Source organism: Pseudoalteromonas sp. BSi20495 (genome assembly GCF_000241185.1).
Taxonomy (GTDB): domain Bacteria; phylum Pseudomonadota; class Gammaproteobacteria; order Enterobacterales; family Alteromonadaceae; genus Pseudoalteromonas; species Pseudoalteromonas fuliginea.
Genome location: NZ_BADY01000059.1, coordinates 1 through 47,578, shown reverse-complemented (window position 1 = coordinate 47,578; position 47,578 = coordinate 1). Strand labels below are relative to the sequence as shown.

General features: G+C 38.5%; 40 protein-coding genes and 2 pseudogenes. 32 read left to right on the top strand and 10 right to left on the bottom strand.

The window, feature by feature from the left end; all coding sequences use genetic code 11:
- Window positions 1-213 precede the first annotated feature (213 nt).
- Window positions 214-1,134: a glyoxylate/hydroxypyruvate reductase A gene (locus tag P20495_RS11755; protein ID WP_008135764.1), complete on the top strand. Its 921-nt coding sequence runs from the start codon at window positions 214-216 to the stop codon at window positions 1,132-1,134.
- Window positions 1,135-1,984: 850 nt separating this feature from the next.
- Here the strand turns inward: P20495_RS11755 and P20495_RS11760 are convergent.
- Window positions 1,985-2,230, bottom strand: a complete 246-nt coding sequence (locus tag P20495_RS11760) for a hypothetical protein (RefSeq protein WP_007376914.1) — start codon at window positions 2,228-2,230, stop codon at window positions 1,985-1,987.
- Window positions 2,231-2,883: 653 nt separating this feature from the next.
- Here P20495_RS11760 and P20495_RS11765 point away from each other — a divergent pair.
- On the top strand, window positions 2,884-3,267 hold the full coding sequence (locus P20495_RS11765) for a response regulator (protein WP_007376916.1): 384 nt from the start codon (window positions 2,884-2,886) through the stop codon (window positions 3,265-3,267).
- A gap of 69 nt (window positions 3,268-3,336) precedes the next feature.
- Here P20495_RS11765 and rpsT read toward each other — a convergent pair whose 3' ends face one another.
- Window positions 3,337-3,597, bottom strand: coding sequence for a 30S ribosomal protein S20 (gene rpsT, locus P20495_RS11770; RefSeq protein WP_002958225.1), 261 nt, complete (start codon window positions 3,595-3,597; stop codon window positions 3,337-3,339).
- 295 nt (window positions 3,598-3,892) lie between these two features.
- Between rpsT and murJ the strand changes: the two genes are divergently transcribed.
- The 13 genes and pseudogenes from murJ (at window position 3,893) to P20495_RS11830 (ending at window position 18,836) form a co-directional block, all read left to right on the top strand.
- Window positions 3,893-5,431: a murein biosynthesis integral membrane protein MurJ gene (murJ, locus tag P20495_RS11775; protein WP_008135762.1), complete on the top strand. Its 1,539-nt coding sequence runs from the start codon at window positions 3,893-3,895 to the stop codon at window positions 5,429-5,431.
- 84 nt (window positions 5,432-5,515) lie between these two features.
- A pseudogene (gene ribF, locus P20495_RS11780) lies at window positions 5,516-6,467 on the top strand (bifunctional riboflavin kinase/FAD synthetase).
- A 5-nt stretch (window positions 6,468-6,472) separates the two neighbouring features.
- On the top strand, window positions 6,473-9,301 hold the full coding sequence (ileS, locus tag P20495_RS11785; protein ID WP_008135760.1) for an isoleucine--tRNA ligase: 2,829 nt from the start codon (window positions 6,473-6,475) through the stop codon (window positions 9,299-9,301).
- Between the two features lie 12 nt (window positions 9,302-9,313).
- Window positions 9,314-9,814 carry a signal peptidase II gene (gene lspA / locus P20495_RS11790; protein WP_007376920.1) on the top strand — a complete coding sequence of 167 codons (501 nt, stop codon included), beginning with the start codon at window positions 9,314-9,316 and terminating at the stop codon, window positions 9,812-9,814.
- Window positions 9,811-10,251, top strand: a complete 441-nt coding sequence (fkpB, locus tag P20495_RS11795) for an FKBP-type peptidyl-prolyl cis-trans isomerase (protein WP_002958231.1) — start codon at window positions 9,811-9,813, stop codon at window positions 10,249-10,251. The genes lspA and fkpB overlap by 4 nt, the downstream gene beginning before the upstream one ends.
- Window positions 10,251-11,180, top strand: a complete 930-nt coding sequence (ispH, locus tag P20495_RS11800; protein WP_008135758.1) for a 4-hydroxy-3-methylbut-2-enyl diphosphate reductase — start codon at window positions 10,251-10,253, stop codon at window positions 11,178-11,180. The genes fkpB and ispH overlap by 1 nt, the downstream gene beginning before the upstream one ends.
- 29 nt (window positions 11,181-11,209) lie before the next feature.
- Window positions 11,210-12,245 (top strand): annotated as a pseudogene (locus P20495_RS20450) (sensor histidine kinase).
- The gene (locus tag P20495_RS11805) at window positions 12,242-12,943 is read left to right on the top strand and encodes a LytTR family DNA-binding domain-containing protein (protein WP_008135752.1); all 702 of its coding nucleotides are present in this window, start codon (window positions 12,242-12,244) and stop codon (window positions 12,941-12,943) included. Before P20495_RS20450 ends, P20495_RS11805 begins: the two are co-directional and overlap by 4 nt.
- A gap of 127 nt (window positions 12,944-13,070) precedes the next feature.
- Window positions 13,071-13,631, top strand: coding sequence for a type IV pilus modification protein PilV (gene pilV / locus P20495_RS11810; RefSeq protein ID WP_007378375.1), 561 nt, complete (start codon window positions 13,071-13,073; stop codon window positions 13,629-13,631).
- A gap of 2 nt (window positions 13,632-13,633) precedes the next feature.
- Window positions 13,634-14,647 carry a PilW family protein gene (locus P20495_RS11815; RefSeq protein WP_008135750.1) on the top strand — a complete coding sequence of 338 codons (1,014 nt, stop codon included), beginning with the start codon at window positions 13,634-13,636 and terminating at the stop codon, window positions 14,645-14,647.
- A complete protein-coding gene (locus tag P20495_RS11820) occupies window positions 14,635-15,138 on the top strand; it encodes a hypothetical protein (protein ID WP_008135748.1) in 504 nt (167 codons plus the stop codon). The genes P20495_RS11815 and P20495_RS11820 overlap by 13 nt, the downstream gene beginning before the upstream one ends.
- A gap of 1 nt (window position 15,139) precedes the next feature.
- Window positions 15,140-18,406, top strand: coding sequence for a pilus assembly protein (locus tag P20495_RS11825; protein WP_008135746.1), 3,267 nt, complete (start codon window positions 15,140-15,142; stop codon window positions 18,404-18,406).
- 10 nt (window positions 18,407-18,416) lie between these two features.
- The gene (locus tag P20495_RS11830) at window positions 18,417-18,836 is read left to right on the top strand and encodes a type IV pilin protein (protein WP_007378371.1); all 420 of its coding nucleotides are present in this window, start codon (window positions 18,417-18,419) and stop codon (window positions 18,834-18,836) included.
- 201 nt (window positions 18,837-19,037) lie between these two features.
- Here the strand turns inward: P20495_RS11830 and P20495_RS11835 are convergent, their stop codons facing one another.
- Both P20495_RS11835 and P20495_RS11840 read right to left on the bottom strand, forming a co-directional pair.
- Window positions 19,038-19,577, bottom strand: coding sequence for a GspH/FimT family pseudopilin (locus P20495_RS11835; protein WP_008135745.1), 540 nt, complete (start codon window positions 19,575-19,577; stop codon window positions 19,038-19,040).
- An 81-nt stretch (window positions 19,578-19,658) separates the two neighbouring features.
- The gene (locus tag P20495_RS11840; protein WP_007378369.1) at window positions 19,659-20,207 is read right to left on the bottom strand and encodes a GspH/FimT family pseudopilin; all 549 of its coding nucleotides are present in this window, start codon (window positions 20,205-20,207) and stop codon (window positions 19,659-19,661) included.
- Between the two features lie 160 nt (window positions 20,208-20,367).
- Between P20495_RS11840 and P20495_RS11845 the strand changes: the two genes are divergently transcribed.
- Window positions 20,368-20,706 carry a P-II family nitrogen regulator gene (locus P20495_RS11845; RefSeq protein ID WP_008135742.1) on the top strand — a complete coding sequence of 113 codons (339 nt, stop codon included), beginning with the start codon at window positions 20,368-20,370 and terminating at the stop codon, window positions 20,704-20,706.
- Between the two features lie 462 nt (window positions 20,707-21,168).
- On the opposite strand, the gene P20495_RS11850 is transcribed toward P20495_RS11845, so the two are convergent.
- The gene (locus tag P20495_RS11850; RefSeq protein WP_007378367.1) at window positions 21,169-21,933 is read right to left on the bottom strand and encodes an outer membrane protein assembly factor BamD; all 765 of its coding nucleotides are present in this window, start codon (window positions 21,931-21,933) and stop codon (window positions 21,169-21,171) included.
- Between the two features lie 141 nt (window positions 21,934-22,074).
- Here P20495_RS11850 and rluD point away from each other — a divergent pair, with 141 nt between their 5' ends.
- The 3 genes from rluD (at window position 22,075) to clpB (ending at window position 26,458) form a co-directional block, all read left to right on the top strand.
- Window positions 22,075-23,052, top strand: coding sequence for a 23S rRNA pseudouridine(1911/1915/1917) synthase RluD (gene rluD / locus P20495_RS11855; protein WP_007378366.1), 978 nt, complete (start codon window positions 22,075-22,077; stop codon window positions 23,050-23,052).
- A complete protein-coding gene (pgeF, locus tag P20495_RS11860) occupies window positions 23,052-23,783 on the top strand; it encodes a peptidoglycan editing factor PgeF (protein ID WP_008135739.1) in 732 nt (243 codons plus the stop codon). The genes rluD and pgeF overlap by 1 nt, the downstream gene beginning before the upstream one ends.
- 98 nt (window positions 23,784-23,881) lie before the next feature.
- Window positions 23,882-26,458, top strand: a complete 2,577-nt coding sequence (clpB, locus tag P20495_RS11865) for an ATP-dependent chaperone ClpB (protein WP_008135738.1) — start codon at window positions 23,882-23,884, stop codon at window positions 26,456-26,458.
- Window positions 26,459-26,566: 108 nt separating this feature from the next.
- On the opposite strand, the gene P20495_RS11870 is transcribed toward clpB, so the two are convergent.
- Complete coding sequence (locus tag P20495_RS11870) at window positions 26,567-28,114, bottom strand: PAS domain-containing methyl-accepting chemotaxis protein (RefSeq protein ID WP_033015555.1); 1,548 nt, start codon at window positions 28,112-28,114, stop codon at window positions 26,567-26,569.
- Window positions 28,115-28,637: 523 nt separating this feature from the next.
- Here P20495_RS11870 and gshA point away from each other — a divergent pair.
- Window positions 28,638-30,215, top strand: coding sequence for a glutamate--cysteine ligase (gene gshA, locus P20495_RS11875; RefSeq protein ID WP_008135731.1), 1,578 nt, complete (start codon window positions 28,638-28,640; stop codon window positions 30,213-30,215).
- Window positions 30,216-30,357: 142 nt separating this feature from the next.
- Window positions 30,358-30,966: a transglycosylase SLT domain-containing protein gene (locus P20495_RS11880; protein WP_007378361.1), complete on the top strand. Its 609-nt coding sequence runs from the start codon at window positions 30,358-30,360 to the stop codon at window positions 30,964-30,966.
- Window positions 30,967-31,110: 144 nt separating this feature from the next.
- Here P20495_RS11880 and P20495_RS11885 read toward each other — a convergent pair whose 3' ends face one another.
- Entirely contained in the window at window positions 31,111-32,379 is a 1,269-nt protein-coding gene (locus tag P20495_RS11885) for an HlyC/CorC family transporter (RefSeq protein ID WP_008135726.1), read from the bottom strand.
- 61 nt (window positions 32,380-32,440) lie between these two features.
- The gene (locus P20495_RS11890) at window positions 32,441-33,247 is read right to left on the bottom strand and encodes an inner membrane protein YpjD (RefSeq protein WP_007378359.1); all 807 of its coding nucleotides are present in this window, start codon (window positions 33,245-33,247) and stop codon (window positions 32,441-32,443) included.
- Between the two features lie 250 nt (window positions 33,248-33,497).
- Here P20495_RS11890 and ffh point away from each other — a divergent pair, with 250 nt between their 5' ends.
- The 6 genes from ffh to tyrA all read left to right on the top strand — a co-directional run bounded on the left by ffh (window position 33,498) and on the right by tyrA (window position 38,460).
- Entirely contained in the window at window positions 33,498-34,877 is a 1,380-nt protein-coding gene (ffh, locus tag P20495_RS11895; protein ID WP_008135724.1) for a signal recognition particle protein, read from the top strand.
- A 259-nt stretch (window positions 34,878-35,136) separates the two neighbouring features.
- Complete coding sequence (gene rpsP / locus P20495_RS11900) at window positions 35,137-35,385, top strand: 30S ribosomal protein S16 (RefSeq protein WP_002962192.1); 249 nt, start codon at window positions 35,137-35,139, stop codon at window positions 35,383-35,385.
- Window positions 35,386-35,402: 17 nt separating this feature from the next.
- Window positions 35,403-35,939 (top strand): ribosome maturation factor RimM, encoded by a 537-nt coding sequence (gene rimM, locus P20495_RS11905; RefSeq protein WP_008135722.1) that lies wholly within the window; start codon window positions 35,403-35,405, stop codon window positions 35,937-35,939.
- Window positions 35,939-36,706 carry a tRNA (guanosine(37)-N1)-methyltransferase TrmD gene (gene trmD / locus P20495_RS11910; RefSeq protein ID WP_008135721.1) on the top strand — a complete coding sequence of 256 codons (768 nt, stop codon included), beginning with the start codon at window positions 35,939-35,941 and terminating at the stop codon, window positions 36,704-36,706. Before rimM ends, trmD begins: the two co-directional genes overlap by 1 nt.
- A 33-nt stretch (window positions 36,707-36,739) precedes the next feature.
- Window positions 36,740-37,099 carry a 50S ribosomal protein L19 gene (gene rplS / locus P20495_RS11915; RefSeq protein ID WP_007581406.1) on the top strand — a complete coding sequence of 120 codons (360 nt, stop codon included), beginning with the start codon at window positions 36,740-36,742 and terminating at the stop codon, window positions 37,097-37,099.
- Between the two features lie 227 nt (window positions 37,100-37,326).
- Window positions 37,327-38,460 carry a bifunctional chorismate mutase/prephenate dehydrogenase gene (tyrA, locus tag P20495_RS11920; protein ID WP_008135719.1) on the top strand — a complete coding sequence of 378 codons (1,134 nt, stop codon included), beginning with the start codon at window positions 37,327-37,329 and terminating at the stop codon, window positions 38,458-38,460.
- Between the two features lie 137 nt (window positions 38,461-38,597).
- Here tyrA and P20495_RS11925 read toward each other — a convergent pair whose 3' ends face one another.
- The gene (locus P20495_RS11925; protein ID WP_008135718.1) at window positions 38,598-39,758 is read right to left on the bottom strand and encodes a chorismate mutase; all 1,161 of its coding nucleotides are present in this window, start codon (window positions 39,756-39,758) and stop codon (window positions 38,598-38,600) included.
- 360 nt (window positions 39,759-40,118) lie between these two features.
- Here P20495_RS11925 and P20495_RS11930 point away from each other — a divergent pair, with 360 nt between their 5' ends.
- Window positions 40,119-43,139, top strand: coding sequence for an EAL domain-containing protein (locus tag P20495_RS11930; RefSeq protein WP_008135716.1), 3,021 nt, complete (start codon window positions 40,119-40,121; stop codon window positions 43,137-43,139).
- A gap of 12 nt (window positions 43,140-43,151) precedes the next feature.
- Here the strand turns inward: P20495_RS11930 and P20495_RS11935 are convergent, their stop codons facing one another.
- Window positions 43,152-43,481 carry a translation initiation factor gene (locus P20495_RS11935; protein WP_008135714.1) on the bottom strand — a complete coding sequence of 110 codons (330 nt, stop codon included), beginning with the start codon at window positions 43,479-43,481 and terminating at the stop codon, window positions 43,152-43,154.
- A 135-nt stretch (window positions 43,482-43,616) separates the two neighbouring features.
- Between P20495_RS11935 and P20495_RS11940 the strand changes: the two genes are divergently transcribed.
- The 4 genes from P20495_RS11940 to P20495_RS11955 all read left to right on the top strand — a co-directional run bounded on the left by P20495_RS11940 (window position 43,617) and on the right by P20495_RS11955 (window position 47,558).
- The gene (locus P20495_RS11940) at window positions 43,617-43,922 is read left to right on the top strand and encodes an STAS domain-containing protein (protein ID WP_008135712.1); all 306 of its coding nucleotides are present in this window, start codon (window positions 43,617-43,619) and stop codon (window positions 43,920-43,922) included.
- Window positions 43,922-45,571: a fused response regulator/phosphatase gene (locus P20495_RS11945; protein WP_007378349.1), complete on the top strand. Its 1,650-nt coding sequence runs from the start codon at window positions 43,922-43,924 to the stop codon at window positions 45,569-45,571. The genes P20495_RS11940 and P20495_RS11945 overlap by 1 nt, the downstream gene beginning before the upstream one ends.
- A 56-nt stretch (window positions 45,572-45,627) precedes the next feature.
- Window positions 45,628-46,287, top strand: a complete 660-nt coding sequence (locus tag P20495_RS11950; RefSeq protein ID WP_008135709.1) for a GAF domain-containing protein — start codon at window positions 45,628-45,630, stop codon at window positions 46,285-46,287.
- Between the two features lie 80 nt (window positions 46,288-46,367).
- The gene (locus tag P20495_RS11955) at window positions 46,368-47,558 is read left to right on the top strand and encodes an amino acid aminotransferase (RefSeq protein ID WP_008135706.1); all 1,191 of its coding nucleotides are present in this window, start codon (window positions 46,368-46,370) and stop codon (window positions 47,556-47,558) included.
- The last annotated feature ends 20 nt before the right edge of the window (window positions 47,559-47,578 follow it).

Below are 47,578 nucleotides of genomic sequence, written 5' to 3'. Positions count from 1 at the left end.
GATTTATGCAGGTTGGTATTACTTATTCTTACATGGATGTAAGCCACTAGGGTAACGCAGGAGCAGTTACCGAGCCTGCGAGGTTACAAACCTCGCGCCGCGATTTAATCACCCCTAGATTGAACGAATTTCAATCTAAAAGGTCAGTAGGCCCTAGGCAAAGATATCTTGATTAGTATAATTAGTTAAACTCGAACTTATTTGGAAATAAAGATGTCTGTATTAGTTGCTATCACAGGGCGAGATAACAAAAAATTAATGGCGCAATTAAAAATACGGTTACCTAATGTATGCATAGAAGAGTGGCCAGATTGCCAGAGTTTGGATAAAGTCGACTTTGTACTTGCTTGGAAAGCCCCGCAAACAATGTGGTCACAACTTCCTAATTTAAAAGTTGTCTCGTCTTTTGGTGCTGGAGTTGACAGTATCGATTTAGCATTATTACCTAGTAATGTTGAGGTTGTGCGCATTGTTGATACTCAGTTGGCAGAGGATATGGCTGAATATGTACTTGCTCATGTTTTAGCGCAAAAGTTACGTTTTAAAGAGTATTTTATTAAACAAAACCAGCAAAGTTGGCAGCCAAAGCGTGCTTATAGCTATAAAAATGTTGGTATTTTAGGGTTTGGTGAGTTGGGCAAGGCGTGTGCAAAAAAGCTTGTTAGTAATGGCTTTCTTGTAAGTGCATGGGCGCAAAGAGAGAAAAAGGCAGTTAATGTTGAAATGTTTTATGCTAAACAAGGCCTTAATAAAATGCTTCCTAATATAGATTATCTAATTTGTTTATTGCCACTTACACAAGAAACTACCGGTATAATTGATCGCACATTATTATCAAAGCTTCCAGTCCATGCGGGACTCATTAATGTAGCCCGTGGGGAGCATGTTATTGAGCAAGATTTATTAGATGCTTTAAATACAGATAGCTTACGAATAGCTACTTTAGATGTTTTTGAGCAAGAGCCACTCGCAATCGACCACCCATATTGGCAGCACCCAAAAATAACACTGACGCCTCACTGTGCCGCATTATCTGATTTAAGAAGTGTTATTGAGCAAATAGCAGAAAATATTGAATGTTTAAGGCAAGGTAGTAAACTTAATAATCTAATAGATAGAACGAAAGGTTATTAATGGATAGTTAAATAATTTAACAAACTACTTGTTAACACTTGTAATTTTTATTATTGTTGTTAGGTATTCTCATTAATAAAAACAATAAAGAGGGTGTTATGAAGACGAATCAAGGTGGTGTGAAGTTAAGTTTAATTGTTATTTCGATTATTGTATTGGGTGTATCTGCTTGGTTTAATCAACCGACTGTTCTGTAATTACACAATGCCACAGTAAATTATTTAATTTTGCTGTGGTTATTTCTAAATTTTTGCTTTTTTATCGTTTCCATAAATACTATTTAACCTAAACTTTGGTTAAGAGATTACTTAATCGACTGAAACCTTCGGGCCTATTGCAAGTAAATCCAACGCAGTTAGCGCTGAAAATAGCTGCCTGAGATCGATTTATTATCCAGAGCCAAGTTATTTCCTTAGAATTACCCACTCACATCTAGGTAGTACCAATCCGCAATAATACTTAATCAATTTGAGGGATTAAATCTGACGCTAACTGCGTTAAATATTTCTGATATACGGATGCAGGAGCAATTAGTGATAACAACTAAATAACGAAATTATTGCCTTGTTATTGACACGGTTTTCTTACCTCAAAATACATCACTTAATTAAGCTAATAGGTATAAGAATAAAAAATTCATCGTCTAATTTTTGTATCGAGCGTTGGATGTAGGCGAGCAAGCAATCCATTATACAAATTCAGCCTTAAAAGAGTAAACACGGCCTTACTCACCCAAAATTTCGCTAATGACAATAATTTTTCTAAATTTATGATGTTTCCGAGAACCTTTCTATTTTTGCAATAAAAAGCCCAGCAATGCTGGGCTATAAAATAATCTAAGGGAAAGTTGTTAACTTTGAGTTACATTGAACTGTCCAAATGTATAAACTTTGAACAAGTAAAAAGTATTTATCAGCACCAAACTCATATTTGAAATAACACTCGACGACATAAGATCTAAGCTAAAAGATAAAAATAACAAACCACATGCACTAATCGCGGCAACGCGTAGCAGTGTTATCTGGTTAATAAAGAATGCACCTAAACCTAGTGCAAGTAGTATCGTGTTTAAAAGCCAATCTAGCTCGTTTAGCATGGTCGTTTCAATAGTTCAGTTGTAGAAAAAAGGAGCGCCATTATGTTGATATTTTGCGCACCTTTCAACCAAGTAATTTTAAATTTTCAGATTAGTTTTTTTAATGCTAAAAATAACTTCCAATCGCTGCAAATAAACCATGATCTGCTATGACTTGATACTTTTGACAGTTATTTAAACTTTCTGGATTAGTACATAAATAAAGGGACTTTCGTCTAGAATCTAATTGTGGGTGCAAGTTTGAATCTATAATGGTAGCTCCGTAGCCAAATACACCAGGCCAATAAATGCTTTCGCTTACCATCCCTAATTTTTTATAGGTGAGTAATGTCGGCTTTGGAAACGTTACTATTATTAATAGAGCAATGCTTAAAGTTATTATTAAACCTTTTTTTGACTTAGTTTCTTTGCCACCTTGGCTAGAAATAGTCGGACCTTGAGTTTCACTTATTGCGCCTTGCGATGCTGTACGAGGCCTACGTTGTTGTACTTGCTTTTTTTTGGCAGGCGTTTTTCCAAGTAGTGTTTGTTTTTTTGTGTTTTTGACATAAAGCAGATCTGGCCTTTTTGGTGTAGGTCTCTATAATTAAATGAATAAATTTATATACCAATATAATAACGTAAACTTGGCTTGTAGCCTATGAGGAATGAAGATGAATACGCAGCTATCAATTTTAATTGTAGATGACGTTAGCACTGTACGCAGCTTTTTAAGTCAAACGCTGATGCATTTAGGGATAGATAACGTAAAGGAAGCATCTACCGCCTCACAGTGTATTAGCGAGTGCCGCGCTGCAAAATATAATATCATCTTTTTAGATATTGAATTACCTGATGGTGATGGCAAAGAATTAATTGCACAAATAAATGAATTAAGCCCTGAAACTAATGTTGTTATGGTATCGGCTCATTCGGGTATAGAGAATGTAAAAGATGCGATAGATAAAGGCGCTAAAGGTTTTGTGGTTAAGCCATTCACTCCTAAAAAAATAGCGGCAATGCTTAAGAAGTTCTATCCAGATTTAGAAAACGTGTAATTATATAATTAAATTTTAAATAAAAAAAACCGGACAAAAGCCGGTTTTTTATATTCTATCAAAAACAAATTATAGAGCTTTAATCTTAGCTGCTATACGGCTCTTATGACGAGCTGCTTTGTTTTTGTGAATTAGACCCTTAGTTGCGTAACGGTCTAGGATAGGTGTAGCAACAGAAAAAGCTTGCTGTGCAGCTTCTTTATCGCCCGCTTCAATAGCAACAATTACTTTTTTGAAGTAAGTGCGCATCATTGAACGACGGCTTGCGTTGTGCTGACGGTTTTTTTCGCTTGTGATAGCGCGTTTTTTTGCAGACTTGATGTTAGCCAAGGTTTGCTCCTAACAATCTTAAAATAAAGCTTAAATTAAAGGCCGTGGAATATGCCTGTTTCAATCATGAATGTCAATTTAAATTTAACAATCCAAGAAAAACTGCACCATATAACGAGCATCAATTTGCCGCTTTAGCAGTTAATACAGACATTGTAACAAAGCACAGACCCCCAGCCTAGTGCTTTAAAGCGATTTATAAAAAAGACTGTGGCATAATCGCCTCTCTTAGGGATTTTTGAGTAGGTTTAAGGTGTCAAAAGGTTTATTTCGCTCCGGTATGATAGTTAGTTGTATGACTATGATATCGCGTATTTTAGGGCTCGTTCGAGATGCTGTCGTTGCCAATTTATTAGGTGCAAGTGCAGCGGCTGATGTTTTTTTATTTGCTAACCGTATTCCTAATTTTCTACGTCGTTTATTTGCAGAAGGTGCCTTCGCACAGGCATTTGTACCCGTGTTGAGTGAAATTAAAGAGCAACAAGGTGACGACAAAGTCAGGCTTTTTGTTGCACAAGCGGCAGGTACATTAGGAACCATTTTATTGATTGTCACTATTATTGGTGTTGTTGCCTCACCCGTTATTGCAGCATTATTTGGTACAGGTTGGTTTATAGATTGGTGGCAGGGCGGGCCTAATGCCGAAAAATTTGAACTTGCAAGTTCATTACTTAAATTTACATTCCCTTATTTATTTTTTGTAAGTTTAGTGGCGCTTAGTGGTGCGGTCATGAATGTGTATAACCGTTTTGCTGTTGCTGCATTTACACCTGTTCTACTCAATGTTTCTATCATTACGTGTGCAATTTTTTTACATGATAAATTTAGCGTCGGGGCTTATTCTCTCGCAATTGGCGTATTTATTGGTGGCGTTGTACAGCTTTTGTTTCAACTTCCATTTTTATACCGTGCAAAAATGTTGGCGCGTCCGCGTTGGGCATGGCAAGACGAAAACGTAAAAAAAGTACGAAAACTTATGCTACCGGCTTTGTTTGGTGTCTCTATTAGTCAAATTAATCTGTTGCTAGATACCATGATTGCGTCATTACTGATGACGGGCTCAATTGCATGGCTTTATTATTCAGACCGCTTAATTGAATTTCCGCTGGGTTTATTTGGTATTGGTATTGCGACAGTTATTTTACCGGCGCTTTCTAAACTACATAGCAGTAAAAAAAGTAGTGACTTTCAGCAGACTCTCGACTGGGGGGTGCGTTTTGTTATATTTTTAGGCCTACCAGCAATGATAGGTCTAATGATTATCAGCCCGCTTATTATCACCGTATTGTTCGACCACGGTGCGTTTAAAGAAGACAGTGTTGATCATGTCAAAGCAGTAAGCCTAGGCGTAGTCGCATATTCAGTAGGGCTTGTAAGTTTTATGCTAATTAAAGTACTGGCTCCTGGCTTTTACGCTCGCCAAGACACTAAAACGCCGGTGCGTATTGGTATTATCACCTTAGTACTTAATATGGTGTTTAACATTATGCTGGCTCCTTTCATTGGTTATTTAGGGTTAGCACTTGCTACTTCGTTATCGGCTAGCTGCAATGCATTTTTATTATACAGGCAGCTTAAAAAAGAAAATGTATACCAGTTTTCATCAACGAGCATGCGCTTTACACTTAAGTGTGTTGTTGCAAGTGCGTTTATGGGAGCTGTTACATGGTTTGTGAGCAGTTACTATTATTGGGCTACATTGAGCTTTACACATCAGGTAATGTTATTAATAGCATTAGTGGCTTTGGCAGGTATTAGTTACTTTGCAATGCTATTTTTGATGGGCGTTAGACTAAATACGATAAAAAGTGTAGCAATTACTGAATCAAATTAAAAAAAAGATTATAATCGGCAACTCTGCGACTTTAATTAATTTTTAGTCGTAATTAATAACTCGCTAAACAAGGCATTAGGTGGCATGGAGTTAATTAGAGGTATACACAATATTCGCCCGCACCATTTTGGTTGTGTGTTAACTATTGGTAATTTTGACGGTGTTCATTTAGGCCACGCAGAAGTATTAAAAGGTTTACTTATTGATGCTAAAGCACATAGTTTGCCAAGCACTGTAATGCTGTTTGAGCCTCAGCCACAAGAGTTTTTTGCTAAAAATAATGCCCCAGCACGGCTAACGCGCTTGCGAGATAAGCTACGTTTGCTAAGTGATTTAGGTATTGAGCGAGTTATTTGCATTAGCTTTAATCAGCAATTTGCAAACATGCATGCTGAGCAATTCGTTAATGAGATTTTGATTAAAAAGTTAGGTGTTAAAGCACTTACTGTTGGTGATGATTTTAAGTTTGGTAAACAGCGCCAAGGTAACTTTGCTTTGCTTGCTAGCATAGGAACGCAAGCCGGCATGGATGTAAAAAGCACCGCGAGCTTTCGTCAATTAAATGCTAGAGTGAGCAGCACTTTAATACGAGATGCTTTAGCATCTGGTGACTTAGCGAGTGCTAAAATAATGCTTGGTCACGATTATGCTATTTCTGGGCGTGTTATACATGGCTGGAAAAGAGGACGTGAACTCGGTTTTAGAACGGCAAATATTGCCCTAAAACGCCAAGTGTGTCCTGTCAACGGGGTGTTTGCAGTGCAAGCAACGATTGCAGGAAAACAGATTTTTGGAGTTGCAAATGTAGGTAATAAGCCGACATTTAATGGAACTCGTGCATTATTAGAAGTTCACCTTTTTGATTTTGCACAGGATATTTACGGACAGTTTATGCATGTGGAGTTAATAAAAAAACTTCGCAATGAAAAAAAAATTCGAGACATTAACACAATTAACGGCGCAAATAGCAACTGATGTTGCTGCCGCTAAGCAGTGTTTTGGTTTAAATCAGGTAGCCGATAGAGACGGAATGTAGGATAAATGAGCGACTATAAACATACTTTGAACTTACCGGAAACACCGTTTCCAATGCGTGGCAATTTGGCACAACGTGAACCAAAAATGCTTAAAGCATGGTATGAAGACGACCTGTACGGTCAAATTCGCAGCGCTAAGAAAGGTAAAAAGACCTTTATTTTGCATGACGGCCCTCCGTATGCAAATGGCGATATCCATTTAGGCCACTCAGTTAATAAAATATTAAAAGACATTATTGTTAAGTCTAAAACATTATCTGACTTTGATTCACCATTAGTCCCAGGTTGGGATTGTCATGGTTTACCAATCGAGTTAATGGTTGAGAAAAAAGTAGGCAAGCCGGGCGTAAAAGTAACCGCGAGCGAGTTTCGTGAAAAGTGCCGTGCATACGCTAAAAAACAAGTTGAAGGTCAAAAAGTCGACTTTAAACGTTTAGGCGTATTTGCAGATTGGGATAAGCCTTACTTAACAATGAACTTTGACTTTGAAGCGAATGCAATTCGTGTACTTGGTCGTATTATTGAAAAAGGTCACTTGCATAAAGGCGCTAAGCCTGTGCATTGGTGTACAGATTGTGGCTCTGCACTAGCTGAAGCTGAAGTTGAATACCAAGATAAGCAATCTCCAGCCATTGACGTACGTTTTATTTTTGATGATCAAGATGCTGTTGTTGGTGCATTTGATTTGGCTGATGGTCACAAGGGTGAAGGCAGTGTTGGTACAGTTATTTGGACAACAACACCGTGGACGCTTCCAGCAAACCGCGCAGTAGCTGTGCATGCCGATTTAGAATATGCATTGGTGCAGGTTGAAGATGAAGGCGTACAACAACGTCTAATTTTAGGCTCTGAGCTTGTTAAAGATGCAATGGACCGTTTTGGTTTTAATCACTTCCATGTATTAGGTTATGTAAAAGGTGCTGCACTTGAAAACTTACAAGTAGCCCATCCTTTTTATGATTTTAGCGTACCTGTCATTGTTGCAGAGCATGTAACGACTGACTCAGGTACCGGTGTTGTACATACAGCACCAGGACATGGTCAAGAAGATTTCGTGGCTGGTTTAAATTACAACCTTGAAGTAGCTAACCCTGTTGGCGCAAATGGTGTTTATTTACCAGATACTGAACTTTTTGCAGGTCAGCATGTATTTAAGGCGAATGCGAGCGTAATTGAAGTATTAAAAGAGCGCGGTGCACTTATGCATCATCATGCACTTACGCACAGTTACCCACATTGTTGGCGCCATAAGACTCCAATAATTTTCCGTGCTACACCACAATGGTTTGTAAGTATGGATCAGGCTAACTTGCGTCAAGACTCTTTAAAAGAGATTAAAAATACGCAGTGGTTACCAGAGTGGGGCGAAAGCCGTATTTCTAACATGGTTGAAAGCCGCCCAGATTGGTGTATTTCTCGCCAGCGTACTTGGGGTGTGCCAATTGCATTGTTTGTTGATAAAGACACCGGTGCACTTCACCCAAATACACAAGAGCTAATTGCTCAAGCAGCAGCGCTTGTTGAAAAGTCTGGTATTCAGGCATGGTACGATTTAGAACCAGCTACATTACTTGGTGAAGAAGATGCCAAGCAATACATGAAAGTGCAAGATACGCTAGATGTATGGTTTGACTCAGGTGTTTCACATGCATGTGTTGTAGACGCACGTGAAGACTTAGTTGGTCCAGCTGATTTATACCTTGAAGGTTCTGATCAGCATCGTGGTTGGTTTATGTCGTCAATGATGACGTCAGTGGCAATTAATGGTCATGCGCCATACCGCCAAGTATTGACTCATGGTTTTACTGTTGATGAAAACGGCCGCAAAATGTCTAAGTCGTTAGGCAATGTTATTTCTCCACAAAATGTGATGAATAAACTAGGCGCCGACATTCTACGTTTATGGGTGGCTTCTACCGATTACACGGCAGAAATGACTGTGTCGGATGAGATATTTAAACGCTCAGCCGATCGTTACCGTCGTATTCGTAACACCAGCCGTTACTTGCTTGCTAACCTAAATGGTTTTGATCCAAAAACTGATCAAGTAGCTGTTGATGATATGGTTGAGCTTGATAAGTGGATTGTTGGCCGTGCTGCTCAGTTACAAGACGAGATTTTAGCCGCGTACGACAGCTACCAAATGCTATTAGTAACGCAAAAGCTAATGAACTTCTGTACGGGTGAACTTGGTTCGTTCTATTTAGATGTTATTAAAGATCGTCAATACACAGCTAAGAGCGACAGCCATGCACGTCGTTCTTGTCAAACAGCGCTTTATCATATAGCAGAAGCAATGACGCGTTGGATGGCCCCTATTATGAGCTTTACCGCACAAGAAATTTGGGAAGCTTTACCGGGTGAGCGTAGTGACTACGTATTTACATCAGTTTGGTATGATGGCTTACAAGCACCAACAAATAGCCAATTTAGTAACGATGACTGGTTAGAAATTCTAACAGTACGTGACGAAGTAAACCGCTTATTAGAAGCTGCACGTAAAGAAGAAGTCATTGGTGCAACACTTCAAGCAACGGTTAATTTATTTACGAGTAAAGAGCTTGCCGCTAAGTTAAATGCGCTTGGTGATGAACTGCGTTTTGTATTGTTAACATCAGCGGTAAATGTTACTGAAGTTGATAGCCAGCCTGCTGATACACAAGCTACCGAAATTGAAGGTTTGTTTATTAGTGTTGCTGCAACAGATGCTGCTAAATGTGAGCGTTGTTGGCATTACAGTGAAGATGTAGGTGTTAACCCAGCTCATCCTGAAATTTGTGGTCGCTGTGTAAGTAATGTTGATGGCGAAGGTGAAAAGCGTCAATTCGCTTAGGAGTTATTCTTAGTGAGCAAACTAGCCCAAAAAAGTGGTTTAGTGTGGCTTTGGTTGAGTCTATTACTTTTAGTAATAGACTTTGCCAGTAAAACACTTGTTGTAGGGACAATGGCTTATCAAGAGTCGATAAATTTACTCCCTGTTTTTAGTATTACTTATGTGCATAATTATGGTGCTGCTTATAGCTTTTTAAGTGAAGCGGGTGGTTGGCAGCGTTGGTTTTTAAGTGCAATTGCCATTGCTATTAGTGCTTTGCTTGTGTGGTGGCTAAAACGTTTACCTGCAACAAACAAAGTACTATGCGGTGCCTATGCACTGGTACTTGCAGGCGCTATTGGTAATTTATACGATCGTATTGCGTATGGTTATGTAATCGACTTTATTCACGTATTTTATAAAGACTCACATTTTCCTGTATTCAATATTGCTGATTGCGCTATTTGTATTGGCGCAGCACTATTGTTATTTGACGCCTTTACCGGTGAGAGTCCGAAGGAGCATAAAGCATGAGCCAAGCTGTAATTGGTGAAAACTCACAAGTTATTTTCCATTTTTCTATTAAATTAGAAGATGGTTCTGCCGCCGACTCTACCAAGGTGCACAATAAACCTGCTAAATTAACAATGGGCGATGGCAGCTTAACGGCAAACTTCGAAAAGTGTTTATTAGGGCTAACTGCAGGCGAAAGTAAAACGTTTGAATTAGAACCTGAAGATGCGTTTGGCCAGCCAAACCCAGATAATATTTACTACGTTGATCGTAGTAAGTTTGGTCCAGAAACACCAGCTAAGGTAGGTGCAATTATTGCGTTTACTCAACCTGATGGGACTGAGCTTCCAGGTTTAGTACGTGAAGTGCAAGGCGAGTCGGTAACGATTGATTTTAATCACCCTTTATCTGGTCAGCGTTTAACGTTTGAAGTTGATATTATAGAGGTAGAAGGTTAATGGAAATATTATTAGCTAATCCACGCGGCTTTTGCGCTGGTGTTGACCGTGCTATTAGTATTGTTGAGCGCGCTTTGGATATTTTTGAAAAGCCAATTTATGTTCGCCACGAAGTAGTACATAACCGCTATGTGGTTGATGGACTAAAAAGCCGTGGTGCGGTTTTTGTTGAAGAGCTTGATCAAGTACCTGACGACAGCATTGTTATTTTTAGCGCACATGGCGTATCGCAAGCTGTTCGCAGCGAGGCTAAACGCCGTGACTTAAAAGTATTTGATGCAACGTGTCCGCTGGTAACTAAAGTACATATGGAAGTTACACGTGCGAGTCGCAAAGGTATTGAGTGTATTTTAATTGGACACCATGGTCACCCTGAAGTAGAGGGAACAATGGGACAATATGATAACTCAGCCGGTGGCATTTACCTTGTTGAAACTGTTGACGATGTAATTGCGCTTGATGTAAAAAATGCTGAAAACCTTTTTTATTGCAGCCAAACAACACTCTCAGTTGATGACACAGCTGATGTTATTGATGCGTTACGCAGTAAGTTCCCATCAATTGACGGACCGCGTAAAGATGACATTTGTTATGCAACGCAAAATCGTCAAGACGCTGTGCGTGACTTAGCTGACAAAGTTGACGTGCTATTAGTCGTTGGCGCTAAAAATAGCTCTAATTCTAATCGCTTGCGTGAGCTGGCAGATAAAATGGGCACGGTTGCTTATTTAATTGATGATGCAACTGATGTGCAAGAACAGTGGGTTTCGGGTTCTAAATCAGTGGGTGTTACTGCGGGAGCCTCTGCGCCAGAAGTACTTGTACAACAAGTTATAAGCCGATTAAAAGAGCTAGGTGGCACACAGGTTGTTGAAAACCCAGGCGAAGAAGAGAATATCGTATTTGCTGTTCCTGTAGAGCTACGTTAATTTAAAATTTAGATTAAAGGAGAGTCGTTATGAGCAAGTCACTTCAAAATGATGGTTTGCTTTTTTCGGCTCTTTTTAATGAGCGAGGCGTATTAGCTTCGCTTATTGTTTCTCAAGTTATTGCTATTGTTTTAGCCTTTGCACCCAATGTAGAAGGCGATATTTGGCTTCGACTTGGGATCATTAGCTTATTTTTACATTTAATTGTTTTAGTCGGCACTTCTTCTTTATATTTTTGTCGTTTTTTTTTACTAAAACCGTACTCAAGCTTTTCAGTTAAGTCTATTTTTTGCCTCTTTTTTATTATCTACATGCATTTTTAGTATTTTATTTTCCCATTTTGCTTTTGATATAGATGATACAAAGAACCTAATTTATTTTACACTTCGCAATTGCATTATAGTGGCTTTGCTGGCGGCTTTATTCGTCCAATTTTTATTAATTCATTTTGAAAAAGCGCAACAAACTAAGGCGCTCTCTCGTGCTGAGCTTGATGCCTTACAAGCTAGAATACGTCCTCATTTTTTATATAATAGTTTAAACACTGCTGCAGAGCTTACCCATCATGATGCCGATGCGGCAGAGCAAGCCATTTTAGCATTAGCCGCCTTATCGCAGGCTGCAATGCACTCAGGAAAAAATGTATCTCTTGACGATGAAATAACACTGAGTAAGCAATATATAGCACTTGAAACATGGCGTTTTGGTAACCGCTTAAGAGTTGATTGGCAAATACCCAATGAACTACCTGCATTGAGTATTCCTTGTTTAACCCTGCAGCCATTAATTGAAAATGCGGTATGCCACGGCGTTGAAACAAGTGAGCATGGTGCAGAAATAAAAGTAGAGCTGCATATTACTACCGGCTATATAACCATGATTGTATCTAACCCCATAGTAATTTCTAATGCTCAAACTAGGCCTAATAACGGCATGGCGCTTGAAAATATTCGCCAGCGATTAAATATTTATTATAAAAATAAAGCGCAGCTAACAATTACTAGTAAAAATGATGTGTTTAGGGTCAAGGTCGTGATCCCTAAGCTAATTGAGGGCAGTGTATGAATGTACTCATTGTTGATGATGAACCTCTTGCGAGATCGCGCTTAATTCGTTTGTTAGCACACGATAAAAGTATAGTTGTACAAGGTGAGGCAAGTAATGGTAATGAAGCCCTAATACTTGCTAAAAAGCAAACGCCAGATTTAATTTTTTTAGATGTTGATATGCCTAGAATGAATGGTTTACAAGTTGCTAATGAGCTCAATAGTTTAATTCTACCTCCAGCAATTGTTTTTATAACTGCTCACCCTGAGCATGCCTTCGATGCTTTACAATTAAGCGCAGCGGGTTATTTAGTTAAACCTATTTCAGAGCAATCATTGCAAAAGGTGCTTAAGCAAGTCGGGCGTTTAAACAAAGTGCATATTCAAAAACAGCAAAATGTAAAAATTTCTTATCAGCTAGCTGGTACTCTACGTAGCGTTGATATAAAAGATGTTTTGTACTTTAGTGCAGAAGAAAAATACACCAAAATGGTATTTTTAACTGGAGAAGCTTTACTAGAACAAAGTTTAAAGCAGTTAGAATTACTCTATCCAGCGTATGTTTTACGAATTCATCGTAATACATTAGTTAATAAAAAAAGGGTTATTGCTTTGCATTCGCAAGGGAGTAGTCATCACATGATTGAACTTAAAGGGAGTCGCGAGTTACTGCCTGTTAGTCGTCGTGAGCTCAAGGCTGTCAAAAGTGCGCTTTGATTTTATACCTCTTAAATATATTCTGTTAACCGCTTATCAACAAATTTAACCGCCTATCGTAGTATTGATTGAACATTACCATTTAGCAGATAAACTAATAATTAGATAATTTTCATTTGGTTTTTTTATGCAATCTTACTCTCCTTCTTCCAAAAAAGGTTTCACACTGATAGAAGTGCTTATTGCATTTATTATTCTCAGCTTTGGTTTGTTAGGTGCTATCGCACTACAAGCTAAAGCAAAGCAAGCAAGTTTTGATTCAATGCAGCGCGCTGCGGCTGTAGCGCTTGGCAACGATATTATTCAACGTATTCGTGCTAATGATACGTCTCAATTAGGCACACTCTATAAACAAACGTTTAATAGCCAAACCGCTATGAAATCGACAACTACTTGTTTTAGTAATTCATGCAGTTCAGCACAAATTGCGCTGTTGGATATTGAACAGTGGAAACGAGCTATACGCGCTCGCGAAAATACAGGAACGCTGGATGGGGCCACAGTATGTATAAACCCTTCAGCTATTGGTGGCTCAGGCGGTAAAGCATTCAACTTAGAGGTTGTTGTCTCGTGGCAAGGCAGGCAAGAATTTACCGCTAATAAAGCGACGGGCGATATTAAATGCGGGACAGCAGATAAACGACGCCGTCTAGTTGTTTTGACCAGTTATATTTATCTTAGGAGCTAAGCATGAAACAAAAAGGGTTTACACTTATAGAAGTCATGATCTCTCTTTTTATTGGTGGTCTTGTACTTGGTGGTGTCATGTTTACCTACATAGGTATGAAAGTAACAACTCGAGATACTATGACAATAGGCGAGCTGCAAGAATCAGGTCGCTTAGCTATAAATATAATGCAACGAGATATTGAACAAATTGGCTTTTGGGGTACCTACTACGATGATTCATTTACCGCTATTAATACCACAACATTAGCTGCGCCAACAAATGATTGCTTTGAGGGACTTAATAACGGCAGTTTTCCAGATTTAACAAGTACCAGTAACTTTAGAACCATTTATGCAAAAGTTGCTGAAGAGTCTAAAGAACTAAATTGCGTGAGTAATCCTGTTAAAGATACAGATATTTTACAGCTTAAATTTTTACAGGGTAATCGCTTAACCGTAGGAGCTGCAGGAAACGAAACCCAAGCAGGTCAAAATTACTTTATTGCAGAGCAAGAAAGAGCGCAATTTGTGCGAGGTATAGTTGCTCCCGGAAGTTTAAATGTGAATGCTACCGTGTGGCCTTATAGCCACCATACCTATTATATTTCCAAGCAAACTTATACGGTTAATAACAAAAGCATAACGGTACCGGCGCTAATGAGACAACGCTTGGTGGAGGACGAAGTAAGAGCTGAAACTATCATGGAAGGCGTAGAGAATATGCGTTTTGTGTTTGGCCTAGATACCACTGCCAATAACCGTGTTGACTCTTATAAAAGTATAGAACAAATGACCCCCACTGATTGGGAAAACCGTAAAGGCATTTTAACGGTGCAGGTGTTTTTGCTCATTAGGGCATTACAAAAAGATCCTGGATTAAACATTAATAATCAAACATATACTCTTGGGGAAGGAGAATATAAGCGCGTAATACCAAAAAACGCTGAAGAGGAGTTTGACAAGAGTTACCGGCGCACAGTATTTACCACCACCATACGGTTAAACAATGTAGGATCAAACTTATGGCGTATTTAAAAAATTCACCTAAAAAACAACAGGGTGTTGTGCTTATTACAGCATTGATCATGGTAATAGCCGTTACCGGTATTGCTGTAACACTTATGAGCAGCAGCAGTATTGACGTTAAAATTACGAATGCAGCACAAGAGCGCGAAGTAGCTGAAAATGAATTGATAGGCGAAGTACTTCGCGTGATTGCTGAGGAAGCAAATAAAGGTGCGGCTAATCAGTTCTTCTTGTCACCCGAGGAAGTCACCAAAATAGCTGACAAAAGCACCGACGGAATGCTTATTGCTGAACATAATGGCATGCCAAGTAAAATGATTAACTTAAATAAAGGCGCACTTAATCTGGAGTGTCCGAGGTGCTATAGCTGCACAAAAGGGGTTGCTTGCAATATGATGCAAGTATCAACAACAATAGAGTATGGCTCTAAAAGCAAACATCAGTTAACCATTGTTACCGGTATTGCTCAACAAATGGCTAGTACAGGCAAAGGAATTTAAAATGAGACTTAAATTAAATAAATTATTTGCTGCATCTCTAGGGTTAACAATGAGTGTACCGGCTACCGCTGAGGATATAGAGCTCTACGTGAATCATAATATTAACGTGGATGAAAAACCACGTGTGCTGCTTATATTTGATACATCGGGAAGTATGGCGTTTTCATCAAGTTCGGGTAATGATTGTGGGTACAGTAATAATCTAAGACGCTATATATTATGCTCGGATAGTCGCCTAGGTGCGGCACAATATGCGATGAATAAAGTTATAGAAGATAACGATAATATTGACTTTGGTTTAATGCGTTTTAAAGAGACTGATGGCGGTTATATTATAAATGGCTTGGGGAAAGACCCCTCTGTGGTTAAATCGTCAATCGCAAATTTACCAGCGGATGGTGGAACGCCGCTAACAGAGACACTCTGGGAAGCCTATTTATATATTACAGGGCAAAGTGTGAGCTATGGTTTGGGAGCAAGCGAAGTTGAAAGAGATACCAGTGTTGAAGATATTGTAACGACTCAGATAGAAAAAGAGCATTGCTATTGGACTGGTTGGGGGCGAAATCGCAGAGAGGTTTGTTATAACTATTATGATACACAAACTACTTATACGTATGTTTCTCCATTTAATGACAGCGTAGAGGAAGCGAAGCGTTGTGATAACTCAGTAAATATTATTTATATGACTGATGGTGATCCGTCAGGAGATAATGATAGTGATAGCGTAATTAGTGATGAGCATAAGAAGTACTTTGGGCAAGGCCTAAATTGGAGTACTGATAGTTATTACAGTAGCTATTTACATCAGTTGGCTAAAGTTATTCATGGTACGAGTAATGTAAAAGTAGATTTGTATCCAGCGACTCCTGATATTCACGAGACAGGGCGTCTATACACAATAGGTTTTGGTTCTGGAATGAGCGCTAAGGGGCAAGAGCTTTTAGTTAAAGCTTCGTCATTAGGTGGTGGCGAAAACTTTCCAGCCAGTACCCCAGATGAATTATCTAAGTCACTAAATAAAGCAATTTCTAAAATTCGAGAAGTAAATGATAGCTTTTCATCGCCATCTGTAGCGAGTAATAACGTCGATCAAACTCGTAGTCGAAATGCTATTTATTTCGCTATGTTTTATCCTGAAATAGGTACTAGGTGGAAAGGAAACTTAAAAAAATTAAAAGTTTCTGGTAGCCGTATTATTGATTCAACGAATAAAGCGGCGCTTGATTCGGATGGTTTGATTGATGATGATGCAAAAACCTATTGGTTACCAAGTGAACAGTCAGCTGATGGAAGTTTGGTTGCAGAAGGTGGTGTAAATTATCACTTAAGTTCACTCACTGGCAGTGATGCTTTAAAAAGGCGGAATCTTTATACAAATAAGCAAGGAAGTATTGTTGAATTTAACACCACGATTGTAAGCGAGATACTTGATTCATTAGATGACAATCCGATTACTTTAAGTAGCTCTGATATTAAATGGTCTATGGGCATTGATGTTGATGATGAAAACGGTGATGGCGATAGAACAGATCAAAGAGGTAATATTTTTGGTGACCCCCTGCATTCTAAACCGATAGCGATAGATTATGGCAATGATGATATTCGTATTCTAATAGGTACTAATGCTGGATTTCTGCATATGTTCAAAGATGATGATGTTAATAATGAAGTGAGCGAAAGTTGGGCATTTATACCTTCTGATCTATATGACATTATTAAACCTCTTCGCAATAATGAAACCGGTAAACTGTATGGTATGGATGGGCCGATTAGTGTTTATTTTAATAATAAAAACCTAAATGATAATGGCTTAAATGATGGTGTTATTGATGCAAGTAAAGGTGATCAAGTCTGGGCTGTAGCAGGTATGCGACGTGGTGGTAAAAACTATTATGCACTTGATATTTCAGACCCCAGTGAGCCAAAAAAGTTGTGGGCACAGCCGATCGAAGGTGGTAAAGGTGATTTTAAAGAATTAGCTCAAACGTGGTCAAAGCCACAGATTGCTTACATAAAAGCATTTGGTGATAAGCCGTTACTTGTGTTTGGTGCAGGGTATGATACGAATAAGGATGCGGCTATTCGAAGTAAAGATAATATAGGTAGAGGTATTTATATTGTTGAAGCTGAAACAGGAAAAAGAGTATGGGCGCTCACCCCTGATATTAATGGATTTGAGGGCGAACACAGTATTGCTGCTAATGTTTCTTTACTTGATTCTGATTACGATGGATACATTGATAGAATTTACGCATCTGATACTGGAGGAGATATATGGCGTATTGATATGCCAGGAGACGATGTAAATAAATTTAGTCACTTTAAGTTTGCTGAATTGGGGAGTAGTCAAGCAACAGAAGATAGACGCTTTTTTTATAACCCATTAATAGTAAGAACGATGTTTAGCAAAGTTTCTGAAGTGACTGTAAATGGTAAAAAAGTTATAACTCGGCTAGATACACCCTTTGATGCTGTGGTATTGGGGAGCGGTAATCGTTCGAAACCGAATGATACCAATGAAAAAGATCAATTGTTAATGATTCGAGATGAAAATACGGTAACACGAACGTTTACAACAAATACACCAGATGCGATTAAACTAGCTGATTTAATGCCGATGAATTTAGACCCTTTTGGTAATGCATTAAATGATGTTGATAAATTTGTCGACTTAGAAGTAGATTTAGCTGGATTCAAGGGCTGGCACTATGAATTAGGCACAGGTGAAAAGTCATTAGCTGCAGCTGCCGTTGTAGGTGGTGTTGCTTATTTTTCATCATTTAAGCCAGCTTCAGATACGTCAACTGAAAACCAATGCTCGCTTAGTGGGGGAGGAGGTTCTTTATATGCATTCCATTTACACTACGGGACGAAAGTGTATGACGAATTAAAATTTTCCACGAGTTATGATGTACCCGATACAGCACAGCTTTATTTTGGCGAAGGAGAATCTTGTGTGGATGCAAATAACAATGGTAAATGTGATGCAGAGCCTATTCTGGATGAAAATGGCCCTACACCACCAGATATCATTGATACAGACATAGATGTTAAAATGGAAAGTCAGTTCTATTTAATTGGCCCTGGCATCAAAGGCGAAAATGCTGAAAATCCAATGAAACCAGTCGAGATTGTAGGGCCTGGGTTAAATGTTGTTGATGGTAAGATTAAGTTAGTTAATGATGTTCAACCTATCGGCTTTGGCTTCAAAACGCAGCAAACTTATATTTATAAGCGTGAAGAAAATGACGAAATCAAAAATTAAGGAAAAATAGATGAGCAATAAACAAGGTGGATTTACGTTAATTGAGCTAATGATAGCTGTTGCTATCGTTGGTATATTAGCTTCAATAGCATTACCTAATTACACTGAGTATGTTAAGCGCACTTCGCGTGCTGAAGCCGCTGCGGCATTATTGGATGCGGCAAATAAAGAAGAGCAGTTTTTTGTTGATAATAGGGAATACACAGAATCGTTTGATAACCTTGGTATTAATAATAAAACAGAAAGTAAACACTTTGAACTCAGTATCGAAGTGAAACAAACGAATACGTTTACCATTAAAGCAAAGCCCATAGGTGGCGCAGTGAAAGGTGATGGTGATTGTACTGAACTATCTATTACTGATATTGGCTTAAAGGGTGCAAAAGGTACTAAAGGAGCTACTGATGTTGACTATTGTTGGGGTCGGTAATTATTAGTTAACCTGAACTTTGGATAATAAATCTATCTCAAGCAGCTATTTTCAGTACTGACTGCGTTGAATTTACTTGCAATAGGCCAGCTATTGCAAGTAAATTAGCCTTGTTTTCACTGAAAATCTCTGGCTAGAGAAAATAAATTTAAACATCACCATGATTAAATACGTTAGTAAATCTCTTAACCAGAGTTCAGGTTAGTTACTTTTTTGACATATATCGGTTGATTTAATTCGTATTCGACCCGTTTGACTTACTGACAAGGCAAGCCCTTCAAGATTTGCCTTGTCGCTATTTGGACAATAGATAAAAGTGCCATTTTGAAAGCCATTTAGTGAACCGTCAGGCCTAAAAGTTATTGCATCACGAGGGTATTTTAAGCTATCTGCATCATGAGTATGTTCAAATGTACTCAAAAGTAGTTCATCGTTATTTAGTGTAGTGGATTTATCATTATCGATAAATAAAGAGATTCGACCGTCCCAATCATCTTTTACACATTCCTTTTCTTTTAACGAACATAGCGTAACGTAGGTGCTATTTTCGATTGCATACAGCCGTGCGTAGTTAATATTACGATGTAATAGGTTAACTTGATTGTCGGCACGATTTAAGGCTAAAAAATCTGAAAAGAACCATATTGAAAGCTGACTGATGATAGCAATGATTGATAAAGCCACCATTAACTCTATGAGAATTATCCCTAATATTTTGTTTGAACGTGTTTTAAACCTCATCCCTGAAGCCTTAAATCAATCTAAATGATTAATTTAGTCTAGTAAATAATCAGAATATGACAAATTTAATTAGTGTGTTTTTTAATCACATTTTTCTGTGGTATCTCCTAGATAAAAGGCTGTTCCTGATTGAGAAACTCTGAGCGCTTTATTGTTTTCAGTACCGTTATTGGGGCAAAAGATAAAGTCGCCTGGATTAGTCGTGATACGACCGCTGGTATTAAAGCGCAGCATTTTTTCATTTCCAGTGTATTTTAATTTATCTGTAGAACTAATTTTTTCCATTGCTCTAAAAATAGTGTCTGTTTTTCTATTAAATTTACCATTGTTATTTTTATCAACAAATAATGCTATTACCGAATCGCCTTGCCATGTGTTTTGACAATTAAAGAATTTATTTTCGCTTATCTTATTTAATGGTCCAGGGCATAGCACCATTATTTCATCAGTACTTGCTGCTTGAGAACGTGCATAGCTAATATTTCTTTTCAACTCTAACAAAAAATTTTCAGCCCTATTTTCTTCAAGCATGTCGCTACTGTTCCAAAAGGCAATAGAAGCAATAATACCCACAATAGAAACAGTGACCATTAATTCTAGAAGGGTGAATCCGTTTTGTTTATTGTTCATATTAATCTCATTACTGCGAGTTGCTTAAGTATAGCTATTTTTATTTGGTAAATTATACCATGGTTGATTGTTTTATCACCGTCATTCAATTGCTTTGTTTGCTATGAACTCTATGATTGTCTAAAATCGAAGCATCTGAAGCTTTAAAAAAGTAGTTAACATGAAAAAAATAGAAGCAATTATTAAGCCTTTTAAACTCGATGATGTACGTGAAGCATTGTCTGAAGTAGGTATCAATGGAATGACCGTAAGTGAAGTTAAAGGTTTTGGTCGTCAAAAAGGGCACACTGAGCTGTATCGTGGTGCGGAGTATATGGTTGATTTTTTGCCAAAAGTAAAATTAGACATCGTACTTGGTGATGATGATGTTGAACGTGCTATAGAAGTTATCGTTAAAACAGCGCAAACAGGAAAAATAGGTGACGGTAAAATATTTGTCACTGATGTTGAACGTGTCGTACGGATCCGAACAGCAGAAGAAGATGAAGACGCGATTTAACGTTTTAATTAATACAGGGCCTGTTTATACCAACCTGCATAAATCTTTGATCAATTTAACGAATTAAATTGCACTATAACGTCGTTAAAAATTTTTTATTTACGACTGCATGGATGCAGGAGGTAGAGCAATGCAGGGAGCAATTGCCGAGAACAACTAGATACAAAAATTTTTGCCTTGTTCTAGCGTAATTTTCTTAACGTTAAATAGACCCCATATATAAGCAGATTGGTATTACCTTTCAGGTTTAAAATTTGTTCTATTTAGGGGGTTTAATCGCGGCGCGAGGTTTGTAACTTAGTGGGCTTGGTAACTGCCCCTGTTTGGTGCGATTGGCTTATATCCGTGAGAAAACAAGTCAAAGTTGAGCAAAGATCCCGTGTCCTACACACACCTAATAAAAAACCCCTGCTAATTACTTAGCAGGGGTTTGTGTATAAGAGGCAGCTTACAAGCGCTTTTCTATTTGGTTCTATTATTCAGTTTTCGCGTTTGCTTTGCATGTTTGCTAAGTTCAGTTAACCCTAGTTTGTCGTAACTTTTTTCCATCATTTCAAGTGCAGGGTCTAAATAGCTGCTTTGTGAATAATGTTCAACAACAAATTTACCACGATTAGCTGCTGCTAAATAAGCTTCACGTTCGTAATAGTAAGTCGCTACTTTTAATTCGTAACGTGCCATGCGGTTTAACAGCCACACCAAACGACGTTTAGCTTCTGGTGCATAATCACTATCTGGAAAACGTTTAACCAATGTTGATAAATCGGTAAATGCAACACGTGTTCGGTTTGCATCACGGTCAGCTCTATCTACACCAAAGTATTCTTGAAATGCATTTTTGTCTGCTTTGATGTTTACCAAACCACGCATGTAATACATGTAATCTAAATCTTTATGATTTGGGTTGAGGCGTATAAAGCGATCGACTGTTGCTAATGCTTGCTCTGTATTACCCGATTGATAATGCGCATACACTAAATCCATTTGTACTTGCTTAGAAAACGGGCCAAATGGATAACGAGAATCTATTGCACTTAGAAGCTCAATTGCACGTGCATATAAACCAGAATCTAGTGTTTCTTTTGCATCTTCATACAAAGCTTGTGCTGATCTGTTTGGTACACGTTGAATATCTTCTTGGTCAGGCGCAGACGAACAAGCGCCTAAACTAAGTACAGAAACTGAAAAAACAATGGCAAATGCACGTTTCCCTATTTTATTTATCATTTTATTTGTTACCTTCGATGTCTTCGGCTAGGCCAAGTCGGTAAAACCGAGTAAACTATACGTATTATATTATGCTTTTATTAAAAGCGATTCTAACCCAGTCGAGCAAAGCTTGCACTGGTAAATTGGGTAAAGTTACTAATGACAGAGCAAATTTCTCTTCAAGCCGAGGTTCCAACCGACTTAGGTGGTAAACGTCTAGACCAAGTATTAGCGCAATTGTTCCCTGATTATTCACGTTCACGTATAAAAACATGGATTTTGGATGATAAAATTACTGTTGATGGCGAAATATTAAACACACCACGTACTAAGTTATTAGGTGGTGAGCTTCTTAATGTTGAAACAACTATTGAAGCACCGCGAGAATACCTTGCACAAAACATCGATTTGAACATAGTTTATGAAGACGATCATATTTTGGTAATTAATAAACCAATGGGGCTTGTGGTTCACCCTGGGGCGGGTAATCCTGATGGCACAGTATTAAATGCGCTATTACATCACTACCCGGAAATTATCAATGTTCCGCGAGCTGGTATTGTGCACAGATTAGATAAGGATACGACAGGATTAATGGTTGTGGCTAAAACTATCCCTGCACAAACGCATTTAGTGACAGCACTACAAAAACGTGAAAACTTCACGCGTGAATATGAAGCACTTTGTAATGGAACCATGACCGCTGGTGGCATGATTGAAAAGCCTATTGGTCGCCATGCGACACAGCGTACACACATGGCTGTTCATGAAATGGGCAAACCTGCTATTACGCATTACCGTGTGGCTGAAAAGTTTCGCGCACATACTCGCTTACGTTTGCGCTTAGAAACCGGTCGTACACACCAAATTCGTGTTCATATGGCTTACTTAAATCACCCATTAATAGGTGATCAGTCTTATGGCGGCCGTCCGCGTCCACCAAAAGGTGCAACTCCTGAGTTATTTGAGCTACTTCGTAGTTTTAGACGCCAAGCTCTCCACGCGGTTAAATTAAGCATTGCTCATCCTATTACGGGTGAAATGATGACATGGCAAGCGCCTATACCTGATGATATGGTTGCTATGACGCTAGCACTACGCGAAGACACCAAAGCTAATCCTGATATAGATAGATAGTGCATTTATTATCAGCGACATGGCAAAACCTTCATAATGTAGGTACGTTAAGTACTACATGTGAAGGTGGTGTTTCTCAAGTCCCATTTAAAAGTTTAAACCTTGGACTTCATGTTGGTGATAATAAAGAGTACGTATTAAAAAATCGCGCATTGTTAAATACGCATATTCCAAAACCAGCGGTATGGCTAAATCAAGTTCACAGTAACAATGTTGTTATTGTTGATGAGCATTTTGACTTCACTGAGTTACATAATGCTGATGCTCTTTATACACAACTAATTGATCAACCACTTGCTATTATGACCGCTGATTGCCTTCCCATATTATTAAGTAGTAATGATGGCAATGAAGTTGCGGCCATTCACGGAGGGTGGCGAGGGTTAGAGCAGGGTATAATTAAAAGTACTCTTGATTGTTTTGATGCAAAGCATAAGGATATCAATGCATGGTTAGGTCCTGCTATTGGTCCAAATAAATTCGAAGTTGGCTCAGACGTTTTTGAGCTATTCCAAGCACAGTCATCTCTTTTTGTTGAAGCGTTTAAACTACAAACTAACCACAAATACCTTGCCGATATTTATAATATTGCTCGTATATTACTAAATCAATCAGGTATAAAAAAAATTACAGGGGGAGAGTACTGCACTGTTTCTCGCAAAGACCTGTTTTTTTCTTATCGTCGTGATGGCCAAACTGGACGCATGGCAAGTTTGATCTGGCGCAAGTAATTTATCATTGTTGTGATTATATTTTCTGCTACACCTTGAACAAACGCCTAAACATACCCATTAATTAAGCAATTAGATTATTTGATAGGTAAACCCTTATGCGTTTAGATCGATTTACAAGTAAATTTCAATCTGCGCTTTCTGATGCGCAATCGCTGGCACTTGGCCGCGATCATCAATTTATTGAACCTGTACACTTAATGTACTCATTGCTTCAGCAAAGCGGATCAAGTGTTCGAGCGCTATTTGCCCAAATAGGTATAAGTGCAGACGAACTCAATACCAAGCTCTCCCAAGAAATAGAAAAGCTATTTAAAGTAGAAGGGGTCGGCGGTGATGTTCAACTGTCCAATAATATGGTGTCGCTTATCAACTTATGCGATAAATATGCGCAAAAGCGTAAAGATAAATACATCTCTAGTGAATTATTTGTACTTGTTGCATGTGATGATAAAGGCCCGCTTGGGACTATTTTTAAAGCGTTAAATATAACCGCCAGCAAAGTTGAGAGTGCGATTAAGGCGATTCGTGGAGGTCAAAAAGTTGATGATCCAAATGCAGAAGAAACACGCCAAGCATTAGAAAAGTTCACCATTGATTTAACTGAACGCGCTGAGCAGGGTAAGCTTGACCCTGTTATAGGCCGTGATGATGAGATTCGCCGTACGATTCAGGTTCTGCAGCGCCGGACTAAAAACAATCCTGTACTAATAGGTGAACCTGGCGTTGGTAAAACAGCAATCGCTGAGGGCTTAGCGCAGCGTATTATTAATGGTGAAGTACCTGAAGGATTAAAAAATAAACGCGTACTATCACTTGATTTAGGCGCGTTAGTTGCGGGTGCTAAATACCGTGGCGAATTTGAAGAACGTTTAAAATCAGTATTAAATGAATTGGCTAAAGAAGAAGGCCAAGTCATTTTATTTATTGATGAAATACATACTATTGTGGGTGCGGGCAAAAGTGACGGCGCCATGGATGCGGGCAATATGCTAAAACCAGCATTAGCGCGCGGTGAATTACATTGTGTTGGCGCAACCACGCTTGATGAATACCGTAAATACATAGAGAAAGACGCAGCGCTTGAACGTCGCTTCCAAAAAGTACTCATTGAAGAGCCTTCAGTCGAGGATACCATTGCTATATTACGCGGCTTGAAAGAGCGATATGAGTTACATCATTCAGTAGAAATTACAGATCCCGCGATTGTTGCAGCAGCGCAGTTATCTCACCGCTATATTAGTGATCGTCAATTACCAGATAAAGCGATTGATTTAATAGATGAAGCGGGTTCTTCAATTCGTTTGCAAATTGATTCAAAACCAGAGTCATTAGATAAACTCGAACGTCGTATTATCCAACTAAAGTTAGAAGATAATGCACTAGCGAAAGAAAAAGACGAAGCAAGCCAAAAACGCCGAGCTGAAATGCAAGAGTTGATCACCGACCTTGATGGGCAATATCGTGAGCTAGACGAGATATGGAATGCTGAAAAAGCATCACTTCAAGGCACGCAAGTAATTAAAGCTGAGCTTGAACAAGCAAGATTAGATTTAGATGTAGCGCGAAGAGCGAGTGATTTACAGCGTATGTCAGAGCTGCAATACGGGCGAATTCCAGAGCTTGAACGAAAGCTTGATTTAGCCTCACAAGCCGAAATGCAAGAAATGACTCTGCTTAAAAACCAAGTGGGAGAGGATGAAATAGCAGAAATACTCTCTCGCTGGACCGGTATACCGGTATCGAGAATGCTACAAGGTGAGCGTGAAAAGCTACTGCAAATGGAAGAAAAACTTCACGGCAAAGTAATTGGGCAAGATGAGGCTGTTGTTGCTGTTTCTAACGCAATACGCCGCTCACGTGCCGGACTTGCTGATCCTAACCGTCCGATTGGCTCATTTTTATTTTTAGGCCCAACGGGGGTTGGTAAAACAGAGCTAACTAAAGCACTGGCTGGTTTTATGTTTGATACCGAAGATGCCATGGTGCGTATCGACATGTCTGAGTTTATGGAAAAACATTCAGTTGCGCGTTTAGTTGGAGCACCTCCTGGTTATGTGGGTTATGAAGAAGGGGGGTACTTAACTGAAGCAGTGCGTCGTAAACCTTATTCGGTAATACTGCTTGATGAAATCGAAAAAGCACACCCTGATGTATTTAATATCTTACTGCAAGTATTAGATGATGGCCGATTAACTGACGGGCAGGGTAGAACCGTTGATTTTAAAAATACCGTTATTATTATGACTTCAAACCTAGGCTCAGATATTATTCAAGAGCAGGCTGGAAATAATGATTACACAACACTTAAAGCTAAAGTGATGGATGTATTAATAAATGAATTTAGACCTGAATTTATAAACCGTATAGACGAGACGGTGGTATTTCATCCATTAGCTAACGAACATATCAAAGAGATTGCTGATATTCAGTTAATGAAATTACGTGAGCGTTTAACTGAAATGGGTTACTTACTGGAAATAACGGACACTGCGCTTGAACGCATTGCAGCAAGTGGCTTTGATCCCGTTTATGGCGCGCGTCCACTTAAACGTGCGATTCAACAAACCATTGAAAATCCACTCGCGCAAAAGTTACTCAGTGGTGATTATCTACCTGGCAGTGTTATCATTATTGATGCAACCGATGAAGGCCTAGTATTTACAAACCGCTAATCAATAGAAATTAAATATATAAAGCCGCTACCTAAAGTGACACCCAATAGTTGGACATTCCAATTATTGTGGGCCACTTCAATCAGCGGCTTTTTTATAGGTGCTAATTTAAACTTTAAACGTAAGTAAAAGGTCATTTACTTTACGAGAACCTTCAACCAGCTCTGCTGCACCTTTTGCGACATTAAAACTTAAATTGAGATTTTCGTCACCAAACCCCTTAATCTGCGATACATTATTACCAATATCATTACTAACTACCTGTTGCTCTTCTGCTGCAGTCGATATTTGAATTGCTAGTTGAGAAATCTCACTTATTTGAACAAAAATACCATCAAGTTCGATCTGAGTTTTAGCGGTTGTATCTACGCAAGTATCGGCTTGAGTTTTAGTGCTCTGCATTACTTTAGACCAGCTAAATAAGGTATCTTGTATTTCTTTAATTGAGCTATGGATTTGTGTTGTTGCATTTTGAGTCCTTGACGACAGGGTTCTTACTTCATCTGCTACAACGGCAAAGCCTCGGCCATGTTCGCCTGCTCTTGCTGCTTCTATTGCTGCATTTAATGCCAGTAAGTTTGTTTGATCCGCAATCCCTTCAATTTCACTCATCACTTGACCTATTTTATCAGCCTCAGAAGCTAAGCTGCTTGCGGTTGTCGCGGCTTGTTCCACCTGTGTTGCTAAATCAGACACCATGATACTGTTTTCGGCAATATGATTTTTAATATCAGAGCAGCTTTGGTGAGTGAGGTTTACTTTATCTGCTGTTTCTGTGGTGCTATTTGATATTTCACCAATTGTTGAGCTCATTTGTGCCATAGCTGATGCTATTTGTTCTAAACGTTCACCTTGTGCCGCAATACCTTTTTCAGTCATCGCGGATTGTTTATCTAAGTCGGTCGCAATGTTATTAAAGCTTAATGTTGAATCTTTCATACGACCCAATACAGTACGTAATTTTGCACTGATCATTTGTTCTCTGTAATCACTTATACTATGTGGGTTATAGCCGCTATAAATATAACGAGATAGCGAATCAGACTTAGCTTTTTGATCACGTAATATTTTAGGTGTCACAATTAGCTCTTCATAATTAAGAGCAATAACTAAACAGCAAATAAATAAGTTTATTAAGGCAATGCTTAGCGAACCAAATAGAGCAACATAAATTAGCCATAGTAATACGCATACAAAGCTGATGCTTTGTCTTATTGTTGTTTGTTCTTTGAGGCTAAATAGTGACTTACCCGCATTTATTTTATTATATAAGTCTTGTGCTTGTTGTTTTAGTTGTTGGCTTGGTTTTGTTCTTACAGATTGATAGCCAATAAGCTGACCATGTTCAAAAATAGGCGTTACAAATGCATCAACCCAATAGTAGCGGCCATCTTTACAGCGATTTTTTACCATACCTCGCCAAGAATGGCCTTGTTTTAAGATATCCCACATTTCTTTAAATGCTGCTTTAGGCATATCAGGATGACGTACTATATTATGATTTTTTCCTATGAGTTCTTCTGAGGTGTATCCAGCGATGATACAAAACTCTTGATTAGCATAAGTTATTACTCCCCTTAGGTCAGTCGTAGAAACAAGTTCTTGTGACTCATCAAAATGGACTTCTTCATTTTTTAAGCTTTTATTATTGCGCATTGTATTTTTTATCATCCTTTATCGTTGGCGTCATTATATTGCTTGTTAACTACAAAGCAAAAAAACAAAGTATTTCTTTAGTACTTATAATTTAAATTTCATATTTTTATGATCTACATCAAGTAATTGAATTGTTAAGCTGATTATTGAAAGTTAGGTGAGCCAATGTCGTGTAAGTGCCGGTCTATTTATTGATGAAATTTAATCTTTACTTTGAACTCAGAATAAAATGAATCGACTGCAAGTGGATTCAACACCGTAAGTACTGCAATGAGAGATTTTGAGTCGCGTGAGTCTTCACGTTTTTTAGGTTAAATACCCATGCAAAAAAATTGTATAATACCAAGAGCGGTGGCAATATTAGGGTTTACTGTATGATGCCTGCCATATCAAACGCATATCCAAATTGGATAAATGATAATTAATTTTGAGAAATTGTTTTGTTCTTAGCAATTTAATCTTGAGTCTAGGTAATTAGCCCCCATAACCCTATGATTAAGCCACGTGGCCCGAGGAAGCATTTTTGACAACACATGATTTAACAAATACGCTAAACGCGTTATCAGCAAATGAGCATAAACACGCAGTTAAAGGCATTAAGCGTGGTATTGAGCGAGAGTCGTTAAGAATAAAAAACGATGGTGTTATATCAGCTCAAGGGCATCCTAAAGGGGTTGGAAGTGCATTAACTAATGGGCATATCACCACTGATTTTTCTGAGTCTTTGCTTGAGTTCATTACCCCTGTTAGCGAATCGTCTATACAGACACTTAAGCAATTAAAAGATTTGCAAAAATTCACTTTAGAAAAAATGGGCGATGAATTACTGTGGCCTATTAGCATGCCGTGCTTTATTGAACATCAAGATGATATTGTATTAGCACAATTTGGCAGCTCAAATACTGGTCAAATGAAAACATTATACCGTGAAGGGTTAAAAAATCGTTACGGTAGTATGATGCAAGCAATTGCAGGCGTACATTTTAATATTTCTTTTCCTGACACACTTTGGCAATCAATTCATTCACTAAAACAAAGTAACGCCAGTTTACAAGATTTTATCTCTGATGGTTATTTAGCACTGATCCGTAATTTTAAACGCGAGCTGTGGTTGATAAGTTATATGTTCGGTGCATCTCCGGCGCTATGTAATTCATTTTTACAAGGTCGCAAAACCGACTTGCCATTTAAAAAATTAGGGAAAGGTACACTTTATTTAGAAGTCGGTACTGCACTTCGTTTAGGTAATCTGGGGTATACAAATAGCGCACAGTCATCATTGCGCGTAATGTATAATTCACTAGATGAATATGTAGCGGGTTTGAAAAAAGCGATCAATACCCCATCTGAAATCTATAGCGATATTGACGATTATACGAGTGAAGCTCCTAAGCAGCTTAATAAAAATATTTTGCAAATAGAAAATGAATTTTACTCACCAATTCGCCCTAAACGAAATGCTAAAAATGGTGAAACGCCGACAGACTCGCTGCTTAGAGCTGGCATTGAGTATGTAGAAATTCGCGCATTAGACGTAAACCCTTTTAGCGAAGTGGGTATTGATATAGAGCAAATTCACTTTTTAGATGTATTTTTAACATATTGTTTATTAAAAGATTCAGCTCCAATGGATTGGAAAGAACAAGCACGTAGTACAGAAAACCTCGACACAGTAGTCAATCAAGGTCGAGAAGAAGGACTAATGCTTAACTTTAATAACGAAGAACGAAGCCTGCAGTCGTGGGGGGGCGAAATATTTACCCAGCTAACGGATGTTGCTAGATGGATGGATAATGCTTACGGTGTTAATTATTACTCAGATACTATAAAGCGTATGGCAACGTGGATTGATAACCCCGCACTGACTTACTCGGGACGTTACGTTTCACAACTAAAAGAATCTGGTTTAGATAACGGGCACTTCGCATTAGCATTAGCTAATAAGTATAAAAAAAGTCATGCTGAAACTGACTACAGTGAGTTTTTAAAGCCTTGGCTGGAACAACAAGTTATAGAGTCTAATGAGGCACAAGTGGCAATTGAGCAAGCGGATACGCAATCGTTCAAAGCATTCTTAGATGCATATTTTGCCAGTAAGTAAGTTTAATGCCCACTATTTTTAGACAAAAAAACGCAGCCCAAGTTGGCTGCGTAAATACTTTTCAGGGATGAAACAATGCTGTACTGCTGCATTATAAAATCAGACCCACACTTTTTATAAAAGTTCAGTGAGATCTAAAAACATGAAAAAAAATGCACTAATGTTATCTCTAGCTATTACTCTTGCGGGGTGCGCTACAGCACCACCAAAGCAACCGAATGATATTTGTAAGATTTTTAAGGAAAAATCCGATTGGTATTTCGATGCAAGAGACGCTCAAGAAAAGTGGGGTTCACCTAAGCATGTATTAATGAGCATGATGTATCAAGAAAGCTCATTTAAACACGATGCAGCGCCACCAATGGAATACTTTTTGTGGATAATTCCAACTGGGCGTGCCAGTGACGCTTATGGTTACTCGCAAGCTAAGACTCCTACATGGGCAGATTATATTCGCGAAACAGGTAATAATGGTGCTGATAGAGATGACTTTGATGATGCAATAGATTTTATGGCATGGTTTGTTTATAAAACGCATAAAGTGAATGGTATTTCTAAATGGGATGCTTATGCGCAATATCTTAATTATCACGAAGGCTGGGGCGGATATAAGCGTGGTACTTATAAAAAGAAAAAATGGCTAATGGGCGTCGCAAATAAAGTTAAACACCGAGCTAGTCGCTATGGCGCACAATTAAAGCGTTGTGAAGAAGAGCTTGATAAAGGGTGGTTAGAGCGATTATTTAGTTAATTAACCTGAATTCTGGATAATAAATCTATCTCGAGTAGCTATTTTCAGCGTTAATTTTATTGAATTTACTGAAAATCTCTTAACCAGAGTTTAGGTTAATTATTTTCATTACTAAAAAAGGAGCCAATTCGGCTCCTTTTTACTTTAACGAGTTCGTTTATTGGGATGTATTTTTACCTGTTTAATCATGTTCTCTTTTACTTCAAGTACTTCAACAGGGTATCCCGCAATACGTAAACTAATATTTGCATCAGGAATATCTTCTAAATATTCAACAATTAAACCACTCAATGTTTTAGGACCGTCAAGTGGGAAATCCCAACCCATTTCTTTATTTAAATCGCGTACGTTAGCACCGCCATCCACAATACAAGAACCATCAGTTTGGGTTGTTACTTCTTCGCTCGGAGTGCGTGTTTGTGTTGTTGTAAAATCGCCAACCACTTCTTCTAAAATATCTTCAAGGGTTACTAGGCCTTGAATATCACCGTACTCATCAACGACGAGGCCAATACGTTCTTTAGATAATTGGAATTTTAAAAGTTGAGTATTAAGGGACGTACCTTCAGGAATAAAGTAAATTTCACGTACAGCACGTAGCAGCGAAGGTTTATCAAACTGCTCTTTTGTAAGAAGCCTAAGCGCATCGCGTGAGTGAATAAAACCGACGGCATCATCTATGTTATCTCTGTATAACAACACACGGGTATGTTGTGCATGAGTTAACTGGCGGCTAATTAGTTTCCAATCATCATTTATATCTATCGCCACAATTTCGTTACGTGGGATCATGATATCTTCAACGGTTACTTGTTCTAAGTCTAAAATTGAGGTGAGCATGCTTTGGTGGCGTGCAGGAATAAGTGCGCCTGACTCATTGAGTACGGTTTTTAATTCTTCTTTACTCATACTGTGTTCGTCTATTTGAGCGGCGCTAATACCAAATAATCGCAGTATTCCGTTGGTCATCCAGTTAATAACAACGACAAAAGGGAATAGAATTTTTAGTAACCCTTTAAGTATTATTGAGCTTGGAAAGGCCACTTTTTCAGGATAGAGGGCAGCAAGGGTTTTCGGAGTTACTTCGGCAAATATAAGCACGACTAAAGTTAACACACCCGTTGCTATAGCAATACCAAGGTCACCGTAAAGGCGAATGCCTATAATCGTAGCCACTTGGGCTGCTGCTATATTAACAAGATTGTTACCGATTAAGATTAAACCGATGAGCCTATCTGGACGGCTAAGTAATTTACTGACTCGTTTAGCTGCACGATGATCCTCTTTAGCGAGGTGTCGCAAGCGTATACGATTGATTGACATAATTCCGGTTTCAGAGCCGGAAAAGTAAGCAGAAAAAAGCACCAAAAAACCTAAAATGATAAATAGGGTACTTGTCGATATGTCGTCCAACGATGGATCCTTTTCTTATAAATCAATGCGTATTAAGCTAGAGTGAGCAAGCAGAGTCAAGTTAAAACTTATTTAGTATTACTTCTTGTATGAAACGGCTGCCAAAATAAGCAAGTGTGAGGATAAATGCAGCAATCATAATTGTAATAACGACCGGTTTTCCTCGCCAACCTTTTTTCATATGACCTAATGCAACAACAGCAAAAATTACCCACGCGATTAACGACAGTATCGTTTTATGGATAAACTCTTTAGCAAACATCCCATCAAGAAATAAAAACCCTGACAGCAATGCAAAAGTAAGAAGGATTGTCCCTAAGTTTAAAAGTTGGTAGAGCTGGCGCTCAACAACCATCAGAGGGGGTAAATGACTGTGTACAATTGCTAAATCTTTTCGTTTTAATCGCTTATCGATAAAGTAAAACTGTACGCCATATAGGGTAGCAATAATCAAAATACAGTATGCGAGTAAAGAAATAGAGATATGTGTCACTAAGCCTATTTCAACATTTATACTTTGCAACAAAAGATGGTGCGGTATAAATAAACTAGCGATAGTTAGAAGTGCTGCGAAACCGTAAACAACCGGAAGTAATAGGGTCGCCGGAAACTTTAATGACACGGCTGTGACAGATACAACAATAACCCAACAGGTAAGTAAAGAGACATTAACGATACTTAAATCTTGACCATCGGATCGAAACACTGAATTCACTAACAGCAGCATGTGCGCCAATATAGCAACCGTACTTAATATTACAGTTACTTTCTGGCTAGGGCCTTGTTGATGAAACAGTCGTGATAGCACGTGAGACGTTGCTAACACATAAAATAAACTGGCAATAATAGTTAAACTAATAATCAGCATTGTGCTTGGGCCACTTAATTTGAGTCAAAAAATCCTTGTTGTTATATTGGCATTGTATTTTATAGCAAAGCAAATGGATAGACCTTAAAAAAAGAAACTCAACTAGCGGCACTTGAACACTGTATTGTCCGGCACCATTTACGGTATACTGTTTTTAATTCAAATTTAATAATATCAATATCCTTAATTGGATGGCTAAATAAAAAAGCTGTGTAATTAGATTGATATAACGTCTTATCGGAACCGATACATGTTTGAGAACCTCCAAGAACGATTAGGTAAAACCTTAAAAAATATCAGTGGTCGTGGCCGCCTAACTGAAGACAACATTAAAGACACTCTTCGTGAAGTGCGTATGGCTTTTTTAGAAGCCGATGTGGCGTTGCCAGTTGTTCGTGACTTTGTAAAGCAAGTAAAGGAACGTGCAGTCGGTGTTGAAGTTACAAAAAGCTTAAGCCCAGGCCAAGTATTTGTAAAAATAGTACGCGAAGAGCTTGAAAAAGCGATGGGTGAAGCAAACGAAGAGCTAAGCTTAAACGCGCAACCGCCTGCGGTTGTAATGATGGCTGGTCTTCAAGGTGCAGGTAAAACAACCAGTGTCGCAAAGCTTGCAAAATTTTTAAAAGAGCGTAAGAAAAAATCTGTACTAGTAGTGAGTGCCGACGTATACCGTCCTGCGGCAATTAAGCAGTTAGAAACGCTTGCTGCTGAAGTTGATGTTGATTTTTTCCCAAGTGATATCTCGCAAAAACCTGTAGATATTGCAACAGCAGCTATTTCTCATGCAAAAAAGAAATTCATCGATGTAGTACTTGTTGATACCGCAGGGCGTTTACATGTCGATAGTGACATGATGGACGAAATTAAAGACCTTCATAAAGCAATCAACCCAATTGAAACATTATTTGTTGTTGATGCAATGACAGGTCAAGATGCGGCAAATACAGCTAAAGCATTTGACGAGGCATTACCACTTACCGGTGTTATATTAACAAAGACTGATGGTGATGCACGTGGTGGTGCGGCTTTATCTATTCGTCATATCACAGGTAAGCCTATTAAGTTTATGGGTGTTGGTGAGCGCACTGACGCACTTGAACCTTTTCATCCTGACCGTATAGCGTCACGTATTTTAGGCATGGGTGATGTACTTTCATTAATCGAAGAAGTCGAGATGAAAGTAGATAAAGAGCAAGCTGCCAGAGTTGCTGAAAAAGTATTTAAAGGCGCAGGCTTTACCCTTGATGATTTTGCGGATCAACTAAAGCAAATGAAAAATATGGGTGGCATGATGTCGATGCTCGATAAGCTCCCTGGTATGTCTAACTTACCAGATGCAGTTAAAGGTCAAATGGGTGATAAAACATTTATCCAAATGGAAGCTATTATTAGCTCGATGACTAAAAAAGAGCGTGCACGCCCAGAAATTATTAAAGGTTCGCGTAAAAAACGTATTGCAGCTGGCTCAGGTACACAGGTACAAGAAATTAATAAGTTGCTTAAGCAATTTACGCAAATGCAAAAAATGATGAAAAAAATGAAAGGCAAAGGCGGCATGACCAAAATGATGCGCGGTATGAAAGGCATGTTACCTCCCGGAATGATGGGCGGCGGCGGCCCTAAATTTTAAATATTAGCCTTTAACTATTTTTGAAAGAATAAATAAACGACAAAAAAGGAGCAAATAGCTCCTTTTTTATTGAATAAATTATGCGCGTAATACCTCATAAGCTCTAATTTTCAGTTGAGATCACGGTTTAACCTACTAAACTGCCTTTTTGCTGCACTTCTTACTTGCGTTATTGCCAAAAACTCGTACAATTCCCCAGCTCCCCATTCTGGGGAGTAAATCTTATTAATGAAAACAGTCAATCTTTATAGAGGACGGTATGGTAACTATTCGTTTGCAACGTGGTGGCGCTAAAAAACGCCCTTTCTATCAAATTGTGGTTGCGGATAGCCGTTTCTCGCGTGACGGTCGCTTCATCGAGAAAGTAGGCTTTTTTAACCCAATTGCTTCAGGTCAAGAAGAAAAAATTCGTTTAGATTTACCACGTGTTGAACACTGGGTAGGTCAGGGCGCATCTCTTTCAGATCGCGTAGCTAAGTTAGTAAAAGACGCTCGTAAAGCGGCTTAATAGGCGTAAGTGTAACCATGAGTCAAGAGAACACCTCATCAATAATTGTCGTAGGAAAGCTCGGTGCCCCATATGGTATAAAGGGCTGGCTTAAGGTACATTCATTTACTGATGATCCCATAGGGATCTTCGATTTCAGCCCGTGGTTGATAGGGCAGCAAGGTAAATGGCAGTCCTTAGAAGTGGTCGACTGGCGTCGCCACAACAAAGGCTTTATCGCTAAATTTGCGCAAATAAACGATCGAGACGAAGCAATGGCTTATACCCATGCAGAAATTTCGATGGATTCAGCGCAATTACCTGAACTCCCGCAAGGTGAGTTCTATTGGCGAGATCTCATTGGCATGTCGGTTGTAACTGATAAAGGTTATAGCTTAGGCATTGTTGATGACCTGATGGAGACAGGATCAAATGACGTACTAGTTGTGAAAGCAAATAGTAAAGATGCATTTGGTCAAGCTGAGCGTTTGATTCCTTTTTTAACTGATTCAGTTATTAAAGAAGTTAAATACGACGCAAGAGAAATTACCGTAGACTGGGATCCTGGGTTTTAATGACGCAAACTAGTTCATTATGGGTAGGGGTGATAAGCCTTTTTCCAGACATGTTTGACGCTATTACAGACCAAGGTGTTACCGGTCGCGCAGTAAAAAATGGCTTAATTGATTTTAACTGCTGGAATCCGCGAGACTACGCTTTAGATAAGCATAGAACCGTAGATGACCGTCCTTACGGGGGCGGACCGGGTATGTTAATGATGGTTGAACCATTAAAAAAAGCGATTGCCGAAGCTAAAAAAGCTGCTGGTGATGGTGCTAAAGTAATTTATATGTCCCCGCAAGGGCGCAAACTTGATCAGCAAGGCGCTAGCGAACTCGCTAACGCTAAAAAACTGATTTTGATTGCCGGTCGCTATGAAGGTATAGATGAGAGAATAATAGAATCATATGTTGACGAAGAATGGTCAATTGGTGATTTTATTTTGAGTGGAGGTGAACTACCTGCCATGACATTAATTGACGCAGTAGCGCGATTAGTGCCGGGTGTGTTAGGTCATAACCAGTCAGCGGAACAAGATTCATTTTCGGATGGCTTGTTAGATTGTCCACACTATACACGACCAGAAACATTGGACGACAAACAGGTTCCTGCTGTATTACTCAGTGGTAACCACCAAGAGATAGCAAAATGGCGGCTTATGCAGTCATTAGGCAGAACTTGGTTACGACGTCCTGACTTGTTGCATAACCTAGCTCTGACTGAGGAGCAAGCGGTATTACTCGCGAAATTTCAGCAAGAGTACCAAAAAGCTTGTGGCTAGAAGACAGTTACACCTAGGAAAGTGAGAAACATAATGGCAAAAGTAAACCAAAATATTATTAAAGCGCTTGAAGATGAGCAGCTTAAAACAGACGTACCTGCATTTGGCCCTGGTGATACAGTGGTTGTACAGGTAAAAGTAAAAGAAGGTGCTAAAGAGCGTCTACAGGCCTTTGAAGGTGTTGTAATCGCTAAGCGTAATCGTGGTCTTCACTCAGCATTCACAGTTCGTAAAATCTCGAACGGTGAAGGCGTTGAGCGTGTATTCCAAACGCACAGCCCTCTTATTGATAGCGTAACAGTTAAGCGTCGCGGTGCAGTTCGCCGTGCTAAGCTTTACTATCTACGTGAGCGTTCTGGTAAATCTGCACGTATTAGAGAAAAACTTAACTAATACGCGCTGTTTATCAACGCAAAAAAACGGGTTGCATCCTTCGGGTTGCAACCCGTTTTGGTTTTAGAATATTATTTTCTCAATTCTCAATTCTCAATTCTTCATTAGTAAAATTTCAGCTTTAGCCTTTTCTCAGTTACCTGATCCTGTTAGTATTTATCGTATTGATTAGTTTACTTTTATGTAAATTTATATTTACGTTATTTGTTTTTTAAGGTGGGATGAACGTGGCTGACATAAGTGATTTAGCACAGCTAAGAGAGGGTATAGATGAATGCGACGCACAACTTGTTGCCTTACTTGCTAAACGTAACGGTATTACGCAAAAGATTGGTGAGATAAAACAACAAACAGGCGCGCCTTTACATGCACCTGAACGTGAAGCAGAGCTATTAGCAGCAAGACGACAAGAAGCGATCAATCAAAGTGTAAGCCCAGATCTTGTTGAAGATATACTAAGACGCATGATGCGAGAAGCCTATCAAAACCAACAAGCAAAACTTGCATGTGCTGCGCCAGAGCTTTCACCTATTGTTATTGTGGGCGGCCAAGGTGCCATGGGTCAGTTATTTGCTCAGCAGTTTATTCGCTCAGGTTACAACGTTAAAATTTTAGATAAAGATCAGCAAAACGAAGCGCAAGATATTTTAAAGGGTGCCAAGCTAGTAATGATCAGTGTGCCAATTAACGCATTGGGCGCTGTAGTAGCTAAGTTACCTAAACTAGATGATGATTGCTTACTTGTTGATATTACATCGGTAAAGCAATCGCCTATTAAAGCACTAAAAGCCGCGCACAGTGGCCCTGTAGTTGGCTTGCATCCTATGTTTGGCCCCGACATATCACACTGGGTAAAACAAACAGTCGTTGTATGTGAAGGGCGAGACCACCAAGCCGCAAAAGGATTATTAGAGCAATTACAGGTTTGGGGTTGTCAGCTTGTTGAGCTTGACGCAAAAAAACACGATGAAGCAATGCAAATTATTCAAGTAATGCGTCATTTAACAACCTTTGTCTACGGACAGTTTTTAGCAAAACAAAGCCATACACTTGAGGAACTACGTAGTTGTTCATCACCTATTTATCAACTTGAATTAATGATGGTAGGGCGTTTATTTGCTCAATCACCTGAGCTTTACTCTGATATTATGTTAGCGCAGTTTGATGATGTAGAGACTTTACTCGCGCAGTATCAAGATACCTTTGCTAACACATTAGCAAAATTAAAGGCGGGAGATAAAGCAGGACTTATTGATTCTTTTGCGCAGGCTAAAGTTTACTTTTCTGACTCGACAGAACACTTTTTAACGCAAAGCAGAAGCTTATTAAATAAAGCGAATGATTCAAAAGTGCTAGATTAATATTTGTTATACCGTTTGCTTAGATATGGGGGGGAATCCCTCAAATTGATTAAGTATTATTGCGGGTTGGTATTATACAGATTAGCACTGGTTAACTAAAAGGGCCTATATCGGCCCTTTTTGATTTATAAAATTGCTTATTGAGTATTCACGCTTACTGCCTGCAATGACTCGCTTTGGTAGCATCCTAAAATACGGACATATTGGGTGTGCTCTTTAAGTTTTTCTAGCGCTTCTTTTACTTGGCTATCCGCTAAATTTGCTTCTAAATCGACATAAAAAACCTCTTCCCATGGGTTACCAGGCATTGGGCGAGACTCCAGTTTAACTAAATTAATCTTATGCTGTTTAAAAATCATTAACGCGTCAGCAAGCGACCCCGCTTGTTGTTTTGTAGACATGATCAAACTGGTCTTAGTTGGAATTTGATTCGAAACTTGCAGTGGTTTGCGAGCAACAACAATAAAGCGGCTATGGTTTTCACTTTGATTAGCAAGATTTGTTTTAATAACTTCTAATCCTACGTTTTTCCCTGCTTGCGCTGAACCAATTGCAGCACTCATTGGCGTATTTAGTGCCGACTGCAGCGCGCTTGACGTTGAGTCACAGGTTTCGTGTTGTAACTCACCTAAGCCCTGTAAAAAACGACTGCACTGCGCAAATGGTTGAGGATGGGCGAATATTTTTGTTAATTGGCCTAGTTCTGTATTAGGTGTCGCTAATAAACAATGTTCAACGCTGTGTGTTACTTCACCAACAATAGATACTTGTGCGTGTTGGAGTAAATCAAACACCTCATTAATACTACCCGAACTGGTATTTTCAATAGGTAATAAACCAAAATCAGCTTGGCCGTTTTCTACTTTACCTGTTATTTCGTCAAACGATGTACAACCAATTTCAACTAATTTACCAGGACGGCGGCTAAAGTATTTATGACATGCTAGCTGGCTATAAGAACCCTGACCACCTAAGTAAGTTACACGATGTGTTTCACTAAGGGCATCTGGATTAAGGTTTTTTTGTAGCATAGCTTGTTGGTGTAAAACAGAATCTTCCAAAATAGTTTGAAAAACATTATTTACGTAATAAGCATCTAAACCTAGTGATTTACCATAACCAATCAGTTTCTCTAAAAGTGCGAGTTCACGTGCTTCATCGCGAATTGGTTTATTATTAGCAATTTTGTATTCAACCACACCATGGCTAATGCGGCGGCGCTTGGCGAGCAACACAAGTAAATCTGAATCTATTTCATTTATGTCGTGTCTTAATGTATTTAATACATCATTGGTCATTTTGGTTTCCTCATTCCAAAAAACAAGCTGTTATTATGCAGCAGAAATAAAAAAGCCTCCCGATTGGGAGGCTTTACTATTCGATTGATTTTATCTCACAAACAGGTCAGCCTCTTTTATATAAAGAAGCTAAAAAACGAAAAGGTAGTGTGAGAACAAATAATATTCATAATTACAATGTATGGAGAGTTACCATTAATGTCAACAGACAGTTATGCGAAATAATGACTTAACTATAAATTTAATATTTATCATTCTATTTTTTAGAGATAAACTATAAAAAATTTATAATTACGAAGCGGATCTGGTATATTTCGGCTACTGGTTAAAAATAATAACAATTACTAATAAGGTTGACCTGTGGTGTATCGACGCCCTCCATCGCGTTTTGGTGTTAACTCACTAAGTGTAAAATTATCATTGCTAATATCTGCAATTTGTTTAATTGCGGGCGTGTGTGCGGCCGCCTTAATGCTCAAGTCAGAAGAAAAGCAACTTGTTTTTGAAGAGCACGAAGTACTTAAAGGTTCAACAGAGTTACTTGTTAAGCAATTTGATGGATTGATTAAAAGCAAAGTTAATACCGCAGAGCAGGCCAATAAAGTTGTTGCAGAGCAGCTGTTCTCTACACAAGTTTCAATTGATCTTAAAAACAGGTCTCAGTTACAGTTTAACAGTGATGGTACAATCCGAAGTGCGTCTGCAGATGGTTTATCAGCAGCTTATTTACCGCAAGAGAGTTACTCACCTTTTTATAAGCAATTAATTAACGACTCAGAATCATTATGGCGAATTATCTCCCCAACAATTATTAATGATTTTTTTAATTTTTACTTAATTACTAAAGATAACTTTATACGGATATCTCCGCCTAATTGGGCACTAAATGCACCCGCCGAATTTAAGTTCACAAAAGGGCCTACATTTAATTACGCCCAAGGAAAAACTAACCCAAGCCGTGAACCAACGTGGTCAAATGTTTACTACGATAAAGTTTGGCGTAAATGGGTTATTAGTTTATTAGTTCCGATTTATGTCGATAATGAGTTTTTAGGTGTGACAGGTAATGATATTGCGCTTGATACGCTTATATTTCAGTTGCCTGTGGGCGACAAAGAAAAACATTTATTAGTATTTGATAGCAAAGGGCAGCTGTTAGCGCACCCAGAAGTAAGTTCGAGCTTATTAGCCAGTTACGGGAGTAAAGGTAAAGTACTTAAAACCTACGACTTTGTTAACCAAGAACTACAATCGATTATTAGTGATGCAACTAAAAGGAAGTTACCTGAATACGCGAATTCATTTAAGCAAAATGGTGAAGCGCATATTATTAATATCCGTAAAGTAGAAGGTTTAGATTGGTATATTGGTGTCTATAAAAAACGTTCATCGACGCTCTCAGCTCTTCAAGAACTGAAGCTTAAGTTTTTTGGGTTATTCATTCTATATGCGATTTTAGTTGCTTTATTGCTACATCAAGCACTTTATCAGCTTGTTCTTCGTCGCCTTCATACTTTAGTTTATGCAGTGACAAACTTTGGCCAAGGGAAGTTAACAACTGAATTCCCTGAAGAAAATAAAGATGAAATTGGCACATTGAACGGCTCATTTAGAGATATGGCAGTAGAAATACGCAAACTCATTGATGGCCTCAATATGCGTATCACAGAAAAAGAAATAGCAGAAAAAGCAGCTAATCGTTTATCCAAAGCGGTTGCATTTTCTGGGACTGGTGTTGTGATCACCGATGAAAACTTCTTTATAGAATATGTAAACCCTAAAATGCTTGAGATGACAGGGTATCAAGAAAGCCACTTTAGTAGAGCGCCGTTGTTAAGTATTATTGCCACCGAAATGGCCATTTTGGTTGAAGACATAGACATTGATCTGAGAAGTCGTAACTATTGGCGTGGTGATACACTTATTCAAGCTTTAGATAAACAACCCATTTGGGTTTCGCTGAGTGTTTCTCCAATTCGCGAGGACGGCGGAAAAATAACAAGTTATGTTGCGTCTGCGCAAGATATTTCATTTGTAAAAGAAAGTCAGCGTAAAATGGAGCAGTTAGCTTATTTTGACACATTGACTGGCTTAGCAAATAGAACGTTTTTTAGAATGCAGTTACGCAAATCGATGGCACTTGCAGAAAGAGGGCATTATGCCTTTGCACTATTTTACTTCGATTTAGATGAGTTTAAACGTATTAACGACACACTAGGGCACGATGCTGGGGATCAGTTGTTAATAGAGGTGGCAAATAGGCTAAAAAAACGTTTAAGAGCAGAAGATACCATTGCTCGATTAGGCGGAGATGAGTTTGCGGTTTTACTCAGTGGTATTGAGCATCAAGAGCATGCTACCGATGTTGCTAATACGATTCAAAAAACGTTAAATGTGCCTATAAAACTTGGCAGTAATGAAGTCATTATTAGTGCCAGTATAGGTATTACAATGGCCCCTTACGACAGCCTTGAAGAAGATCAGTTGTTAAAACATGCTGACTTGGCCATGTATGAAGCCAAAGCAAAAGGGCGTAATACATTTCACTTTTATAGCCAAGAATTGGACTCTGCGGCAAATGAGCGATTATTTATAGAAAACGAACTACGACAAGCCTTGAAAGAAAAACAATTCGCTGTTTACTATCAACCACAAGTCGATAGCCGAAGTCAGCATGTTGTTGGCTATGAAGCTTTGCTTAGGTGGTTTCACCCAACAGAGGGGCTTATTCCTCCTACCAAGTTTATACCAATTGCCGAGGCAACAGGTTTAATTGTTGAGTTGGGTGCTTGGGTACTTCAAGAAGCATGCGATTTTGCAGTTAGATTACAAGAGAAAGGCCGAAGTAATAATATTTCGATTAACTTATCTGCTCGTCAATTTAAAGATGCTAGCTTAGTACCAATGCTTAGTAAAATGATTATTAAATCAGGGGTGTCTGCTAAGCATCTGCATTTAGAATTAACCGAAAGCATGCTAATGGGAAATGTCGAAGCAGCAATAACGCAGTTGCATGAGCTTAAGGCATTAGGTGTTTCGATTTCTATAGATGATTTTGGTACAGGTTACTCGTCTTTAAGTTATTTAAAACGATTCCCGGTCGACATATTAAAAATTGATCGTTCATTCGTAAAAGACATTCCAGAGGATAGCAATGATATGGAAATCACGGCTGCAATTATTGCAATGGCGCAAAAGTTAAAACTTAATGTGGTTGCTGAAGGTGTCGAGACGATAGAACAAATACAATTTTTGCAAAATAATAATTGTTTTATAGTACAAGGGTATTATTTTAGCCCACCAATTACTGAGGCTGAGTTACCAAAATTGTTTGATAGGCTAAAGGATATACCTGACTTTGAAGCGTTACAAAGTGAGTAGTAAAATGCGGGTTTAGCCACCCGCAATTTTCACTTTAAATTTTAAGCCTTCGAGAATCGCTTTTAGCTTGTCTCGATCATCACCTTGAACTTCAATAGTGCCATCTTTAACTGCCCCACCTTGGCCCATTTTGCTTTTAATTGTTTTGGCCAGCTTTTTTAAATCATGATCTTTTGCATTTATTCCAACAACCAGCATAACTCCTTTGCCTTTACGTCCTTTTGTTTGACGTTCAATACGCAAAAAACCATCTTTAAAAATTTTTCCGGTACTTTCTTTTTCTGGTTTAGGCTGACTAATGCGCCCAGAATCCGTCGAATATACTAAGTGATTATCACTCATACCTAACCTACATAGATAAAATGAATTAAACAATGGCTCAAATGATAACAAATTTGCGCTAGTGTGTTTTTCTTTTTGCTAATTAGTTTTAACAGGTTATATTTAGTTTAAAGGAAATATTATTGGAACCCATATATGAACTTAACTAAGAGCACATCAGCGGATGGAACGACCTTAACAATACAAATTAAGGGTAAGTTTGACTTTAATTTAGTGCAATCTTTTCGACAAGCTTACGCTCAAATAAATGAAAATATAGTAAAAGTAATTGTTGATTTAAGAGAAACAGAGTACATGGATAGCTCGGCATTAGGCATGTTACTTAACATGAAAAAAACAATAGAAAGCCAAGTAGGTACAATTGAGATAAGTAATTGTCAGCCACAGTTACGAAAAATATTACAAATTTCACGCTTTGATAAAAAGTTTGATATTTGCTGATGATCCATGTGCTTATTGTTGATGATCAGGCGCTTAACCGAATCTTATTAAGTAAGATGCTTGAGGAGGACGGCTACAAAATATCGATGGCGTATAACGGTCTTGAAGCATTAAAAGTGCTTGAAACACAAGATATAGATATTATTTTACTTGATGTAATAATGCCTGTAATGGATGGCTTTGAAGCAGCTCAAAAAATAAAACAACGCTTTGATGAAGTTTACCTACCGATTATTTTTATTACTTCTTTGGATGATCAAGGTAGTTTTGAGCGCTGTTTAGAAGTTGGCGGAGATGACTTTATTCAAAAGCCTTTTGAAAAAGTTATTTTGCATGCAAAAATTAAAGCGCACAGCCGCACTCGCCAATTGAGTAAAAAAGCCAATCAACAAAAAGAACTCCTTCAATATCATCACAACCAAAACGAAAGAGAGCATGAGATTATTGAACATATTTTTAATAACTCACTCGAAAATCAAGATAAATTTAAAGACCACCTCGATTTCAACCTATCACCTGCATCTATGTTTAATGGAGACATGTTTTTAGTTGCACAAAGTCCCATTGGTAACCTTTACTGTATGCTTGGCGATTTTACGGGGCATGGTTTAGCTGCTGCTATTGGTGCATTACCTGCCTCGCGTGCCTTTTATAGAATGGTAAGTAAAGGTATGGCTGTGAACGACGTCGCCTCTGAAATTAATACGTTACTTTATAACTTACTACCTGGTCATATGTTTTGTGCGGCAACAATTATAGAGCTTAGTTCTTCTGGGAAAAGCATATCGGCATGGTTAGGCGGATTACCAGATGCGTATTTAATTGATCAAAATGGTGATGTTAAGCAAGTCCTTGAATCTCAACATATGGCATTAGGTATTTTAGATGAAGATGAGTTTGAGCACGAAGTTATTCATTTTGAAACAGATCATGAAACTCGTTTAGCATTTGCAACAGATGGGATTATAGAAACAACTAATAAAAATGATGTTTTTTTTGGTGAAGAACGCTTTTTAGAAACGTTAAAAAGTAAACCCATGGTTAGCTGTGAAAACATAGTTGGATATGTGAGTGAGTTTGCGGATGGGAGCGAGCAACAAGATGATGTCAGTATTGTTTTACTTAATTGTTTGCCTCTTGCTTCGCAAGAGCAGGTTAGAGAGACGTTTTCAACGTTAGCATTTAATTTGTCGCTAAGTTTAAATGCTAAGCAAATAAAGCAAACCGATCCCGTATACGATTTAGTTAATATTTTAAGCGGGGTAGGCGGATTAAAAGATCATCGTTCAAATATATTTTTATTACTTTCTGAAGCTTATAATAATTCACTTGACCATGGCGTATTGGGTTTAGACTCAAACATTAAACTACAAGAAGATGGTTTTTTTAAATACTATGAGATGAGAGAAAAAGCCCTCGCAGCGTTGTCAGATGCGATGATTATTATAGATATGCGTTATTGCCCAGATACATTAAGTTTATATTTTATTATTTGCGACTCGGGTCGAGGTTTTAATCGTGGTGAAAGTGCACTTTCTGCGACGAATAGTGAATTTGGCCGAGGTTTGTCATTACTTAAAGAGATAGCCGAGAAAGTAACTTACAATGCCAGTGGTAATCAGGTAGAAATGTGTTACAAGTTGAGCTAGCTCTGTAAAAATATCCATGCTATTATTCTGAAAACTTTAGATGTATGGATGGCTAAATGATTTCTTCTTACCTAAAACAAGCACAACTAAGTGCAAATCCTACTTTGATTTCAACAGAGCTTGAAAAGCTTGAGTTGCATCTTACAAACACAATTTTGCCTGATGTGCGTTGGGAGTATCAAATACCTGAGCTTGGCGAGGGCGGTGCGTGTAGTTTATTTGGTTACCTACAAGATGAGCCATTCAAATTAACTGACTACCTTAAAAGTGATGAGCAAACACAGTTTAAGCTAGCTAGTCTACAAAGTATTGTAAGCTATATTGAGCAGCAAACAGGTGTCGACTGGTATGGTATTTATCAATCAACCAATACCAGTGAAGGTAAGCAATTACTCAAATTGGCTTATCATGGGGTGCCAAGTCGTCCGTTGTTCCCATTAACAGAAGCTTTTGCTGCTGGTAGCAACAATGTACAGGTAGCGTTATCTCACCATGGTCGTATTATCAATAACGTCGAGGCGTATTTATCACAAGGTGGTGAATACTACACATGCGATCCTAAAGTTAAATCAGAAACCTGCTTACCTCTATTTAACGCGCAAAATGAATGCGTTGGTATTATAGATGCAGAAGCCTTTAAAAATGACTTTTTTGATGACAAGACACTTGCCGTTTTAATTGCGTGTTGTATTAAAATTCCTCACTTTCTAGTGTAAATAACACTAGTCAATGTGATGTGCTTTTATGTTAAGCTTAGGCTAACAGCTAACCCCTAAATAACGATAAGAGATAGCCAATGTTCTCAGTATTAAAACCATTACCAACAGATCCTATTCTTGGCCTTATGGCGGCCTATAAACAAGATACAAACCCTAATAAAATTGATTTAGGTGTAGGTGTCTACAAAGATGAGCAAGGCAATACACCGGTTCTTAAAGCGGTTAAAAAAGCTGAGGCGTTTCGTCTTGAAAACGAAATGAGCAAATCTTACATTGGTTTAGCGGGTAACTTAGATTACTGCCAAAAGATGGAGCAGTTACTACTAGGCGAACATCAAGTATTACTAGCAAATCGCGTGCGTACCGCGCAAGCTCCTGGTGGTACGGGTGCACTTCGTGTTGCAGCTGAATTTATTAAGCGTTGTAATACTAACGCGACTGTTTGGGTAACTAACCCAACATGGGCTAACCATATTAGCTTGTTTGAAGCGGCAGGCTTAACAGTAAAAGAATACCCGTATTACGATTACGAAAATAAAGATTTATTGTTTGATGAAATGATCAACACACTTAAACAAGTGCCTAAAGGTGATGTGGTTTTACTGCATGCATGTTGTCATAACCCAAGCGGTATGGACTTAAACGAAACACAGTGGAACACAGTTTCCGAACTTGCAAAAGAAGTTGGCTTTACACCACTTGTTGATATTGCATACCAAGGCTTTGGTGCTTCACTTGAAGAAGATGCACGTGGCTTACGTATTTTAGCTGATGCAGTAGAAGAGCTAATTATTTGTTCTTCATGTTCTAAAAACTTTGGCTTATACCGCGAGCGTATTGGTGCATGTTCACTAATTGCAAAAGACAGCGCAACAGCAGATATTTCAAACTCTGTAATGCTAAGCGTTGTGCGTAGTATTTACTCAATGCCGCCAGCACACGGTGCTGATATTGTTAATACTATTTTAAGCAGTACAGAGCTTACACAATTATGGCACTCTGAGCTTGATGAAATGCGTAGCCGCATAAACGGTTTACGTAGCTTAATTAAACAAAGCTTAGCAACTAAAGATATTGCGCAAGACTTCTCATTTATTGAACGTCAAAACGGTATGTTTTCTTTCTTAGGTATTAATAAAGAGCAAATTGCTCGCCTACAAAAAGAATACGGTATTTACATTGTTGGTTCTAGCCGCGTAAATGTTGCGGGTATTAGTCATTCAAATATTGAATACTTTTCAAATGCTGTAGCTGACGTTTGTAAATAAACGCAGTTAATATAAAAAAC

Coding starts and splice junctions, on each gene's coding strand:
- P20495_RS11845 (WP_008135742.1), top strand. CDS start 20,368: ATGAAAAAAATAGAAGCAATTATTAAGCCTTTTAAACTCGATGATGTA.
- P20495_RS11890 (WP_007378359.1), bottom strand. CDS start 33,247: ATGCTGATTATTAGTTTAACTATTATTGCCAGTTTATTTTATGTGTTA.
- P20495_RS11955 (WP_008135706.1), top strand. CDS start 46,368: ATGTTCTCAGTATTAAAACCATTACCAACAGATCCTATTCTTGGCCTT.
- pilV (WP_007378375.1), top strand. CDS start 13,071: ATGCAATCTTACTCTCCTTCTTCCAAAAAAGGTTTCACACTGATAGAA.
- P20495_RS11945 (WP_007378349.1), top strand. CDS start 43,922: ATGATCCATGTGCTTATTGTTGATGATCAGGCGCTTAACCGAATCTTA.
- P20495_RS11850 (WP_007378367.1), bottom strand. CDS start 21,933: ATGATAAATAAAATAGGGAAACGTGCATTTGCCATTGTTTTTTCAGTT.
- rpsP (WP_002962192.1), top strand. CDS start 35,137: ATGGTAACTATTCGTTTGCAACGTGGTGGCGCTAAAAAACGCCCTTTC.
- P20495_RS11765 (WP_007376916.1), top strand. CDS start 2,884: ATGAATACGCAGCTATCAATTTTAATTGTAGATGACGTTAGCACTGTA.
- murJ (WP_008135762.1), top strand. CDS start 3,893: ATGACTATGATATCGCGTATTTTAGGGCTCGTTCGAGATGCTGTCGTT.
- fkpB (WP_002958231.1), top strand. CDS start 9,811: ATGAGCCAAGCTGTAATTGGTGAAAACTCACAAGTTATTTTCCATTTT.
- rplS (WP_007581406.1), top strand. CDS start 36,740: ATGGCAAAAGTAAACCAAAATATTATTAAAGCGCTTGAAGATGAGCAG.
- P20495_RS11805 (WP_008135752.1), top strand. CDS start 12,242: ATGAATGTACTCATTGTTGATGATGAACCTCTTGCGAGATCGCGCTTA.
- P20495_RS11870 (WP_033015555.1), bottom strand. CDS start 28,114: ATGCGCAATAATAAAAGCTTAAAAAATGAAGAAGTCCATTTTGATGAG.
- P20495_RS11880 (WP_007378361.1), top strand. CDS start 30,358: ATGAAAAAAAATGCACTAATGTTATCTCTAGCTATTACTCTTGCGGGG.
- P20495_RS11840 (WP_007378369.1), bottom strand. CDS start 20,207: ATGAACAATAAACAAAACGGATTCACCCTTCTAGAATTAATGGTCACT.
- ffh (WP_008135724.1), top strand. CDS start 33,498: ATGTTTGAGAACCTCCAAGAACGATTAGGTAAAACCTTAAAAAATATC.
- P20495_RS11830 (WP_007378371.1), top strand. CDS start 18,417: ATGAGCAATAAACAAGGTGGATTTACGTTAATTGAGCTAATGATAGCT.
- P20495_RS11925 (WP_008135718.1), bottom strand. CDS start 39,758: ATGACCAATGATGTATTAAATACATTAAGACACGACATAAATGAAATA.
- P20495_RS11760 (WP_007376914.1), bottom strand. CDS start 2,230: ATGCTAAACGAGCTAGATTGGCTTTTAAACACGATACTACTTGCACTA.
- P20495_RS11940 (WP_008135712.1), top strand. CDS start 43,617: ATGAACTTAACTAAGAGCACATCAGCGGATGGAACGACCTTAACAATA.
- rluD (WP_007378366.1), top strand. CDS start 22,075: ATGACAGAGCAAATTTCTCTTCAAGCCGAGGTTCCAACCGACTTAGGT.
- clpB (WP_008135738.1), top strand. CDS start 23,882: ATGCGTTTAGATCGATTTACAAGTAAATTTCAATCTGCGCTTTCTGAT.
- P20495_RS11755 (WP_008135764.1), top strand. CDS start 214: ATGTCTGTATTAGTTGCTATCACAGGGCGAGATAACAAAAAATTAATG.
- P20495_RS11835 (WP_008135745.1), bottom strand. CDS start 19,577: ATGAGGTTTAAAACACGTTCAAACAAAATATTAGGGATAATTCTCATA.
- trmD (WP_008135721.1), top strand. CDS start 35,939: ATGACGCAAACTAGTTCATTATGGGTAGGGGTGATAAGCCTTTTTCCA.
- ispH (WP_008135758.1), top strand. CDS start 10,251: ATGGAAATATTATTAGCTAATCCACGCGGCTTTTGCGCTGGTGTTGAC.
- rimM (WP_008135722.1), top strand. CDS start 35,403: ATGAGTCAAGAGAACACCTCATCAATAATTGTCGTAGGAAAGCTCGGT.
- P20495_RS11815 (WP_008135750.1), top strand. CDS start 13,634: ATGAAACAAAAAGGGTTTACACTTATAGAAGTCATGATCTCTCTTTTT.
- P20495_RS11820 (WP_008135748.1), top strand. CDS start 14,635: ATGGCGTATTTAAAAAATTCACCTAAAAAACAACAGGGTGTTGTGCTT.
- P20495_RS11935 (WP_008135714.1), bottom strand. CDS start 43,481: ATGAGTGATAATCACTTAGTATATTCGACGGATTCTGGGCGCATTAGT.
- P20495_RS11825 (WP_008135746.1), top strand. CDS start 15,140: ATGAGACTTAAATTAAATAAATTATTTGCTGCATCTCTAGGGTTAACA.
- ileS (WP_008135760.1), top strand. CDS start 6,473: ATGAGCGACTATAAACATACTTTGAACTTACCGGAAACACCGTTTCCA.
- P20495_RS11950 (WP_008135709.1), top strand. CDS start 45,628: ATGATTTCTTCTTACCTAAAACAAGCACAACTAAGTGCAAATCCTACT.